Genomic DNA, 56140 nt, shown 5'->3' with positions numbered 1-56140 from the left:
GTGGCCGGCTGGATCGGGATCCCGAGCAGCGACGGCTCGACGTGGTCGCGGGCGAAGAACAGCAGCTTGCTCGGCGCCAGGTCATAGAGCATCCAGAAGACGGACGCGGCCACGAACAGCCAGATGTACGCCTTCATCCGGATCCGCTCGTCCGCGGTCAGGTCATGACTGCCCAGCATGATGTAGCAGAAGTAGGCGACGGGCACGATGAGGACGATCACGGTGATCACCACGGTGAACCGGTCGATCGTGAACGTGCCGGTCGCCGCCCACACCGCCAGCGCGAGCACGCAGACGGCCACGCCGAGGGCCGCAAGACGCAGGAACCGGCGGCGTCCGGCGGGCGGCAGGCGCATGCCGGGACGCTCGCCGACGCCCTGGAGGTGCCGGCCGCCCAGGACGTACTGGACGAGGCCGAGCGCCATGCCGACCGCCGCCGCGCCGAAGCCCAGGTGCCAGCGGTCGCCGGAGGCCAGCGAGCCGACCACGATGGGCGCGAAGAAGGCGCCCAGGTTGATGCCCAGGTAGAACAGCGAGAACGCGGCGTCCCTGCGCCCGTCGTCGCCCTCGGGGTAGAGCCGGCCGACCATGACGGAGATGTTCGGCTTGAGCAGGCCGGTGCCGGCGATGATCAGCAGCAGCCCGAGCCACACGAAGAACGACGACGACACCGGCACGGCCATGCTGATGTGCCCCAGCATGATGACGAACCCGCCCCAGAACACCGACCTGCGCGCCCCCAGGATCCGGTCCGCGATCCACCCGCCCGGCAACGCCACCAGGTAGATGAGCGCGCCGTAGACGCCGACCACCGCCTGCGCGGTCTCGTCGGGCAGGCCCAGGCCCTTGTGCGCGGGCGACGCGGCCAGGAACGTGGCGAGGATCGCGCGCAGGCCGTACCAGCTGAACCGCTCCCACATCTCGGTGCAGAACAGCGTGGCCAGGCCCCACGGGTGCCCGAAGAACGTCCTGCCGCCGCCAGCCATGCCCGCCCTCCGATGACACTCTCAGCGCTTAGATAGTAACTCTACGTGAGTGACGTGGATCTTTCTCCGCAAGCTCTTGCCGCTGCCCTGCGGGTGTGGTGCGATGCAGGCCACTCATGCAAGTGATTACTGACTGGAGGCGGGTGCCGTGGCCGAAGTCCTCGAAGTCCGGGCCGAGATCGAGCAGCAGATCGCCGGCCGTACCGTCTGCGAACAGCTCAGACTCGCCGCCGAGCAACACCCGGACGCGCCCGCCTACTCCGATCCGGAAGGCGACGGCTGGAGCACGCTCACCTACGCGCAGGCCCGCGGGCGGGTCCTGGAGATCGCCGCCGCGTTCGCCGCGATCGGGCTCGAACCCGGCGACTCCGTGGCGCTCATGATGGTCAACAGGAGCGAGCACGTGCTCGCCGACCTCGGCGCGGTGCACGCGGGCGGCGTCGGGTGCACGGTCTACTCGACGTTCGCCGCCGACCAGATCGCCTTCGTGGCCGCCGACGTGGGCGCGAAGTACGCGGTGCTCGGCGGTCCCGCCGAGCTGGCCCGCTGGCAGCCGGTGCTCGACGGGCTGGACGGCCTGCGCAAGATCATCATGCTGGACGGTGCGCCGGCCGGCGAGCGGTTCCTGTCCTGGGCGGACTTCCTCGAGCTGGGCCGGGCCCGGCTGGCGGAGGACCCGGGGCCGGTGGAGTCCCGCTGGCGCGCGGTCACGGCCGGCGACGTGGTCACCGTCCTGTACACCTCCGGCACCACCGGCATGCCCAAGGGCGTCCCGCTCACCCACGCGAACGTCTTCTACGAGGTCGCCGCCACCGACCGCCTGACGTCCCTGCCGGTCCGTGGCACGCAGATCTCCTACCTCACGTACGCGCACATCGCCGAGCGGATCCTCAGCCTCTACCTGCCGCTGGTCAAGGTCTCCCACGTCCACTTCTGCACCGACCTGGCCTACCTGGGAGCCACGCTGGGGCAGGTCAAGCCGATGATGTTCTTCGGGGTGCCGCGGGTGTGGGAGAAGATGATGGCCCGCCTGCTCGCCGTGCTCGCCAGTCAGCCAGAAGAGCAGCAGAACGCCGTACGCCAGGCCATGCAGGCGGGCGCCGCGTACGTCGAGGCGGGCCAGTACGGCGGCACCATCACCCCCGAGATCCAGGAGGCCTACGACAAGGCCGACGCCGCCCTGCTGTCCATCATCCGCGGCATGATCGGCTTCGATCGCGCCGAGTGGACCGCCACCGGCGCCGCGCCGCTGCCCGACGAGGTCCAGCACTTCTACGCGGGCCTCGGGCTCAAGGTCATCGACGTGTACGGGATGACAGAGACGACCGGCGCCTTCACCGGCAACAGCCCCGCCTGCTACCGCCTGGGCACCGTCGGCAGGGCCGAGCCCGGCGTCGAGATCCGGATCGCCGAGGACGGCGAGCTCCTCACCCGCAGCCCGCTCAACACGCACGGCTACCTCAACCGCCCCGAGGCCACCGCCGACCTCGTCGACGCCGACGGCTGGCTGCACACCGGCGACATCGGCTCCGTCGACGAGGACGGCTTCTACCGGGTCGTCGACCGCAAGAAGGAGCTGATCATCACCGCGGGCGGCGAGAACATCTCCCCGGCCGAGATCGAGAACCACCTCAAACAGCACATCCTCATCGGCCAGGCCCTCGCCTACGGCGATCGGCGGCCGCACCCGGTGGCCGTGCTGACGCTCGACCCCGAGGTCGCGCCGGGGTGGGCGCAGGCGCGCGGCATCACGTACGCCTCGCTCGCCGAGCTGGCCGAGCACCCGGACGTGCTCAAGGAGGTGGAGGCGGCGGTCGAGGCGGCCAACACCAAGCTGGCCAGGGTGCAGCAGGTGAAGAGGTGGGCCCTGCTCGGCGCCGAATGGACGGCCGAGACGGAGGAGCTCACCCCGAGCCTCAAGCTGAAGCGGCGGATCATCCACGCGAAGTACGCCGACATCATCGAAGGGCTCTACTCCGGCTGAGCCCGGTTTTGCCATTCGTGGCGTGTGTTGTGGTCCTGGTCATTACCGGATGGTTCCTACCGTCTCGATCATGTCCAGAAGTCTGCTTCTCGTCTCGCTCGCGGCGGGGTCGCTCTCGGTGCCTGTGCCCGTGGCCTCCGCCGCGATCGAGCCCGCCATCCGCGCCATCACCGTCCGCCCAGCGGAGCCGGTGGTCGGGGCGAACGACTCCGTCCGCCTGGTGATCGACGTGACCGCCAAGGGGGCGCTCGGCAAGAACGGCGTCACCGTCAAGGTCGAGCCCGGTGCGCCGCCCGGCCCCGTACTGAGCGCCAAACCGCCGGTGGTGGACGCGCCTCCGGTCGTCAACGCGCCTCCGGCCGTGGACAGGCCCCCGGTCGTCGGCAAGCCTCCGGTGGTGAACGCGCCCCCGGTCCTAGGCAAGCCTCCGGTCGTGAACGCGCCCCCGGCCGTCGGCAAACCCCCGGTGGTGAACGCGCCGCCGGTGGCGAAGCCGCCGCCTGGCGCGGTGGCGTCCCAGGCTCCCGCCGCCGGCCTCCCGGTAGCGGGCGGCGCCCAGCAGCCGAACTCCCAGCCCGCCGCCGGTCCGAACTCCGCGCCGGCCGCAGGCACCGGCGCCGCACCGGCGGCGGGACCGAACGCCGCGCCCGCCGCAGGAGAGCAGGGAGCGCGCCCGAGCCTGCAGCAGCCAGGCGCCGCGGCACCGGGCACAGGAGCGGGCCCGGCGACAGGCGCGGGAGCGGGCCCGGCGACAGGCACAGGAGCGGGCCCGGCCCCGGGTGCGGGCCCCGCGCCCGACGCCAGGCCGGCCCCGGGACCTGCCCCGGCCGGTGCGGTCGAGGGCCCGAAGGACGGCAGCCCGGCCATGCAACCCGCCGTACAGCCCGGCGTGCAGCCAGTAGCCCACCCGGTCGTCCAGCCGATCCTCCCGCCGAGGCTCGTGTGGCGTCTGGTCCCGGGCCCGGTGGCGCGCATGGCCGACGGCTGGGAGACCTGGCGCTTCCTCCCCGACAAGAAGCTGACCCGCTTCTACCCGACGGGCACCTGGACGATCACCGCGACGGCCAAGGGCGAGTCCGGGACGACGGTCACGGAATACGCGTCGTTCCAGTTCAGGCGCGGCACCAAACTCTCCTCCGTACGAGCGGAGAAGTCCGCGGGCGCCTCCGGCGGTGTACGGGTGCGCGGCTCGCTGGCCAGGATCGACCCGCGCGGCCTGACCGACTACGGCCCGTTCGCCAAGCAGCCGCTCGAAATCCTCTGGCGCCCCGGCACCACCGGAACGTGGGAAGAGGTGGGCAGGACGATGACGGACGCGGCGGGCGCGTTCATCGCCAAGGTGCCGGACCGCTCAGAAGGCTACTGGCGCATCCGCTATCCCGGAACGGGACACTACGCACCAGTTTTCTCTAAAACACGACAAATCACTCAATAAGTCACAAAACAAAATCATAGGCTGACGTGGCCGAAACGCCCTGTTGCGGAATTGTGATCAACTTTGTCGCAACTTTTCCTTACCCTTACGCGTCATTGGCGTTGACGTGCTCTGTCTTGGGGTGCGTTTCAAAACGGGGAAGGAAATCCATCTTGAAGATGCGACGTCTAGCCGCCGGCCTGGCGGCTGCTGCCTTGGGGGCCACGATGGTGGCTACCGCCGCCTCGCCCGCGTTCGCGGACCCGGACGTGGATCCCGATGTCGCGGGCGGCCACACGAGCCTGCAGTTCGACGCGAACCCGGAGCCCGCCTGGCGTGGCAAGCCCATCACTCTCGAGGGCAAGCTCTCCGTGCAGTGCGACGAGGACTACATCAGCGGCCTGGTCTCCGTGCACCACGCCGACTACTGCAAGAACCAGGAGCGCTGGCACCGTCTCGGCTGGAAGCGGATCGTGATCCTCTTCCAGCCTGACGGCAGCGGCAAGTGGGAGTACGTCGACACGATCAGGACCAGTGGCAAGGGCTACTTCGCCACCAAGGTCCCCGCCCGTTCATCGGGTACCTGGCGCGCGGTCTTCGAGGGCGCCAAGTGGCTCGCTCCTTCGGAGGCGACGGACTGGGTCAAGGTCGTCGGCCGCCGTCACTAGCACCATCCGAACGCCCGGCCATTCCGGCCGGGCGTTCGGCATGCCATCCGCCACGAACCCCTTGAGAGCTCAGTACGACACCGCGACCTGAACCCGGTGGTGCCGGGCGTTCTCGACCTCGTCCACCAGCGCCACCGCCAGATCCGCGTACGAGAACGCCGGATCCCCCTCGGCGGCGCCGGGCACCTGGTTGCCGCCGATCCGGTACCGGCCGGTCCTGGCCGCCTCGGCGTCGAGGAACACGGGCGGCGGCGCGAGCACCACCCAGTCGAGGGCCGACTTCTCGAACACCTCCATCTCCACCGCGTGCCCCAGCGAGAACGCCCGCGCGTCGGCGGGGAACCCGGGCGTGTCGATGAGCCGCACACCCGGTGAGACCTCCAGCAGGCTGCCGATCCCGAGCGCCACGAGGCGCGACACCCCCGCCCGGCCGAGCCCGTCGGCGAGCGCCCTGGCCGCCGCCGCGTAGAACTCCTCCGACGACACGTCCAGCCGGGCCGCCACCTGCATCGCGACGTCGTGCCCCGCCGCCGCCCCGGCCACGCTCGCGGCGTCGGTGACGTCCCCGGCGACCACTTGCACCCCATCGCCCGACAGATCCGCATATTTCGCGGGATCCCGCACTACGGCCGTCACCCTGTGCCCCCGCCCGGCCGCCTCCGCGACCACCCGCACTCCGGCTCGCCCACCGGCCCCGAAAACCACAATCCTGCTCATCGCCAGCACTCCGTCCGCCCGGCGGCCGGATCCGCCCGGCCGCTCGCGCAGACGGTAAACGGTGAGGTGTCCCTTTCCGCAACGATAGTCACCCCTGAAGTGCGGCAATAACCGTCCGTTACCCACGATGTCCGACTATGTCCGGCACCTACGATGTTCAGCATGGCCGACCCACTCGATCCGGACATGTTCACCGGCTGCCCGCCCCACCTCGCCCCGATCCGCGTCGGCGACAAGTGGACGGCGAAGATCATCCGTTGCCTGGAGCCGGGCCCGCGACGCTTCACCGAGCTCCAGGCCCCGCTGCGCGGCATCACCCCGAAGGTGCTCACCGAGTCCCTGCGCGCCATGGAACGCGACGGCCTCCTCACGCGCACCGCGTACCAGGAGATCCCGCCACGCGTCGAGTACGAACTGACCGACCTCGGCCGCAGCCTGATCGAGCCGATGAACGCCGGCTGCGAATGGTCCCGCAAACACCTGGCCGAGCTCCTCCAGGCCCGCGAAACCTGGTACGCGACCACCCCCTGACCGCACACCCTTCACCAACGGCCACCCCAGAACACGAAACCGCCCGAGACCCCGCAGCAAGCTCGCCGAAAACCATCCAAGAACCGCCGCCCCTCCACCGCCGCCGCCCTTCAACCGCTGCCGTCCCCCCTCCCCAGGGATGCCGGAAGCCACCTCGCCCTCCACCGCCGAAGACGCCCCAACCGCCTACGAGGAGCCCCACCGCCGCCCCACCCGGACCGCCGCCCGAAGCCGTTGCTGGCCCGAAGGCGTCACTCGCCAGAAACTGTCGGTGGCCGCTGGAAGGATCGCCACCATGACCGACCAGCTCACCTCCGCCATCACCGGCTACTGGGACGCCGCCGCCACCGCATTCGACGCGGAGCCCGACCACGGCCTGCGCAACGACCGCACGCGCGCCGCGTGGGATCGCCGCCTGCGCGCGTGGGCGCCGGCCGATCCGGCGGACATCCTCGACGTCGGCTGCGGCACCGGTTCCCTGTCGGCGTTGCTCGCCGCCGCCGGCCACCGGGTGACCGGGGTGGACCTGGCCCCGCGCATGATCGAGCAGGCCGAGGCCAAGCTGGCGGCCACCGGGCTCACCGGACGCTTCCTGGTCGGGGACGCGGTCTGCCCACCCATCGGCGAGGAGCGATTCGACCTGCTCCTGTCCCGGCACCTCATCTGGACGCTCCCCGATCCGGCGGCGGCGCTGAGACAGTGGATCACCCTGCTCCGCCCCTCAGGCCGGCTGGTCCTGATCGAGGGCCGCTGGCGGGAAGCAGACCAGGCCGGCCACCCCTACGTGCCCGGGGCCGACGCGCTGCCCTGGAACGGCGGCGTCACCGCCGAGACCCTCGCCGCGGCAGTGCGGCCGCTGGTCACCGACCTGCGCATCCACCCACTCAGCGACGACCCCGACCTCTGGGGCCACCGGGTGGACGACGAACGCTACGCCCTCATCGCCCACGCGTAACCTCATGACCAGAACCCGCCCGCGTCTACGGCCGAACCCGGCAACCTCACCAGCCAGGAGCTCCACCGGCATACGCTGTCCGCAGGACCGACCAACCGGCGACCAACGCACGGCAACAGCACCGCTGCAAGAAGCCGAGGCTCACCTCCCACCCACATCAGACCACCGGACGGCAAGGACTCCGCCCACCCCGGCTCCCTGACGACAATCATGGCCCGTTCGCGTTCCCGCTCAAGCCCCGCATGGCCGAGGACGGCCAACTCCCCGGAGAGGCTCCCTCGCAGGTGAGAGCCCTGTACGGAATCGATCAACAGATCGATGTGTTGTCGTGCCAAGAAGGGCGATTTTGAGCGTCGCCGGACAGGCGTCGTAGTCTGGCTCTTTGGCGAACGAACAGGAGGTGACGCCCCATGTTGCGAGACTCGTTCGGACGGGTGGCGACGGATCTGCGGGTGTCCCTCACGGACAAGTGCAATCTGCGCTGTACATACTGCATGCCCCCGGAAGGGCTCGACTGGCTGCCCAACGCGCAGCTCCTCACCGCCGACGAGATCGTCCGCTTGGTGACGATCGGCGTCGAGCAGCTCGGCATTCAAGAGGTGCGTTACACCGGTGGCGAGCCCCTGCTCAGGCGCGAGCTGGTCGACATCGTCACCCGCACCACCGCGCTGACCCCCAGGCCACAGGTCTCGCTGACCACCAACGGCATCGGCCTGGCCCGCCTGGCCGACTCGCTGGCCGCCGCCGGCCTCGACCGGGTGAACGTCTCGCTCGACACCCTCGACCCCGCCACGTTCAAGCAGCTCGCACACCGCGACAGGCACGCTGACGTGATCGCCGGGCTCGCCGCCGCCGACGGCGCGGGCCTGCGCCCCGTCAAGGTGAACGCGGTCCTGATGCGCGGGATCAACGACCACGAGGCCGTGCCGCTGCTGCGCTGGTGCCTCGACCAGGGCTACGAGCTGCGCTTCATCGAGCAGATGCCGCTCGACGCCCAGCACGGCTGGAGCCGGGAGGGCATGGTCACCGCCGACGAGATCCTCGGCCTGCTGTCCACCACGTTCGATCTCACGGCCGACGACCTGGAAGACCGGGGCAGCGCACCGGCCGAACGGTTCCTCGTGGACGGGGGCCCCGGCCGGGTCGGTGTGATCGGCTCGGTGACGCGCCCGTTCTGCGGAGCCTGCGACCGGGTCAGGCTCACCGCCGACGGGCAGGTGCGCAACTGCCTGTTCGCCACGGAGGAGTCCGACCTGAAGACGCCGATGCGCGCGGGCGCCTCCGACGAGGAGCTGGCCGAGCGCTGGCTGGTCGCCGTGTCCCGCAAGCGCGCAGGCCACGGGATCGACGACCCATCCTTCCTCCAGCCCTCCAGGCCCATGTCCGCCATCGGCGGCTGACGAACACCGGCAGCGGCATGCCCGCCAAGGCGCCCGCCCCAGAAGACGCCGCACCACCCCCTGGCCTGCTCGGCACGCGGAGCGGACCGGAGCGTCTTTCGGGCTCGTCCACGGGCAAGTGCCTGCGCGACGACCAGGTCAGGCCACCCCAAGGAGGCACAGTGCCTGACGACCCGGCCGCCCCACCCACCGGCAAGCCCACCCCAGGCGACCCGTCGCACCGCCTTGCGGAAAGGCCCGCGCCCGGCGCCCCGGCCCAGCGCCCTGCGGGGAGGATCGCGCCCGGCGCCCCGGCCGAGCCGCCTGCGGAAGAGGCACCCGCCACCCTGCCGGGGCCACCTGCGGGGTGGGAGTCCCGCGATCCGGCCGAGCCGCCCGCGGAAAGGCCTGCGCCCGTCGAAGTGGCGGGCCGTCACTCCGACGAACGCCCCGACGAATCCTCAAGCGGAACCTCGGACAAACTCCCGGGCGGAACCTGGGACGACGTCCCGCACGAACACCCGGGCGGAACCTGGGACGACGCCTTGGACGAGCGCACGGGCGGGACCTGCGACGGACGCATGGGCGAAGCCGTGGAAGATGCCCCGAACAGAGCGGCGGGAGGAGTAGCGATCTTCGATGCGGTGATCCTGGCCGGGGGAGAGGCACGGCGGCTGGGCGGGACGGACAAGCCCGGCCTCGCCGTAGGAGCCAGATCCCTCGTCGAGAACGTGGTCGCAGCCGTCTCAGCCGCCCGCACGACGATCCTGGTCGGCCCCGAACGCCCGATCCCCGGCGTCCTGTTCGCCCGCGAGGACCCCCCGAGGAGCGGCCCCGTGCCGGCGCTCACCGCCGGACTGGAAAAGGTCACCGCCCCCTGGGTGGTGCTGCTCGCCGGCGACCTGCCGTTCGTGACGGCGGCACATGTGGCGGACCTGCTGGCGGCCGCCGCACGCACCACCGGCGGGGTGGTGCTGGTGGACGACGGCGGTCGTGAGCAGTGGCTGGCGAGCGCGTGGCGGGCCGCCGAGCTGAAGGCGGCCCTGGCGGCGTACGAGGGCCGTTCGCTCAAGGGCCTGCTCGCCCCGCTCACCGGCGCGCGCCTGGCGCTGCCGGGACGCCCGTGGTTCGACTGCGACACAATGGACGACCTGGAGGAGGCTCGCATGAACGTGCTCAACGAATGGACCGCCCTGGCCTGCGAAGAGCTGGGCATCGACCCGGCGCGCGTGGACCGCGACCTGATACTCGACCTGACCAAGGAGGTCGCCCACGGGGTCGCCAGACCGGCCGCGCCGCTCACGGCGTACCTGCTCGGGCTGGCTCAGGGAGCGGGCACCGCGCCCGACGACGCCGTCGCCAAACTGGTCACACTGGCGAAAAACTGGAATGAAGCGAAGCCAGAGACACTGACCGACAGCTGACACTCGAACGAACTCTTGAAGTCAACAACCTCCCGCCTGAAGATTTCCTGTGAATAACGAGGCGGGAGGGGATGTAAACGATTTCGGGAAAGCAGCCCTATCGGACTGATCCGGCATGCCAGGAGTGATCAAAGGATCGCCGGGAAAAGGGCGACGCCGGGTGGTTACGGGGGCAAACCACCCGGCGTCGCTTCATCGGCGTTCCGACGGGGGCCCGGAACGCCGGCACCAGCACTCCGACGGGGGACCGGAGCGCTTGCCTAAAGCGTACACCTACAACCCGTGGGATGCGTCAAGACTTAGTCACGACCCGATCTCGCGTCGATGCAGCGGTATCTCGGTTTGGTTAGCTTCAGGGGTCTGAAAGGTAGGGGGCGGGGGTGCGTTGCCCCTCTCATTGGCCCCGATTACCGCTATGTACGGCAAAAATACGGCCGCAGCGATGAACAGCAACCGGTACGGCCACGGCACCGGCACCACGACAGCCAGGATCAGGCAGATCGTGCGGATCCCCATCTTGATGAGGTAGCTGATCTCGCGCTTACGGATGTCGGCCGTCAGCGACGGCTTGGCATCCGTGACCTGGTGGACGTCCGATTTCTTGCGCCACCCCTTCATATCTCCCACGGTAGACCTCCGACAGGCCGGTTGCGACGGCAGCCCCGGACGGGGACGGGGGTCATGCGATCATGGCCTTCGAGTAAGGAGGATGTGGAGATGACGGATCGCACGTACCGGGTCACCGAAATCGTCGGCACTTCCAGCGAGAGCGTGGACGAGGCCATCCGCAACGGCATCAGGAGGGCTTCACAGACCCTCCGCCACCTCGACTGGTTCGAGGTCACGGAGGTTCGCGGGCACATCGACGCGGGCGAGGTCGCGCACTTCCAGGTCGGCATGAAGGTGGGCTTCCGCCTGGAAGACGGCTGAGCCTCCGCTCTCGGGGGCGCGGCGGAAAGGCGAGCGCCCGGCGGGCACACCGCGGGGCATCCGGCGCCATACCCCGGCCGCGCCGCCGGGCGCGGGTCCCGCCCCGGCGCGCGCCCCGGAACGCCCCCTACGCCAATCCTCGGTACGCGCCCACCGCGAACCCCGGAACGAGCCCCCAGAACGGACCACAGCGCCCCCAGCGGCACCCAGAAGGCCTGACGCGGACCAGCGACCTGATGGCCCGCACGGCGACCACGGTGCCGTGTAGCCGCCCACAGCGACCAAGCTCCCACTCGTCCAACCGGCCGCCACCACCGACCGGCCGTCGTCCAACTGGCCGCCAACCGCCGCTGTCGCCGCCCGGTTGTCACGGCGGCCCGGCCGCCTCCGCCCGGCCGCCTCCGCCCGGCCGCCTCCGCCCGGCCGCCTCCGCCCGGCCGCCTCCGCCCGGCCGCCTCCGCCCCGGGTGCCTCCGCCCCGGGTGCCTCCGCCCCGGGTGGCACCAACCGAGTGTCACCAGCCGGTGGCGGGCTGGTGTCACGGCCTGGCGTCACCGGCTGGCCGCCTCCATCTGGAGGCGAGCACCGTCAAGCTCGTCACCCTCCCCACGCCGGGCCGCGTTCCCGAAATCCCTCTCTCCCGATCGGATGGAAGCGGCTAGATTGGCCGATGTGAGCGGTGAGTTCCGCATTCTGCTGGTGTGCACGGCGAACATCTGCCGTTCCGCCATGGCCGAGGTGATCGCCAAGGCCATGCTCCGCTCCGCCGCTTTTCCCGTGGCGACGGAAAGCGCGGGCGTTCGCGCGATGACCGGTCATCCGATGGCGCCGCACGCGATCAGCGCCCTGGGCAAGCTGGGCCTCGACGGCAGGGCGCACCGGGCCAGACCGCTCGACCTCGGGCTTGTCAGGTCGGCGAACCTGCTGCTGACGATGGAGGCAGGGCACGCGGCCGTCGCGATCGGGCTCGATCCTGAGGCGGCGCGCAAGACGTTCACGCTGCCGGAGTTCGCCGGGCTCGCGGCGGGCGCGGGACACCGGCGCTACCGGTCCGACACGGCGGAGCGGGCGCGCGCGATCGTCGAGTCGGCGGCGGAGCGCCGCGAGCGCCGCCGGGCCCTTGAGGTGTATGACCCGTACGGCGGCCCGCCAGAAGGCTACGACGCCTGCGTCAAAACGCTCGGCGGCGCCCTCAGCCACGCCCTCGGCGCCCTCCTGGGCCCCCGCTGACCCCACGCCCGCCCTCCTGTGGCGCCTCCGGCTGACGCCCACGCCCGCCCTCCCGCTGAGGCTCAGAGCCTCTCACCAGGAGGGCGGCCCTCTCGTGGGGAGGACGGGTCCCGCCGCAAAGGGCGGGCGTGCGGGTCAGCTGGCCTGGCTGACCGTGGACATGTTGAAGTCGGGCACCCGCAACGGCGGCATCACGGTCCGCTGGAAGTAGTCGTTCCACTCCCGCGGCAGCGTCCGCTCGCTCGCCCCCACCTCGCTCACCCGCCCCAGCAGGTCCACCGGGCTCTCGTTGAACCGGAAGTTGTTCACCTCGCCCACGACCTCACCGTGCTCGACCAGGTAGACGCCGTCCCTGGTCAGCCCGGTCACCAGCAGCGTCTGCGGATCGACCTCGCGGATGTACCACAGGCAGGTGACGAGCAGGCCGCGCCGCGTCGAGGCGATCATCTCCTCCAGCGAGCGCCCGCCCTCGGCCCCGGTCATGATCAGGTTGTCGATGCCGGGCGTCACCGGCAGCCCGCTCAGCCCCGCCGAGTAGCGGGTCTGCATCAGCGCCTCCAGCCGCCCGTCCTTGATCCAGTCGGTCGGCCCCAGCGGCAGCCCGTTGTCGAAGACCGAGCTCTCCCTGCTGGAGGCGTGCGCCGCCACGAACGGCGGGCACGCGATGCCCGCCGCCCCCGGATCGCTCGACAGCGTTACGGGCAGCGTGGCGAGCTGCTCGCCCACGCGCGTGCCCCCGCCGGGCTTGGCGAACACCGAACGCCCGTCGAGCGCGTCCCTGGCCCCCGCCGACCAGTACAGGTAGATCATCAGGTCGGCCACCGCGCTCGGCGGCAGCAGCGTCTCGTAGCGCCCCGCGGGCAGGTCCACCCGGTTCTTGGCCCACTCCAGCCGCTGCGCCAGCGAGGAGCCGAGCGCGGCCACGTCGACGTCGGTGAAGTCCTGCGTGGACACGCCCGTCCACGCCGAGCGCTTCAGGTCGGCGGACTTGGCGTTGAGCTCCAGCCGCCCGGTCGGCTGGTCGTGGCGCAGCCGCAGGCCGGCGGACGTGCCGAGGAACGTCGAGTTCACGGAGTGCTCGGCGAACCCGTACAGCCTCCTGCCGCCCGCCTCCGCGGCGGCGAACGCGTCGCCGAGCGCGGGCGCGAACGTCTGGAACACCTCGATGTCGGTCGGCTGCACGGGAGCGTCCCAGTGCGGCGACGCGGGCGTGCCCTCGACGAGCGGCCCGGCGTCCTCCGCGGGCTGCGCGTCCCGCGCCGCCGCGTCGGCCGCCGCCACCACGCCGGCGAGCTGGTCGGCGCGTACGGCGGCCCGCGACACCACCCCCACGCCCTGCCCCGCGATCGAGATCACGGTCAGCCGCGCGGACCTGGCGACGCCGTTGGTGGTCAGCGTGTTGCCGGCGAAGCGCAGGTTGGCCGTGGACCCCTCGTCCACGAGCACCACGCAGCCGTCGTTGCGAGAGAGCTCCAGCGCCCTCTCCACCATCTCCTGAGGAGAGGCCTGCACCGGCGAGCCCGCCTGGCCCCCCGAGAATCCGCGCTCGCTCACTTCCCGCCCTCCTGCACCGTGTTGAGGATCCGCACACCCTTGAACAGCGCGGACGGACAGCCGTGGCTGACCGGCGCGACCTGTCCCGGCTGGCCCTTGCCGCAGTTGAAGGCGCCGCCGAGCACGTACGTCTCCGGCCCGCCGACCGCCTCCATCGACTGCCAGAAGTCCGTCGTCGTCGCCTGGTAGGCGAAGTCCCTGACCTGCCCGGCCAGCTTCCCGTGCGAGATCTTGTACGCCCGCTGCCCGGTGAACTGGAAGTTGTAGCGCTGCATGTCGATCGACCAGCTCTTGTCGCCGACGATGTAGAGGCCCCGCTCGACGCCCGAGATGAGCTCCTCGGTCGAGGGACCGCCCGACGCGGGCGCCAGCGACACGTTCGCCATGCGCTGGATCGGCATGTGCCCGGGCGAGTCGGCGAAAGCGCACCCGTTGGAGCGCCCGAACCCCTTCATCAGCGCCATCCGGCGGTCCAGCTGGTAGCCCACCAGGATGCCGTCCTTGACGATGTCGAAGCTCTGCCCCTGCACGCCCTCGTCGTCGTAACCGACCGTGGACAGACCGTGCGTGACGGTCCTGTCGCCGGTGACGTTCATCAGCGGCGAGCCGTAGACGAGCTCGCCGAGCTGGTCGAACGTGGCGAAGCTGGTGCCCGCGTACGCCGCCTCGTAGCCGAGCGCCCGGTCCAGCTCGGTCGCGTGGCCGATGGACTCGTGGATCGTCAGCCACAGGTTGGACGGGTCGATCACCAGGTCGTAGTCGCCCGCCTCGACCGACGGCGCCGCCAGCTTCTCCGCCAGCAGCTCGGGCAGCCTGGCCAGCTCGCCCTGCCAGTCCCAGCCGGTGCCCGTCAGGTATTCGTAGCCCCGGCCCACCGGCGGCGCGACGGTCGACATGTCGTCGAACCCGCCCGCGTGCGCCTTCATCGCGTTGAGCCTGGGGAAGACCCGCACCCGCTGCTGCGTGGTGAGCGTGCCGGCCGTGTCGGCGTAGAACTTCTGCTCCTTGACCTGCAGCAGCCGCGCCGAGACGTGGTCGGCGCCCTTCATCAGCCCGGCCGACCACTCCGCCAGCAGGGCGACCTTCTCCGCCGACGGCACGTCGAACGGGTCCACGTCGTACGCCGAGACCCACACGACGTCGGCGTGCACCGGCTCGGGGGCCAGCTCGATGGGCTCCCTGTTGACGGGAGCGCTCACCTCCGCCACCCGCACCGCCTGCTCGGCCACGACGGCGGCCGCCTCCGGGGTCAGATGGATGCCGGCCGCGAACCCCCACGTGCCGCCCTTGACGACGCGTACGGCGTAGCCCAGGTCGTCGGCGTCCATGGCGCCTTCGAGCCGGGTGTCGTAGAGGCTGAGCGTCTCGGCTCTGACGCGCTCCAGCCGGAAGTCGGCGTGCTCGGCGCCGAGGTCGCGAGCTCGTTGCAGGGCGGCGTCCGCTAGCTGCCGCAGCGGCAGCTCCAGGAAATCGGGATCGATCTGGCGCATGTCCACGATCCTAACCCTGTGATCTTGTGCCACCCGGACAAGCCGATACCGGCGGGTAGGAGATAGCGTCAGGTGCCATGGCACGCTCTGTACTCGTCACCGGGGGCAATCGCGGCATAGGCCTCGCGATCGCCCGTGAACTCGCCGCGGCAGGCGACGCCGTCGCGGTCACCTACCGATCGGGGGAGCCGCCCGAGGGCCTGTTCGGCGTGCGCTGCGACGTCACCAGCATGGCCGACGTCGAGGCCGCGTTCGACAAGGCCGAGGCCGAGCACGGCCCGGTCGAGGTCGTGGTCTCCAACGCGGGCATCACCAAGGACACGCTGCTGGCGATGATGAAGGAAGAGACCTTCACCGACGTCATCGACGCCAACCTGACCGGCGCCTACCGCGTCGCCAAGCGGGCCATCAGGCCCATGATGAAGCTCAAGCGCGGCCGGATCATCCTCATCTCCTCCGTCGTCGGCCTGTCCGGCCAGGCGGGCCAGGCCAACTACGCCGCCTCCAAGGCCGGCCTGGTGGGCTTCGCGCGCTCCCTGGCCCGCGAATACGGCTCCCGCAACATCACGGTCAACGTGGTCTCGCCCGGCTTCGTCGCCACCGACATGACGGCCGACCTCGACCAGCAGGCGATCATCGGCAACATCCCTCTCGGGCGGCAGGCGGCCCCCGAAGAGATCGCACGCGTCGTACGCTTCCTGGCCGGAGACGACGCCTCTTACATCACCGGAGCCGTGATCCCGGTCGACGGCGGACTAGGAATGGGGCACTGACGTGGGAATTCTCGAAGGCAAGCGGATCCTCGTGACCGGCGTGCTCACCGACGCCTCGATCGCGTTCTCGGTGGCCAAGCTGGCGCAGCAGGAGGGCGCGACGGTCGTGCTCACCGGGTTCGGCAGGCTGAGCCTGGTCGAGCGGATCGCCAAGCGGCTGCCCGAGCCGGTGCCGGTGCTGGAGCTCGACGTCCAGAACAACGAGCACCTCGACTCGCTGGCCGCCCGCGTCGGCGAGCACGTGGACGGCCTCGACGGGGTGGTCCACTCGATCGGCTTCGCCCCGCAGACGGCGCTGGGCGGCAACTTCCTCAACACCTCGTGGGAGGACGTCGCGACCGCCCTGCAGGTCTCCACCTTCTCCTACAAGTCCCTCGCCGTGGCCTGCCTGCCCCTGATGAAGGAGGGCGGCGCGGTCGTGGGCCTCGACTTCGACGCCTCCAAGGCGTGGCCGGTCTACGACTGGATGGGCGTGGCCAAGGCCGGCCTGGAGTCGTGCAACCGCTACCTGGCCCGTGACCTCGGCAAGCACAACATCAGGGTCAACCTGGTGGCGGCCGGGCCGCTGCGCACGATGGCCGCCAAGTCGATCCCGGGCTTCAAGGAGTTCGAGGAGAGCTGGCCGGAGAAGGCGCCGCTGGGCTGGGACCTGTCCGACACCGTCCCGGCCGCGCGCGCGTGCGTGGCCCTGATGTCAGACTGGTTCCCCGCCACGACCGGCGAGATCGTCCACGTGGACGGCGGCGTCCACGCCATCGGCGGCTGACCCGCCGCACTCACCGGCCGCCCGCAAGGCGGCCGGTGGCCCAGGCGACCGGCCCGCAACGGGCCGGTCGTCAAGCAATGGACCCGCAACGGCCGGTGGCCGTCAGGCCAGCCGGTGGCGTCCGTTCCCGGCCCGCGCCGGCTCGAACGGGATCGACTCGGGGGTCTCCGTACGGTGGCGCCGCTGCTGCACGATGCGCGTCGCCAGCACCGCCGAGCCCAGCAGCGCGATGGTCAGCGCGGTCCCCAGCACGTCGGAGGCGGGCGGGCTCGGCCGCACCACCCGCTGATCCTGCATCGGCACCGCCAGCTCGTGCGCGAACGGGTTGGGCCACAGCAGATCCACCCGCGGCTCGTCGGTGTCGGCCCGCTCGCCCTCGGTGACCGGCCGCCCGCTGTCGACCGACTGCGGCCGGCTCTCCGGCGGCGTGGGCGCCTTCGTCTGGCCCGCCCAGGACTCGTCGCCCCACTCGCGCGGCGGCTGCGCGGGGCCGTCCGACGCCGTGGGGGTCGGCTGCGGCGTCATCGAGCCGACGTCCGCGGGATCCCTGCAGTCCAGCACCGGCAGGCACACCGAGCCCAGCGTCTCGGGGACCAGGCCCGTCTTGGTGGACGTGGGCGTGGGGGAGGCCGAGGGCTTGGCGGTGGTCTTGCCCGGCGTGGCCTTCGTCGTCGGCACGGCCTCTCCGACCCTGCCCAGCACTTCGTCGGTGGTCTTCTCCACGCCTTCCGTCACCGGGTCGGTCGCCCCGCCCGTGATGCTGTCGACCGTGCCGGTGACCGCGTTCACGACGTCGCACAGCGTGTTGGTCACCCCCGAGAGCAGGCCGCCGTCGCGTGTGCAGTCCTGTGAGGCCGCCGAAGCGGCCGGCGCGGCCACCGGGACGGCCGCCAGCGCCACCGCGAGGACTCCAGCCGAGATCGCGGTCCTGCTCCCCATCCGTCCCCTCCTGCGTCGCTTCCGGGGAAAATCTTTATGGACATCGGGCGTCAGACGCAGGCTTTTGCCGGGTAAAGTTGCGATTCGGTATCGACTAGTGATACGCGAGAGGGTCTCTTGTTCGCGGTCAGTCGAGTGACGACACGTCATCGAGGGCCTCTCGGATCTCTATGGGCAGGACCACGTCCTCGGCCGGCAGGGCCCCGGTGAGCTGAGCGTGTGTACGGGCTCCGACGATGGCCGAGGCCACACCCGGCTGGTCGCGTACCCAGGATAGGGCGACCGCGAGCGGGGACACGCCGAGACCGTCGGCGGCGGTCATGACGGACTCCACCACCCGGCGGCTGCGTTCGTCGAGGTAGGGGCGGACGAAATCGGCGAAATGCGGGGTGGCGGCGCGCGAGTCGGCCGGGATGCCGGTGCGGTATTTCCCGGTCAGCACCCCTCTGCCCAGCGGCGACCAGGCCAGCACGCCGACGCCCAGCTGGGCGGCGGCGGGCAGCAGCTCGCGTTCGGGCTCGCGGGCCAGCAGCGAGTATTCGACCTGGGCCGAGGTGATCGGGATGCGGCCGGGGACCATCTTCTGGGTGACCGTGGCGGCGGCGAGCTGCCAGCCGGTGTAGTCGCAGACACCCGCGTAGACGGCCCGGCCGGAGGAGACGATCGCGTCGAGCGCGGCCAGGGTCTCCTCCAGCGGCACCTCGGCGTCGTACGTGTGGAGCTGCCACAGGTCGACGTAGTCGAGCCCGAGCCGGTTGAGCGAGTCGTCGACCGCGGCGATCAGGTGGCGCCTGGAGGCGTCGCGCGGCCGGCGGCCGGCCGGCGTCACCACGGCCTTGGTCGAGATCACCAGCTCCGAGCGCGGCACGGAGTCGCGCAGCATGCGCCCCAGGAGCCGCTCGGAGTCGCCGCCGGTGTAGACGTCGGCCGTGTCGACGAGATTTCCGCCCGCGTCCAGGAACGTGCGGAGCTGGGCGGCCGCCTCGTCCGTGTCGGTGTCACGCCCCCAGGTCATCGTGCCGAGCCCCAGCCGGGACACCGACAGGCCGCTGTGGCCGACATAGCGCTGCTCCATGATCCCGCCAGGTTACCGTCCAGGCCGATGAAACGCTGTGATCTACGCCTGCGACACTTGCTGGGTGACCACGCTGCTTCTGGCCCGCCACGGGCTGACGGACCTCACCGGGCCGGTCCTCGCCGGCCGGATGCCCGGTGTCCATCTGAGCGAGGCGGGCAGGGCGCAGGCCGCCGCGCTCGCCGGGCGCGTCGCCGGCGTCCGGCTCGACGCCATCGTCTCAAGCCCGCTCGAACGCTGCCAGGAAACGGCGCAGGCGGTCGCGGAAGGGCGCGGAATGGACGTCAGGACGGACGACCGGTTCATCGAGTGCGGCTACGGGGAGTGGACCGGCAGGCCGCTGAAGGAGCTCGCGAAGGAGCCGCTGTGGCAGGTCGTTCAGGCGCACCCGAGTGCTGTGACATTTCCGGAAGGGGAGCCGCTGGCCGAAATGCAACGCCGGGCCGTCGCGGCGGTCCGGGAGTGGAATCAACGCCTTGGGGAGAAGGGTGTCTACCTGGCGTGCAGCCACGGCGACGTGATCAAGGCGATCGTCGCGGACGCTCTGGGCCTCCATCTCGATCACTTTCAGCGGATAACTGCTGATCCGGCGGCTCTCACCGTCATTCGCTATGCCCCCTTGCGCCCCTTTGTTCTCAGGGTCAACGATATGGGGGAATTGAGGCTTCCTGAGGATTCGGAGGAGAAAGACGGGGGAGAAAACATCACCGGGAGCGATGCCGCCGTCGGCGGTGGACCCGGAACCACGTAAGGTCAGGCTATGCCGGTCTTCGACTACGACCCACCAGAGAGATTCGTCGCCGGTGCCATGGGGCAGCCGGGCGCGCGGGTCTTCTATCTGCAGGCCAGGGCCGAGGGCAGACTGACCACGGTGGCGCTGGAGAAGTTGCAGGTGGCCGCGCTCGCGGGCAGGCTCGACGAGCTGCTCGACGAGGTGCTGCGCCTCAGTGGGGGCACCGCGCAGGTGCCCGCGCTGGCTCCGGCGGACCTGGCCGACGACGCACCTCTCGACGCGCCCCTCGCGGAGGACTTCCGGGTGGGCACGATGGCGCTTTCCTGGGACTCCGACAACGCCCAGGTGGTGATCGAAGCACAGGAGGTCGTCGACGAAGACGATCTCGACGGTCCCGACCCCGCGGTGCTGCGCGTGCGGATCAGCGCGGGAGCCGCCCGCGCCTTCACCCAGCGGGCCCTCCAGATCGTCGCGGCGGGCCGGCCGCCGTGCCCCCTGTGCGGGCAGCCGCTCGACGCCGCCGGACATGTCTGTGTGCGACTCAACGGCTATCGCGGGGGTGAGGCGGCTTCATGACCGCTCCGGAGAGCGAACCGGCCATCAAGCCCTCCCATCCGCCGGCCGCGCACGACGAGGATGCGCTGGCGCTGCTGCGCGACGGCCGCCTGGAGGTGGCCGGGCGTCTGGTCGAGGCCACCAACATGACGCTCTACTGCTCGGTCAAGCTGGGCGCCAAGTCGGCCGCCTGCGTCTACAAGCCCGTGCGGGGCGAGCGGCCGCTGTGGGACTTCCCCGACGGCACCCTCGCCGCCAGGGAGGTGGCCGCGTTCGAGGTCTCGCAGGCCACCGGCTGGCGCATCGTGCCGCCGACGGTCTACCGCGACGGCCCTTTCGGGCCCGGCATGTGCCAGCTCTGGATCGACACCGAACGCGAGATCGACCTCATGCGGCTGGTCAAGAGCCGCAACCCGGTCGTTCGCCGGATGGCGGTGTTCGACGCGGTGGTCAACAACGCCGACCGCAAGGGCGGTCACCTGCTCCCGCTGCCCACCGGCCACGTCTACGGGGTCGATCACGGCGTCTGCTTCTCCGCCGAGGACAAACTGCGCACGGTCCTGTGGCAGTGGCGCGGCAAGCCGCTCGCCCGCGAGGCCGTGGCGGTGCTGGCCAAGCTGGAGCGCGACATCGAGTCCGGCTCGCTGGGGCGCAGGCTGCGCGAGCTGCTCACGCTGGCCGAGGTGGAGGCCACCTGGCACCGGGTGCGCAAGCTGCTGGACACCGGGGTGCACCCCTACCCGTCCGAAGGCTGGCCCGCCATACCCTGGCCGCCCATCTGAGCCCGTCCATCTGAGCACGTCCATCTGAGCACGCCCATCTGAGCACGCCCATCTGAGCACGCCCATCTGAACGGGGCATCCGCCGCACTGCGGGCAAAGCCCATTTACTACCCTTTGCCCCATGTGCACGCTGATCGTGAGAACCGGACAGCCGCTGACCCTCATGGGCGTGAGAGACGAGTACGCCGACCGCCCCTGGGAGGGCCCGGGGGAGTACTGGCCGGAATACCCGGGAGTGCTCGGCGGGCGTGACCTCAAGGCCGGCGGCACGTGGCTGGCCGTCCACCCGGCCGCCCGGCGCGCCGCGGCGCTGCTCAACGGCTATGGCAGGCCCGCGGAGGAGACGACGAAGATCTCCAGGGGCGACCTGGCGCTGCGGGCGGCGTACACGGGGGAGATGCCCGACGCCGACCTGACCCGTTACGACCCCTTCCATCTGGTGCTCGCCGACCTGTCCAGGGTCCGCCTGTTCAGCTGGGACGGCCTGCGGCTCGCGACCTCCGGCCTGCCCGACGGCACCAGCATGGTCGTCAACTCGGGCCTGGACCCGGTGAGCGAGCGCGTCGTGGCGTACCTGCCCAGGTTCGAGGGCACGGCCGAGTGGGGGGAGCTGATCAAGGCGGAGCCGTCCGCCGACCCGGGCGCGCTCATCATCCGGCACGACCTGCCCGACGGCCGGGTCTTCGCCTCCCTGTCGGTGATGGAGGTGGCGCTCACGCCCGAGGGCGTGACGTACGAGTTCACCGACCTGACCGCCGACCGGGACGGATAGGCTCGAAGACATGAGATCGTGGTCTGCCCAGAACGTTCCCCAGCTCCCAGGTGAGAGCATTCCGCTGAGTCTCTACGACACGTCGGCCAAGCAGGTGCGGCAGACCGAGCCCGGGCCGACCGCCAGGATGTACGTCTGCGGCATCACGCCCTACGACGCCACCCATCTCGGCCACGCCAACACTTACCACGCCTTCGACCTCGTCGGCCGCATGTGGCGCGACGCCGGCCACCAGGTGCACTACACGCAGAACGCCACCGACGTGGACGATCCCCTGCTGGAGCGGGCCGCGCAGACCGGCGTCGACTGGCAGGACCTGGCCGAGCGGGAGATCGAGCTGTTCCGGGGCGACATGGAGGCGCTGCGGATCATGCCGCCCCGCGAGTACGTCGGGGTCACCGAGGTCGTCGGCCGGGTGGCGGACCTGATCACCAAACTGGCGGCCAAGGGCGTCACCTACGACGTCGACGGCGACGTCTACTTCAGCGTCGCCGACGCCCCCAAGTTCGGCCAGGTGTCCGGCTACGACGAGGATCAGATGGTGGCCCTGTTCGCCGAGCGCGGGGGCGATCCCGAGCGGCCGGGCAAGCGCCGCCCGCTCGACTGGCTGCTGTGGCGGGCCGAGCGGCCCGGCGAGCCGGCCTGGGAGTCGAGCCTGGGCAGGGGACGCCCCGGCTGGCACATCGAGTGCACCGCGATCGCCCTCGAGAATCTGGGCCCGGGCTACGACGTGGCCGGCGGCGGCTCGGACCTGATCTTCCCGCACCACGAGTGCGGCGCCTCCGAGGGCCACGCCGCCACCGGCGAGTGGCCGTTCGCCAAGTTCTACACGCACGCCGGGATGGTCGCGCTCGACGGCGAGAAGATGTCCAAGTCCAAGGGCAACCTGATCTTCGTCTCCCGGCTGCGGGTGGCGCACGACCCGATGGCGGTCCGGCTCGTCCTGCTGGCCCACCACTACCGCGCCGACTGGGAGTACGTCCCGGAGCTGATCGCCGAGGCCGAGCGCAGGCTCGCGCGCTGGCGCTCGGCCACCGCGCTGGCCTCGGGGCCGCGCGCCGAGGAGGTGCTGGCGACGGTGCGCCGGCGCATGGCCGATGACCTCGACACACCGGGCGCGCTGGCCGCGATCGACGCCTGGACGCAGGAGGCGCTCGACCACGGTGGCCCAGACCCGTCCGCCCCCGCCCTGGTCAGAGACCTGGCCGACGCCCTGCTCGGCGTGGCTCTCTAAGCGCCGGCAGCACCACGGCTTCACCGAGGCCCCGCACCGTCCGCCGGTGCGGGGCCTCGGTCATGTCCGGGGCGCTTGCGTCTGGCTGAACACGTGTTTAATATACTAAACATGTGTTCAGCACGGTCGGATCTGACCGCCCAGGCCAAGATCCGCGACGCCGCGATCGCCCACTTCGCCCGCGACGGCTTCCAGAAGACGAACCTGCGGGCCGTCGCCGCCACCGCGGGCGTGAGCGCCGGCCTGGTCATCCATCACTTCGGCAGCAAGGAGAAGCTGCGCGCCGTCTGCGACGACCACGTCCTGCGGATCCTCGTCCAGCGGGCCCGCGACGACGCCCGCCCCGCCGGGATGCAGGACGTGCTGCGCGACTACCTGTCGAACCCGGAGGAATACCGCCTCCAGGTGCAGTACATGGCCCGCGCGATCGAGGAGGACACCCCAGCCGCCGCCACGTTCGTCGGCACGATGGTGGACGAGTCGGAGGAGGTCCTGCGCGCGGGGATCGCCGACGGCTCGCTGCACCCGTCCTCGGACGTGCGGGCGCTGGCGGTGTTCACCGTGCTGACCAGCCTGGCCATGCTGACCATGGCGGCGCCCCTGGCGCGCGCGCTCGGTCACGACCGCTTCGGCCCCGAGGTGCTCCATCGGATGGCCCTGCCGACGCTCGAGCTCTACACCCACGGCATATACGCCGACGACACCGTCCTCCAGGCCGCGAAGGCCGCCTGGACGGCCACTCACGGCGAATCCCATGAAAGGCAAGAATGACCATGGCGCTCACCCTTCCGGCCTTCACCCCGCTGCAGGCCAGCCTCTGGCTCACGCTGTGCGGCCGGGCGCTCGACAACCGCTCCTCCCACCGCATCCTCGGCGACGAGACGGCCGACGAGATCGTCCGCAGGACTGGCTACGACTACCAGGCGCTGCACATCATCCCGAGCGCCGCGCTCAACATCGCGCACCGGGCGAAGAAGCTGGACGAGGTGGCCGCGCGGTTCTTCGTCCGCCACCCCGGCGCGATCGGCGTGGACCTCGGGGCCGGGCTGGACAGCCGGGCGCTGCGCATCGCCCCTCCGCCCGCCGCCGACTGGTACGACGTCGACTTCCCCGAGGTCGTCGAGGCGCGCAGGATGGCGCTGCCGGATCGCGCGAACCCGCACGGCGTCGGCGCCGACCTGACCGATCCGGCGTGGCTGGACGCCCTGCCCGCCGACCGCCCGGCGGTGATCGTCGCCGACGGGCTGATCGCGTTCCTGAGCGAGGAGGAGATGGTCTCCCTGGTGAACCGCCTCGTCGCCCACTTCCCCTCCGGAGAGATCGCCTTCAACGGCTACAGCAGGTTCGCCGTATGGGCGCAGAAGCGCTTCGCCGGGGCCACGTCCATCGCGGGCCTGACCAGGTTCCCCGGGTTCGACGACCCCCGGACGCCCGAGCGCTGGAACTCCAAGATCAAGCTGGTCAAGGAGATCCTTTGCACGCGGGAGCCGGAGGTCGCGGACTTCCCGCCGGCCCTGCGCCTGTTCACCCGGCTGGCGGCGCCGAGTGCGTCCTGGTCCAGGAAGGGCAACGTGGTGCTGCACTACCGCTTCTGAAGGCTGGACAACGGCGAACCTCCGCCGCTAGCCTGATTATCAGTAGCACTGATGATTTAGTCAACTGATGGATGGCGCACAATGATTCTGATCACCGGTGGGCTGGGCTTCATCGGCACCCACACCACCCGGGCGCTGCTCGACCTGGGCGAATCCTGCGTGCTCGTACAGCGCCGCACCGCGGACGTGCCCGGCGCGTTCGCGGACGAGGCGGGCAAGCGCGTCTTCGTCGAGCAGGCGGACCTCACCGACCAGGCGGCACTGCTGGAGATCGGCCAGCGTCACCGGATCACCGGCATCGTCCACCTCGCCGGGTCCATGCCGTGGCCGCCCGGGGCGAACGAGCCGGTCGAGGGCGCGCGCAAGGCCGTCGCGAGCCTGCTCAACGTGTTCCAGGCCGCCCAGGAGTGGCAGGTCTCCCGGCTCGGCCTCGCGAGCACGATCGGCGTCTACGCCGGGGCCGAGGCGGACGGGCCGCTGCGTGAGGACGTGCCGCTGCCGATGACCTCCGGCCACCCGATCCCGGCCTTCAAGAAGATCGGCGAGCTGATGGCCGGCCACCTGGCACGTACGACGGGAATGGACGCGGTCACCTACCGCATCGCCGCCATCTGGGGCCCGCTCGGCCACGCGCCGTCCCCGTTCTTCGCCGCGCCCCAGCTCGTCCACGCGGCGGCCCGCGGCACCGTCCCCGACCTGTCCACGCTGCGCGGCGGCGCGCACGCGGGCAACGGGACCGACCTGTGCTACGTCAAGGACTGCGGCCGGGCCATCGCCCTGCTGCAGCTGGCGGGCACGCTCCGGCACCGCGTCTACAACGTCGCCTCCGGGCGGGTGACGCCCAACAGCGAGGTGATCGCCGCGATCAGGAAGGCCGTCCCCGGCGCGCGGGCCGGCCTCCCCGAAGGCCGCGACCCCGCCGCGCAGGACGTGTGCCTCGACATCACCCGGCTGCGCGCGGACACCGGCTACGAGCCCGCCTACGACACCGAACGCGCCGTGGCCGACTACCTCGCCTGGCTGCGCGCCGGAAACGACCGCTGACGACCTGCGACCGGCGCCGGGCGGCGCCGGTCGCACGCGTTCAGACCTGCAGCTCCTCGAACGGGTCGGCCGTCGCCAGCTCCGCGGTGAACCACTCGATCGTCCTGGCCAGCCCTTCGGCGGCCGGGACGGTGGCCTCCCACCCGAGCCGTTGCGCGGCCAGCGACGTGTCCGGCCGCCTGACCTTCGGGTCGTCGGCCGGCCGGTCGATGAACTCGATCTCCGAGCCGGACCCGGCCAGGTCGCGGATCATCGTGGCCAGCTCCAGCATGGTGAGCTCGGCCGGATTGCCGATGTTGACGGGCCCGGCGAAGTCGCTGCGCGCCATCGCCAGGATGCCCGACACGGTGTCGTCGACGTAGCAGATCGAGCGCGTCTGCGAGCCGTCGCCGGTGATGGTGATCGGCTCGCCCAGGAGCGCCTGCCTGATGAACGTCGGGATCGCCCGGCCGTCGAACGGCCGCATCCGCGGCCCATAGGTGTTGAAGATGCGCACGATCCCGGTGTCGGTGCCGCGCGACTGACGGTAGGCGGTGGTCAGCGACTCGGCGAAGCGCTTGGCCTCGTCGTAGACGCTGCGCGGGCCGACCGGGTTCACATTCCCCCAGTACGACTCCCGCTGCGGGTGCTCCAGCGGGTCGCCGTACACCTCGCTCGTCGAAGCCAGCACGAACCTGGCGCCCTTCTCCCTGGCCAGCCCCAGCGCGTGCAGCGTGCCGACGCTGCCCACCCGCAGGGTCTCGACCGGATAGCGCAGGTAGTCGGCCGGCGATGCGGCCGAGGCGAAGTGCAGCACGAGATCCAGCCGGTCCGGCACGTGCACGAACCCCGTGAGGTCGCACTCGATGAGCCGGAACTCCGGACGGTCGATCAGGTGCTCGACGTTGCGCGGCCCGCCGGTCAGGAAGCTGTCCATGCAGACCACCTCCGCCCCCTCCGCCAGCAGCCGTTCGCACAGGTACGAGCCGAGGAACCCGGCGCCCCCAGTGACCAGAGCCCTCATGACGTGACCTCCAAGGCAGCGTCCACGACTTCGGAAACCTCGATCTTCAGCAGGCCCGGGTCCGGCCGTTCCCCGTGCGGATCCCCGTTCCGCCCGGCCCACAGCGCCACATGACGCCAGCCGGGCGGCGGCCCCCACAACGCGGGGGAGACCGGCCCGAACAGCACCACCGACGGCACGCAGAACGCCGTCGCCAGGTGGGCGACCCCGGTGTCGCCGCAGACCACGAGCTTCGAGCGGCTGACCAGATCGATCAGGTCGGCCATGGCGGTACGCCCGGCCAGCATCCGCCCGGACGGCAGCCCGGCCAGCTCGGCGACCCGCCTGGCCAGCGGCACCTCGTCAGCGGTCCCGGTGACCACGACGTCGTCCAGCGCGGCGGCCACCTCGGCGAACCGCTCGGGCGGCCAGCGCCGCGCGGGAAAGGCGGCGCCCGGATGCACGATCGCCGGCCCCGTCCTGTCGGAGACGCCGAGCGTCAGGTCACCGGGGTCGGCCGGGATGCCGTGCCACTCCAGCAGGCCGCACCAGCGCCGCACCTCGTGCACCCCGTCCTGCCAGGGCGGGCCGGTGCCGAAGCTGATCAGCCGGCCGGGATCGGTGCGCCGCAGGGCCTCGATGCTCTGCGGCCCCCGGCCGTGCAGGTTGACCGCGATGTCCGGCCGCTCGAACGGCACGGGCCCCGGGCCCGACACGTCCACCTGGTCGTCCACCGCCCCGGTCAGCGGCAGCAGGGCGTGCAGCGCGCGCGGCGCCGCCACCGTGATCCGATGCCTGGGGAACGCCTGCCGCAGTGCCCGCAGGGCGGGCACGGCCGTGAGCAGGTCGCCCAGGCCGAGCCCGCGCAGCACGAGAAGGTCTAGGGCCATGACGTCTCCGTGGACGGGCAGACGACGAGCTCTCTCACCTCGCATCCAGCCGGCTGCCGCAGCGCGAACACCACGGTCTGCGCGACGTGAGCCGGATCGTTCAGTCCCGCTTCAGGGCCCGGTTTGTATTGATCGGGCCGGCCGTCGAAGAACCCCGTCCGCATGCCGCCCGGGATGAGCAGCGTCACCCCCACCTCCCCGCGCAGCTCGATCGCCAGCCCCCTGGTGAAGCCGACGACGCCGAACTTCGACGCCGAGTACGCCGACGCGTCGCTCAGCGGCCGCAGCCCCAGTGTCGACGCGCAGGTGACGACCCTGCCGCGGGTGTGCTTCAGGTACGGCAGCGCCGCCCGCACGACCGCGGCCGTGCCGAGCAGGTTCACCCGGATCACCCGCTCCCAGTCGTCGGCGGACACGTCCTCCAGCCGCCCGCAGGCGTCGATGCCCGCGGCCGTCACCACGCCGTCCAGGCCGCCGGCCCGCTCGGCCAGCTCGCGTACCGCCCGCTCGGCCTCGCCCCGGTCGGCCAGGTCCGCGGTGACGTGTTCGAAGCGCTGGTCCGGTTCGCGCACGTCGACGACGAGCGCCCGCCAGCCCTCCTTCTCCACGGCTTCCGCGGTGGCCAGGCCCAGCCCGGAGGCTCCCCCTGTGATCAAGATGTTCACTGGATCTCCCTGATCAGATTCGTTGTCGAACGCCCCGGCAGCATGCTCAGCACGACGATCTCCGCGCCGAGCCTGCCGAGGACCCCGGATTCGGGCAGCACTTCCCCCTCGTAGTCGCCGCCCTTGACCCACACGTCGGGACGCAGCGCCTCGATGGCGCCCGCCGGGGTGTCCTCCTCGAACACCAGCACCGCGTCCACGCAGCTCAGTGCCCTGAGCACCTCGACCCGGTCGCGCAGGTTCACGATGGGCCTGGACGAGCCCTTCAGCCTGCGCACCGAGCCGTCGGAGTTGACGCAGACGACGAGCGCGTCGCCCAGCGCCCTGGCCCGCCGCAGCAGGCTCACATGGCCCGCGTGCAGCAGGTCGAAGCAGCCGCCCGTGGCGATCAGCCGGCCGCCGTTCGCGCGGGTCAGGCTCGCGACCTCGATCGCCGTACGCGGCCGGTCCCCGAGCCGCTGCTCCCGCACCTGGACGGTGGCCGCGCCCCCGCGCTCGACGAAGCGCGAGGCCTCGCCGACGGCGATCGTGACCGCGTCCTGGACGTCGGCGCCCGCACGCAGCGCCAGCGCCGCGGCGCCGTCCAGCCGGTCACCCGCGCCGCACGCGTCCTGGCCGCCGGCCTGCACCGGTGGCGGCACCCGGGTGAGCGGGCCGCCCTCGACGGCGAGGGCGGCCCCCCGTCTTCCCGTCGTGACGGCCACCGCCCTGGCCCGCAGCTCACGTACCAGACGCCGGGCCGCCTGGTCGGGGCCGTGGTAGCCGGACGGACACAGCAGCCGCGCCTCCGCCTCGCTCGGCGTCAGCAGCGCGCAGCCGGGTATCGGCCGCTCGCCACGGGGATGCGGGTCCCACACCACCGGTACGTCCACCTCGCCCAGCAGGTCGCGGGCCATCCTGGCCACACCCCTGCCGTAGTCGGAGACCAGCACCGCGCCGGCCCTGCCGATCGCCTCGGCCGCCTCCTGGCTGGGGGCGTACCTGGCGATGCCGTCACCGGCGTCCAGCCGGACCAGCGTCTGGCCCCTGGACCTGATCCTGGTCTTGCGCACGGTGCCGCCACGCAGCGGCAGCCGTACCAGGTCCAGCTCCTGCGACAGCAGCCCGTACAGGCGGCGGCCGTCGGGGTCGTCGCCGATCGCCGTGATCAGCACCACGTCCGCGCCGTCCCTGGCGGCCAGCAGCGCCGCGAGCCCGGCCCCGCCGGGGCGGGCCCGCTCGGGGCCGGCGTCCACCACCGGGACGGGCGCGTCCGGGCAGAGCCGTTCCGCGTCGCCCTCGACGTCCACGTCGAGCAGCGTGTCGCCGATGACGACCAGGGGTCCCGGTGCCGGCGGCGCCGTCACAACGCCTCCTCGATCGCGTCGCACAGGAGGTGGATCATGGCGAGATGCACCTCCTGAACGGTGGCCGTCTCCGCGGCCGGCACGGCGACCGCGTCGTCGCACAGGTCGGCCAGCGGGTTCGGACCAGGGCCCGTCATGGCCCAGGCGAGGACCCCGCACTGCTGCGCCGCTCTGGCCGCGGCCAGCACGTTCGGGCTCCCGCCGCTGGTCGACAGGCACAACAGCACGTCCCCGGCCCGGCCGTGCGCCCGCACCTGGCGGGCGTAGACCTGTTCATGACCGAAGTCGTTGGCGATCGCCGTCAGCGACGAGCCGTCGGCGTGCAGCGGGATGGCCGCGTACGGCGGCCTGTCGTCCCTGAACCTGCCGACCAGCTCGGCCGTCAGATGCTGCGCCTCCGCGGCCGAGCCGCCGTTGCCGCAGGCCAGCAGCCTGCCCCCCGAGGCCAGCACGCCGGCCAGCTTCCCGCCCCAGGATCGGACGGTGACCGCGTGGTCGTCGACCTTCTCCAGGGTGTTCCAGAGTTTCTCGAGATGCACGTCCATGTATCAGCCCCCTAGCGCCGCCAATTGGCAGACCTTGCCGTCGATGACCTGCGTGTACACGGCTTCGGTGCGTTCCGCGACGCGCGGCCAGCCGTACCTGTCGCGAGCTCGCCTGGCCCCCGCGGCCCCCAGCTCCGCGGCCCGCTCCGGGTCGCCGAGCACCTCCTTCAACGCCCTGGCCAGCGCCCGCGGGCGGCGCGGCGGCACCAGCAGCCCGGCGCCCGCGACCGTGTCCAGGTGCCCGCCGACGGCCGAGGCCACGACCGGCACCCCGCACGCCATCGCCTCGACCGGCACCATCCCGAACGGCTCGTACCACGGCACCGTCACCACGACGTCGGCCGAGCGCATCAGCGCGGGCACATGCCGGCGCGGCACGCTGCCGATCACGTGGACGCGGTGGCCCATCCCGTACGCGGCGGCCAGCTCGCGCAGCCGGTCGGTCTCCTCGTCGTTCTGGCTGCCGCCGGCGATCACCAGCTCGGCGTCGGGGAGCTGGCGGATCGCCCTGATCACGGTGTCCACGCCCTTGCGCGGCACCATCCGGCCGATGCTCAGCACCGTCTGCCCGCCGGGCCGCGGCATCACCGGGCCCTCCGGGCAGAACGCCGACAGGTCCACCCCGCACGGCACGACCGAGATCCGCCGCTCGGGGATCCCCATCGCGCACAGCTCGCTCACCTCGTCGCTGCAGGTCGCGAGCACGGCGTCGGCCCGCTTGCCGACCTCGCGCTCGGTGTCGATCCGGTGCGCGGGGCTGGTGTCCGCGTCGCCCTGCCAGCGCCGCTTGACCGTGCCGAGCGCGTGGAACGTCTGCACCACCGGCACCCCGTCGGCCGCCTGCAGCGCCGCCTGCCCGCTCATCCAGAAGTGCGCGTGCACGACGTCAGGCGGGCTCGCGGCCCACCGATCGGCCAGCCGTTCGGTGAACTCCGGCATGTACGGGGGCAGATCGTCCTTCGGCACGGGCGCCGCGGGGCCGGCCGTGACGTACTCGACCGTGACGCCCGGCGCCAGGGCCACCGACTCCGGTTGCGACGCGGAGGAGCGCCGGGTGTGGACGACGATCGTGTGCCCGCGTTCGGCCAGCGCCATGGCCAGCGCGGCCACGTAGACGTTCTGGCCGCCGGAGTCGACGCCGCCGACCCTGGCCAACGGGTCCGCGTGCTCGGAGATGAGATCGATCTTCACTGAGTCAGCTCCCTCACTGCCTTGACCACCTGCTCACTTGTCACTTGCGACAGACACGGGTGCCCGGGCACCGGGCAGACGCGCGCCCTGCTTTCCCGGCAGGGCGCCTGCTGGTCACCGAGCAACACCACCGGCACGCCGTACGGGGCCCATCGGGCCGCCGGGACGACCGGGGCGAACAGGCTCACGACCGGGGTTCCGACCGCCGCCGCCAGGTGCGCGGGACCGGTGTTGCCGGCCACGAGCACGCTGGCACGCTCGATCACGGCAGCCAGTTCTGCGAATGCGGTCACACCGCCGAGGTCCGCCGCGACGTCGCCGGCCACGTAGGCGGTGAGTTCACGTTCCGTTCCGGTCACGACGACCCGATTCCCGTCTTCGACCAGCCCCTGCACGGCCTGGCGATGCCTCTCGGCCGGCCAGGTGCGGGCAGGGGCCGAAGTCCCTGGATGAACCACGACGTACGCGCCTTCACCGGCGTCGCTGCCGGCGCCTAGAAGTTGCCCCAGATCCGGGCCTATATCCGGCAATGGCCGCTGAACAGCGAGTTTGCCGTCATCGCCCGCCGGCAACGCGAACCCGGCGGTCCGCGCGACCGCCAGCATCCGCTCGGCCTCGGGCACGTCGATGCTCTCGTCCACGACGTGACGGACGTCGAGGAGTGATCCCGGGTAGTCGTTGCTGATGGCGGCGATCCTGGGCACGCCCGCCAGCCTGAGCAGCAGGGCGAGGGGGAGGGCCGACTGGTGGAAGGAGGTGAGGATCAGCGCCTCGTCGATGCCGCGCAGCCGGCCGACCAGGTCGGCGACCTCGTCCGGGGAGACGGGGGGCGGGGTGTGGGTGATCCACGGGGCCTGCCACTCGATCACGCGGTCCACGCCGGGCAGCAGCCTCGCGGCGGCGGAGCCGTTCGGGCCGGCCAGGAAGACCACCTCGGCGGCCCGGGTCCGCACGGCCCTGACGGCGGGGCCGGCCAGCAGCACGTCACCCGCGTCGTCCAGCCGCGCCACCAGCACCCGGCCCCGGCGCTCCGTCCCGCGCGCCGCCGGCCGTGGCATGTGAGCGCTCATCGCCGCGCCCTCCATTCCCCCCGCAGCCGGTGCGCGCAGGCGACCGGCGGGATCACCACGCTGGTGACCACCATCCGCAGCACCTCACGCGGCGTACGCGGCCCCGGCACGACCCGCCGCCACGCGAACTCGGCCGTCAGCGCGGCCCAGGCCGCACCCGCCACGACAGGCAGCACCCGCCACCCGCCCTGAGAGACCCCCGCGCCGAACCGCCCGCCCAGCCGTCCAGCGCGCCGCCCGAGTCGTGCGCCATGCCGCCCACCGAGCCGTCCGTAGGGCCGTCCGTAGGGTCGTCCGTAGGACCGTCCATGAGGGCGCGCGCCTGGCCACCAAGCGAGGCGTCCGGCGGGCCCCTTGGCAGGAGGGCCGGCGGTGCGGGCGAGGACGGCGGCGGCGGTCAGCACCAGGGCCGCCAGCCCCGCGGCCGTCGTCGCGGTGTGCAGGCGCAGCCGCCCGCGCCCGCCGCCGACGGCCGCGCGCCACCCGGGGCCGTGCAGGCGGCGCATGAGCGCGTCGTCCGCGTTGCCCCGCTGGAAGCGCACGCTCGCCCAGAACCCGTCGTCCCGCACCGGATGCGTCGTCACCCGCGTGCCCTTCACGAGCCGGTGCCCGGCCCGCGACACGCGCAGCGCGAAGTCGGCATCCTCCCGGTACGCCCGGGGAAAGCGTTCGTCGAACCCGCCGAGCGCGTCCAGCACCGCCCGCCGGTAGGCCATGTCGGCGGTCACCCACTCGGCCCCTTCGAGCCCGGCCGTGTGCCGCTCGCCGTCGGTGGGCCGCCGGCCGGCCGGTCGCGGCACCACGATGCGCCCCTGGCTGCCCGCCACGTCGCCGGGCAGGTCCGCCAGGTCGCTCAAGACCGCCTCCGCCCACCCCGGCGCGGGCACGACGTCGTCGTCCAGGAACACCACCCAGGGCGTCCGCGCGGCCCGCCACCCGGCGTTGCGCGCCGCCGCGGGCCCCCGGCCCCCCGATCGGACCACCCGCACGTGATCGCCGGGCCCCACATCGACCCCCGGATCGCTCAAGGTCAAAGACGCCGCGGCCGGCTCCGGGACCGCGGACGCCACGGCGCCAGGGACGGCGGCAAGAACAAGAGAGGGGACGGCAGCGTGCCTCACACCGTGCTCCTTCGGGTGAGTGCCGCCATCGCGAGTTGTACCCGTTCCGAGCACGTCCTCCCCTCCAGGAGCTCCGGCTTTGCGATCGTCCACGACGATCACCGGCACGCCCGGCCCGAGGGCCGCCAGCGTCGCGCGCAGCGTGTCCCGCCCGATCGTGGGGATCACCACGGTGATCACGAGGCGAACACCTCCCCGCGCCGCACCAGGTACGGCCCCAGCGCGAGCACCTCCACCGGCGAGGAGCCGAAGCATTCGAGCGCGTCACGCGGATCGTCCACCATGGGCCGCCCCGCCGTGTTCAGGCTCGTGTTGACCACCACCGGCAGCCCCGTACGCGCCTCGAACTCGCTCAGCACCCGCGCCATCAGCGGATCCGCGGCCGGCGAGACGGTCTGGACGCGCGCGGTCCCGTCCACGTGCACCACCGCCGGGATCCGCTCCGCCCACCCCGGGCGCACGTCGTGCACGAACAGCATGTACGGCGAGGGCACCGGCCCCCGTGCGAAGATCTCGGCGGCCCGCGACTCCAGCACCATCGGCGCGATGGGCCGGAACTGCTCGCGGCCCTTGACGTCGTTCAGCCGCTCGGTGTTGCGCGCGTGCCCCGGATGCGCCAGCAGCGACCGGCGCCCCAGCGCCCGCGGCCCGTACTCGGAACGTCCCTGGAACCAGGCCACGATCCGGTCGGCGGCCAGCTCGGTCGCCACGGCGGCGGCCAGGTCGGCCGGGCGGGTGTGCGGCACGCGGGCCACGTCCAGCCAGGCGCCCAGCTCCTCGTCGGTGAAGCCGCGCCCGAGCGCCGCGTCCGGCATGGGCGCGGGCCGGTCGCCCCAGGTCTGCGCGAGATGCAGCGCGCCGCCCAGCGCCGTCCCCGAGTCGCCCGCGGCCGGCTGGATCCACACCTCGTCGAACGGGCCCTCGGCCAGCAGCCTGGTGTTGGCCACGCAGTTGAGCGCCACCCCGCCGGCCAGCGCGAGCCGCCGCTCTCCTGTCCGCTCGTGCAGCCAGCCCGCCAGTTCGAGCAGCACCTCCTCCAGCCTGGCCTGCACGCTGGCGGCCAGGTCGGCGTGGTCGGAGGTCCAGGCGGCGTCCCTGGGCAGCGCCTTGGCGTAGACGTTCCAGTCGACGGGATCGACGTGGAAGCCGCCGTCCCCGGTCGGGTAGATCACCTCGCGCAGCGCCTCCAGGTGCCGCGGCCGGCCGTAGGAGGCCAGCGCCATGACCTTGTACTCGTCGCTGGAGCGCAGGAAGCCGAGATGTTCCGTGACGTCCTCGTACATGAGGCCGAGCGAGTGCGGCAGCTCCTGCGCGGCCAGCACCTCCAGCTCGCCGTCCCGGTAGCGGCCGGCCAGGTGGGAGACGTTCTCGCCGCGACCGTCGCACACCAGCACCGCGCAGTCCCGCCAGGGCGAGGCCAGCGCGGCCGAGGCGGCGTGCGCCACGTGGTGCGGCACGTAGCGGACCTGGCCGGGGTCCAGGCCGGGCAGGGCGGTGGCGAGGAAGGCGGGGGCGCGCACGGCGTACCTGGTGCGCAGGTCCTCCCAGTCGCCCTCCGGCCGCTGGACCACCAGGGACGGGTCGTAGGAGTAGGCCACCGCGTCGATGTCCTCGGGAGAGAGCCCGGCCTCGCGCAGGCACCACGCGGCGGCCTGCTCGGGAAGTTCCCACGCCGAGAACGCGAGCGGCCGCTTGCCGTGCTTGCGGCGGCTGAAGCGTTCCTCCTCAGCCGCGGCCACGATCCTCCCGTCGACCACGAGTGCCGCGGCCGGGTCATGGAAGATCGCGTTGATGCCGAGAAATCTCATCGGTCCTCCCTTGCGAGATGTCGAGAACCGCTACCGAGAGAAGCGGCTCTCAAACATTGAGCACCGCCCTCAACTGCGGAAATAGGGGAAATCGTCGAGGATCAGTCGCTCTAAGTAGTTGTTTGTGGAGGGAGTCCCCGGGTAGCTGCCGGTCACGCGACGGAGGTGAAAGGTGTTCGAAAAGCGACGTCCCGGTGCCGTGCTCTTCGACCGGGACGGGACCCTGATCAGGGACGTGCCGTACAACGGTGACCCGGCCCGTGTCGAGCCCATGCCGGGCGCGGTCGAGGCGCTCGGGCGGCTGCGCCGGGCCGACGTGCCGGTGGCCGTGGTCACGAACCAGTCCGGCGTGGCCAAGGGCCTGCTCTCGCCGGACGAGATGGACCAGGTCAACGCCAAGGTGGAGGAGCTGCTCGGCCCGTTCGACGCGTGGGCGATCTGCGTGCACGACGACGCCGACGGCTGCACCTGCCGCAAACCCGCGCCGGGCCTCGTGATCAGGGCCGCCGCCGTGCTCGACGTCAGCCCCCGCGACTGCGTGGTCGTGGGCGACATCGGCAGGGACATGGAGGCGGCCAGGGCCGCCGGCGCCAGGGGCATCCTGGTCCCGACCCTGGTCACGCTGCAGGAGGAGATCCAGCAGGCCGCCGAGGTCGCGGACGACCTGACCGACGTCGTGGACCGCGTGCTGAGCGACGCCGAGGCGCCCGTGGGGGCCGTGTCCGCGCCCTGGGCCCGCGCGATGGGCTGGAGCCGCTGGTGAGGATCCTGATCTGGCACGTACACGGCTCATGGACCAGTTCGTTCATCCGGGGTGACCACGAGTACGTGCTGCCGCTCGTCCCCGGCCGTGGTCCCGACGGCCGGGGACGCGCGCACACCTTCGACTGGCCGCACAGCGCCCGCGAGGTGCCCTGGGACCGCCTCCGCCACGAGCCGCTCGACCTGGTCGTCTACCAGCGCCCGCACGAGCCGGACCTGGCCCGCGAGTGGCTCGGCCGCGACCTGCCCGGCGTGTACGTCGAGCACAACACCCCCGCCGGCGACGTGCCGCGCACCAGGCACCCGCTGGCCGGGCAGCGCGACATCACCTTGGTGCACGTCACCCACTTCAACGAGCTGTACTGGGACAACGGGGGCGCGCGCACCCGCGTCATCGAGCACGGCATCCCGGATCCCGGCCACCTCTACACGGGCGAGCTGCCCAGGGCGGGCGTCGTGGTGAACGAGCCGGTGCGCCGCACCAGGGTCGCGGGCACCGACCTGCTGCCGCGCTTCGCCGAGCGGGTGCCGCTCGACGTGTTCGGGATGAAGGTGGCGGAGCTTCCGTACGCCACCCACGAGGACCTGCCCCAGCACGTCATGCACGCCGAGCTGGCCAGGCGGCGCGTCTACCTGCACCCGTACCGGTGGACCTCGCTCGGGCTGGCCCTCATCGAGGCCATGACCCTGGGCCTGCCGGTCGTCGCGCTGGCGGCCACCGAGGCCGTCGAGGCCGTCCCGCCGGAGGCCGGCGTCCTGTCCACCCGGGTGGACGTGCTGGCCGGCGCGCTGCACGATTTCGTGGCCGACCCCGAGCGGGCGAGTCAGGCCGGAAAGGCCGCCAGGGCCGCCGCTCTGGCCCGGTACGGGCTCGGCAGGTTCCTCGCGGACTGGGATCGGCTGCTCACGGAGGTATGACCGCCGGAGGCCTGGGTAGGCGAAAAAGTCATGATGATGCTCGACTGGACACGCAGGGCCTCCTGCCTCGACCTGGACCCGGAATTGTTCTTCCCCATCTCTCTGGAGGGGCCGAGCCACTCACAGGTCGAGCAGGCCAAACAAGTGTGCGCGAATTGTCCCGTACGCGAGCCGTGCCTGGCGTACGCGCTCGACACCCGGCAGGCGTACGGCGTCTGGGGTGGCACCGACCCCGAGCAACGCCGGGAGCTGATGACCCCGCAGACGGCGGGCCTGCGCTCCTGAGCCGGTGAGCCTATGAGCCTGTGAGCCGCTCAGGTCGTGAGCGCGGCCTCGGCGAGGAAGCGCTCGCGCTCGCCCGCCTCCAGATGATCGCTGAACAGCACGCCGTCGAGATGGTCGGCCTCGTGCTGCAGGACCCTGGCCAGCGTGCCGAGCGCCCGCACGGTCACGGGTTTGCCGAACATGTCCCGGCCACGCGCTGTGACCATGTAGGAACGTTCCAGTGGCCACCACAGGCCGGGGGCCGACAGGCAGGCCTCGTCGGCGGTAACCCGGCGCTCCGACAGCTCCAGCCGCGGATTGACCAGATGGCCCGATTTGCCGTCGTAGGAGTAGACCACCACCCGCAACGGCACCCCGAGCTGCGGAGCCGCCAGCCCCGCCCGTCCCGCTCCCGCCCGCATCGTGGCGGTCAGGGACTTCACCAGGAGCCTGAGCTCGCGATCGAAGTCCTGGACCGGCGCCGCCGTCGAGCGGAGCACCGGATCGTCGAACAAGCGAATGTGCCGGACCGTCACCCGAACTCCCCGATAGGCGGCGTCGTCACGCTGAACGTTTCCCTCGACCGCGCCTCGCCAACCGCGAAGGCTCTGCCTTGTAGCACAGCGGTAACAGAAGAGACCCAGAGGTGAAACCACCCGAAAGGAGTATCGGAGGGTGATCTCACTTGCGTCACACGCGCCTGTGATGCCTGGCCGGGTGCTCGGGGCCCGGCCAGGCCGTGACGAGGACCTGGAGGTGCCCGTGAGCGAGCGAAGCGAGCCGACGATCGGACCCGGTGTCAGCGTGCCGGCGGGGGAGTGCGCATGACTGCGCTCCCCGCGGAGAACGTCTCGTCCCCGGAGACCGCGCCCGACGCCCTGTCGGGCTTCACGATCGGCGTGACCGCGACGCGGCGGCGGGAGGAGTTCGGGGCGCTGCTGGAGCGGCGCGGCGCACGCGTGGTCAGCGCTCCGGCGATCCGGCTGGTGCCGCTGGCCGAGGACGCCGACCTGCTGGCCGCGACCCGGCTCAGCCTGGCCGGGCCCGTGGACGACGTGGTGGTCACCACCGGCGTGGGCTTCCGCGGCTGGATGGCCGCCGCCGAGGGCTGGGGGCTGTCGGCCGACCTGGGCGAGCACCTGTCCAGGGCGCGGCTGCTGACCCGCGGGCCCAAGGCCAGGGGAGCGGTGCGGGCCGCGGGGCTGAACGACCACTGGACCCCCGCGACCGAGTCCTGCCAGGAGGTCAAGGAGTACCTCCTGGAGCAGGATCTGCGCGGCCGGCGCATCGCGGTGCAGCAGCACGGTGAGCCGCTCAGCGAGTTCGTGGCCGACCTGCGGGAGGCGGGGGCCGAGGTGATCGAGATCCCGGTCTACCGGTGGCTCCCGTACCGCGACGTCTCGCCGCTGCGCCGCCTGATCAGTCAGACGATCTCCGGCTCCGTGGACGCGGTGGCCTTCACCAGCGCGCCCGCCGTGCACGCCATGCTGAACGCCGCACGGGCGGAGGGGCTGGAGGACGCGCTGCTTGCGGCGTTCGGCGGACCCGTGGTGGCCGCCTGCGTGGGGCACGTCACGGCCGACCCGCTGACCTCGCGCGGCGTGCCGACGCTGCAGCCGGACCGCTCGCGGCTCGGCGCGCTGGCCCGCGCCCTGGCCAGGCACCTGCCCGAGCACGGCGTCACCAAGCTCGTGGCCGGCGACCACCGGCTGGAGATCCGCGGTCACGCGGTGGTGGTGGACGGGGAGCTGCGGCCGCTGCCGCCGGCCCCGATGGCGGTGCTCAAGCGCCTGGCCGACAAGCCCGGCCACGTGGTCTCGCGCGCCGACCTGCGTACCGTGCTGCCGGGCAGCATCGCCCGCGACTCCGCCGAGCACGCCGTGGAGATGGCGATCACGCGCCTGCGCCGCGCGCTCGGGCCGAGCGGGATCGTGGAGACGGTGGTCAAGCGCGGCTACCGGCTCGCCTGCCTGTACGAGGCAGGCCTGTGACGCCCGCACTCGTCCTGGCCGCGCACGGCACCCGCAGCGCCGCGGGGGAGGAGACCCTGGCGGCCCTGGCGGAAACGGTCAGAAGAGCCCATCCAGGGCGGCGCGTCGAGCTGAGCTACCTCGAGATCAGCTCGCCGCTCCTGTCCGAGGTGCTGCCCGCCGTCCGCGGCCCCGTCGTGGTGGTCCCGCTGCTGCTGGCCGGCGGCTACCACGTCCACATCGACCTGCCGAACGTGATCGCCGAATGCCGCCCCGACGCCGTCGTGGCGGGCTGGCTGGGTCCGCACCGGCTGCTGACCACGGCGCTGGCCCGCAAGCTGGCGCGGGCGGGGCTGCGCTCCACGGACGCGGTCGTGCTCGGCGCGGCCGGTTCCTCCGACCCCGCCGCGCTCGCCGACGTCCGCGCCGCCGCCCACCGGCTCGCCGTACGCCTGGCCAGGCCCGTCACCGCCGCCTTCGCCTCGGCCGGCAGCCCGTCGCTGCCCGAGGCCATGGAACGGCTCGGCTCGACCCCGGCCGCCCGGATCGCGATCGCCTCGTACGTGCTCGCGCCCGGCTTCTTCCACGACCGGCTGGTGGCGTCCGGCGCGGACCTGGTCACCGCCCCGCTGGGCGCGGACCAGGACGTGGCGGCGCTGATCTGGCACCGCTACGAGGAGGCGCTGCGCGCCCGCCGGGTCACGGGAGAGACGGCCCCGCCCCTTCGGCAGGCCCGCGTGCTCTAGCCTCTTCCCCTAAGCGGGGACCGGTTCGAGCCGGAGCTCCCTGACGATCTCCAGAGCGCTGTCCTCGATCGTGGGCCCCTCGTCGGGGCCGACGAACATCTCGATGTAGGCCCGGTGGAAGCAGCCCGCGATCAGCAGCCGCGCGCTCGCCTCCGGGTCCACGCCGGGCCGCACCCGCCCCAGCCGCTGCTCGGCCGCCAGGTATTCGGCCAGAGGCCCGGTCTCCGTACGCGGTCCGAGCCCGGTGTCGCGGACGGCCTTGCGGAAGCGGACGGTCACGTTCGGCGAGGTGAAGGCGGGCAGTGCCGCGCCTTGTACCTCCATGTAGTAATTAATGCCCGCTCGGGCAATGGGCAGAAGATTGTCAGCTACGTCGCCCTTCCCGATACGATGGGAAAGATCGTGCAGAATGCTCAGCCAGAGCGGGAGCCGGTCCTGGAGCAGCGCGAGGAAATGATCCACGGAGCCGCCGGTGCGGTCCTCCCTGATCGAGACGGCCATCTCGAGGATGCGCCGCCTGGTGTCCTGACTTCTCTGATGCGGGTCCACATGGGAAGTCGCCATGGCGTGCCTAACGTGCGCGGTAGGTGAAGCAGGCAACACGGCCGCGAAGCCGAGGGGGAATTCTCGATGACGTGTGAAGCGGGGATCTGGCGCCCAGCTTAATGGAATCTTGTACGGTCACCGATTATTACCCGAAACAGGGAAAAAATCTCAGTTGTTATCCCTGAGATTCAGCTGTCAGTGTCGCTGTCCCTGTGCCGCAGGTAACGCTCGAACTCGGCCGCGATCGCGTCTCCGCTGGCCTCGGGCAGCTCGGCGGCGTCCTTGCGCTCCTCGAGCTCCTTGACGTACTCGGCCACTTCGGTGTCCTGGGAGGCCAGCTCGTCCACGCCGCGCTCCCATGCGCGGGCCTCCTCGTCGAGGTCGCCCAGCGGCATCGGGATCTCCAGCACGTCCTCCAGGCGCCGCAGCAGCGCCAGGGTCGCCTTCGGGTTGGGCGGCTGGGCGACGTAGTGGGGCACCGACGCCCACAGTGAGATGGCGTCGAGCCCGGCCTGGCCGAACTCATGCTGCAGCACCCCCACGATCCCCGTCGGGCCCTCGTAGCGGCTCAGCTCCAGATTGGTCGAACGGGCCAGCGTCGCGTCCGTCGCACCGCCGAGGATGGGCACCGGCCGGGTGTGCGGCGAGTCGTTGAGCAGCGCGCCCAGCATCACGGCCAGCTCGACTCCCAGCTCGCGGCAGACCTCGATGATGTCGGCGCAGAACGAGCGCCAGCGCATGTTGGGCTCGATGCCGCGCAGCAGCACGACATCGCGCTCGACGCCCGGCGGGCGGGCGCGCAGCAGGCGCGTCGTCGGCCACACGATCGAGTTGGCCAGCCCGTCGTTCATCTCCACCACGGGGCGGGTCACCTGGAAGTCGTAATAGTCGTCGGGGTCGAGTGCGACCAGCGGGTCTGCCTTCCAGGCGGACTCGAGATGGGCGATCACACCGCTGGAAGCCTCGCCCGCGTCGTTCCACCCCTCGAACGCGGCTATGAGCACCGGGTCAACGAGCTCGGGGAGCCCTTCAAGCTCGATCACGTGTCGCCTCCTCTCTCAACCATCCCGCTTAGCCTATGCGGTAAGGAGGCGTCAGCGTCACCGATCTCCCTCCGAACGGCCGCGCCGCGGCGTACCGTGGCTTTCCCGCCGGTGACGGCATGCCGCCGGCGCGGGACGGGTGCGTACCAACCCGCGCACGCCCACGCGTACGCGCGTGTGCGGGGCATACGGGGCGCGCCGCCCGATCCGCGGCCACGCCCCCCACCTGCGGACGCACCGCCCATCCCACGCCCGCCGGGCAAGGGGCCGTCGAGGCCGGGCGGGGCGGTCAGCGGCCGCCGTCCGTGGTGTGGACGATCAGCACGTCGCAGCCGGCCCGGTGCGAGACGGCCGAGGGCACGGAGCCGAGCAGCCGCCCGGCCAGGCTGTTGAGCCCGCGGTTGCCCACCACGAGCAGGTCGGCGCGGTGCCCCGCCGCCAGCGAGACGAGCACGTCCACCGGGTCGCCCTGCTCGGAGGCCAGGACGACGTCGCGGGCGCCGGCCGCCACGGCGTGCTCGCGGGCCGCGCGCAGGGCGTCGTCGGCGGGGGTCGAGCCGCCCACCTTGTACGCGAGGTCGCCGAGCCGGTCGGCGGCCGCCGCGCGCTCGTTCTCCCGCATGGGCAGGTACGCGCAGGCCAGGACGAGGGTGGCGCCGGTCGCCGCGGCCAGGGACGCCGCCGTGGAGACGGCGCGGAAGGAGGAGGCGGAGCCGTCGGTGCCGACGAGAACGGTGCGGTAGGTCGTTCGGTAGGTCATGGAGACCCCAATTGGACGCGGAGTTCAATGAACAGTCGGCACAATAGCCTCATCGTCGCCCACAGGGGAGCCCCGGCCGGCCTCCCAGTCCTGGTCGGCGATGGGGGAGGCCCGGCCGGACGGCACCGGAGACTCGGCCGGACAGCGCCGGAGACGCAGCCGATAAGCTTTACGGCATGCGCATCTCCCCGTCCTTCCGAGAAGTGTTGTCCCAGCGCGTCATCGTGGCCGACGGAGCGATGGGCACGATGCTCCAGGCCCAGGACCCCACGCTCGACGACTTCCACGGGCACGAGGGCTGCAACGAGGTGCTCAACGTCACCCGGCCCGACATCGTGCGCGGCGTCCACGACGCGTACTTCGCCGTCGGCGTCGACTGCGTCGAGACCAACACCTTCGGCGCCAACCTCGCGGCTCTCGGCGAATACGACATCTCCGACAGGGTCTTCGAATACTCCGAGGCCGGCGCCAGGATCGCCCGCGAGTCCGCCGACCACTGGTCCACGCCCGGCCAGCCGCGTTTCGTGCTCGGCTCCATGGGCCCCGGCACCAAGCTGCCCACGCTCGGCCACATGCCCTACGCGACGCTGCGCGACGCCTACCGCGACAACGCGGCCGGCCTGATCGCGGGCGGCGCCGACGCGCTGATCATCGAGACCGCCCAGGACCTGCTCCAGGTCAAGGCCGCCGTCGTCGGCGCCAGGCGGGCCATCGCCGACTCCGGCCGCGACGTGCCGATCATCGCTCAGGTGACCATCGAGACCAACGGCGCGATGCTGCTCGGCTCCGAGATCGGCGCGGCGCTGACCGCGATTGAGCCGCTCGGCGTCGACATCGTCGGCCTCAACTGCGCGACCGGCCCGGCCGAGATGAGCGAGCACCTGCGCTACCTCGCCCGCCACTCCCGGCTCAAGCTGTCCTGCATGCCCAACGCGGGCCTGCCGGTGCTGACCTCCGACGGCGCCTACTACCCGCTCTCGGCGGAGGAGCTGGCCGACGCCCACGGCACCTTCACCCGCGACTACGGCCTGTCCCTGGTCGGCGGCTGCTGCGGCACCACCCCCGAGCACCTGCGCCAGGTCGTCGAGCGCGTCGGAGCGCTGGCCGGGGGCGCCCCCCAGGGCGAGGACGAGCCGGTGACCGGCAAGCCGGTCACGCAACGCCGCCCGCACCCCGAGCCCGGCGTGTCCTCGCTCTACCAGACGATCCCGTTCCGGCAGGACACCTCCTACCTGGCCATCGGCGAGCGCTGCAACACCAACGGCTCCAAGGCCTTCCGCGAGGCCATGCTGGAAGGCCGCTGGGACGACTGCGTCGAGATGGCCCGCGACCAGGCCCGCGGCGGCGCCCACCTGCTCGACCTGTGCATCGACTACGTGGGCCGTGACGGCGTGGCCGACATGAAGGAGCTGGCCTTCCGCTTCGCCACCGCCTCCACGCTGCCGATCATGCTCGACTCGACCGAGCCCGCGGTGCTGCAGGCCGGCCTCGAGATGCTCGGCGGACGCGCCGCCGTCAACTCCGTCAACTACGAGGACGGCGACGGCCCCGACTCCCGCTTCCAGAAGATCATGCGGCTCGTCCGCGAGCACGGCTCGGCCGTCGTCGCGCTGACCATCGACGAGGAGGGCCAGGCCCGCACCGCCGACTGGAAGGTGCGCGTCGCCTCCCGCCTCATCGAGGACCTGACCGGCAACTGGGGCATGCGGGTCGAGGACATCATCGTCGACTGCCTCACCTTCCCCATCGCCACCGGCCAGGAGGAGACCAGGCGCGACGGCCTGGAGACCATCGAGGCCATCCGCGAGCTCAAGCGCCGCTACCCGAGCGTGCAGACCACGCTGGGCCTGTCCAACATCAGCTTCGGCCTCAACCCGGCCGCCCGCATGGTGCTCAACTCGGTCTTCCTCAACGAGTGCGTCAACGCCGGGCTCGACTCCGCCATCGTGCACGCCTCCAAGATCGTGCCGATGGCCCGCATCCCCGACGAGCAGCGCCAGGTCGCGCTCGACATGGTCTACGACCGCCGCCGTGAGGGCTACGACCCGCTGCAGAAGTTCATGGACCTGTTCCAGGGCGTCGACGCCGCCGCCGTGCGCGCCGGCCGGGCCGAGGAGCTGGCCGCGCTGCCGCTGTGGGAGCGGCTCAAGCGGCGGATCATCGACGGCGAGAAGAAGGGCCTGGAGGCCGACCTCGCCGCCGGGCTCGACCAGCGGCCCGCCCTGGAGATCATCAACAACGTGCTGCTCGACGGCATGAAGACGGTGGGCGAGCTGTTCGGGTCGGGGCAGATGCAGCTGCCGTTCGTGCTGCAGTCGGCCGAGGTGATGAAGACCGCCGTGGCCTACCTCGAGCCCCACATGGACCGCGTCGAGGGCGAGACGAAGGGCCGCATCGTGCTGGCCACCGTCAAGGGCGACGTGCACGACATCGGGAAGAACCTCGTCGACATCATCCTGTCCAACAACGGCTACCAGGTCGTCAACCTCGGCATCAAGCAGCCGGTCTCGGCCATCCTCGAGGCGGCCGACGAGCAGAAGGCCGACGTCATCGGCATGTCGGGGCTGCTGGTGAAGTCGACGGTCATCATGAAGGAAAACCTGGAGGAGATGAACTCCAGGGGCCTGTCGGAGCGCTATCCGGTGCTGCTCGGCGGCGCCGCCCTGACCCGCGCCTACGTCGAGCAGGACCTGGCCGAGCTGTTCTCGGGCGAGGTGCGCTACGCCCGTGACGCGTTCGAGGGGCTGCGGCTGATGGACTCGTTCATGGCCGTCAAGCGCGGCGTGGCCGGGGCGACGCTGCCGCCGCTGCGCGAGCGGCGCGTCAAGACCGGCGCCGTGCTGACCCGCACGCCGGTCGAGGAGCTGCCCGCCCGCTCCGACGTGGCCGCCGACAACCCGGTGCCGAAGACGCCCTTCTCCGGCGACCGCGTCGTCAAGGGCATCTCGCTGGCCGAATACTCCGCCTTCCTCGACGAGCGCGCCCTGTTCCTCGGCCAGTGGGGGCTCAAGCCCACCAGGGGCGGCGACGGGCCCGGCTACGACGAGCTGGTCGAGACCGAGGGCCGGCCGCGGCTGCGCATGTGGCTGGAGCGGATGCAGACCGAGGGCCTGCTGGAGGCGGCCGTCGTCTACGGCCACTTCCCGTGCGTCTCCGACGGCGACAGTCTCATCGTCCTCGACGACGACGGCAAGGAGCGCACCCGCTTCACCTTCCCGCGCCAGCGCCGCGACCGGCACCTGTGCCTGTCCGACTTCTTCCGCTCGAAGGACTCCGGCGAGGTCGACGTGATCGGCTTCCAGGTGGCCACCATGGGCTCGAAGATCTCCGAGGCCACGGCCGAGCTGTTCGCCAAGGACGCCTACCGCGACTACCTCGAGCTGCACGGCCTGTCGGTGCAGCTCACCGAGGCGCTGGCCGAATACTGGCACGCCAGGATGCGCGCGGAGTGGGGGATCGGCGGCGAGGAGTCGCTCGACGACATGCTCAAGGTCAACATCCAGGGCTGCCGCTACTCCTTCGGCTACCCGGCCTGCCCCAACCTCGAGGACCAGAAGCAGCTCTTCGAGCTGCTCGACCCGGAGCGGATCGGGGTGACGCTGTCGGAGGAGTTCCAGCTCCACCCCGAGCAGGCCACGTCCGCGCTGGTCGCCCACCACCCAGAGGCCAAATACTTCAACGTCTGACCGGGGGTGCCGGGCGATGTCGGCTGGTGCCACGGTCTCGCCGGGCGGTTCTGGCCGGTGCCTCGGTCTCGCCCGGCGCTCACCGGCTCACCCGGCACGGGGACTGGGCTCGGACGGCCTCGCCTTCGTGCTCATCGACGCCGGGGCCAGGCCGCAAGGGCCTCGCCCCGTACCCACCGAAATGGGGGCAGGGCCCGGGCGGGCCCGCCTCCGTGTCCATCGACGCCGGGGCAGGGCCGTAAGGGGCCCCGCTCCGTACCTACCGATACGGGGGCAGGGTTGGAAGCGGTCTTCTTCGACATGGACGGGTTGCTGGTCGACAGCGAGCGGGTCTGGCTGGAGATCGAGACCGGGGTGATGGCCAGGCTCGGCGCCGAATGGACGGCCGAGCACCAGGCGCACCTCGTCGGCGGCTCCATGGAGCGCACGGTCGGCTACATGCTCGCCGTGTCCGGCTCCGACGAGAGCCCCGAGGCGATCGAGTCCTGGATGACCGGCGGCATGGTGGCGCGCCTGTCGGAGGGCGTGCGGGTCATGCCGGGCGCCTCCGAGCTGCTCGACGCCCTGCGGGCCGAGGGCGTGCCGGTCGGATTGGTCACCTCCTCGCTCAGGGACATCGCCGACGCGGTGCTCAAGAGCGTCGGCAGGGACCGGTTCGACGTCGTCGTCACCGCCGACGACGTCACGCGTACCAAGCCGGACCCGGAGCCGTACCTGACGGCGGCGGGGCTGCTGGGCGTCGAGCCGGTGCGCTGCGTGGTGCTGGAGGACTCGCCCAACGGCGTCGCGGCCGCGACCGCCGCCGGATGCGCCGTCGTGGCCGTCCCCAGCTTGCTGCCCATCGACCCCGCGCCCGGCCGCCTGGTCGTCTCCTCCCTCACGGAGGTCGGCGTCGCCGACCTCCGCGCCCTCATCCCCGCCTGACCCCGGGCACGCCCGCAGCGCCCCCTGACCCGGTACGCCCACCGAGCGCTCGCTTGGCCCCAGCGCGTGACCTGGCGCCCCCTCCGGGTTCGCGTGATCACGACCCCTAAGGGGCAAGTGGTCCTCCCGGAGGAGGGGCGGAAGCCGTTTCGCGTGCCAGGATGGAGAGAAAGTCGATACGAGGGGCGGCGTGATGTACGGAGATATCGCGTGGTTGCCGCTGTGCATCGGGGTGACCGGGGCCGGGATGGTGCTGAGTTTCCTGGCTTTCAGGCGCAGAGGCGTGGCGGCGGGCATGAGAGTGGGCGCCTGGGCCCTGCTACCGCTGGCGGCCTACCTGACCGGCGCGCTCAGCGCGCTGTGGACCATCGGCGCGACCGTCGTCGGGTTCGTGACCGGCCTGGTGCTCAATCCGGCCGTGTGGGCGGGCATCGCGGTGGCGGGGTTGTCGGCCGTGCTGTTCGTCGTGTCGGGGGTCATCCGCGGCAGGAAGTTGTCGGGCGGCAGGAAGCTTCGCGGCAGGAAGAAGGCCGCCGAGGAGCCTGCGGGGCCCGCCGGAGTTCAGCCCTCCGCGAACAAGCCGCCGGTCGCCGCGAAGCCTCAGCCGGCCGTCGCGGCCCAGAAGGAGCGCAAGGGTGATGACGACTTCGCCGACATCGAGGCACTGCTGAAGCGCCGTGGCATCAGCTGAATCCGGCACACGACCGTGCTCTGTCACAGTTCCGAGACGCAACCGGGACGGGCCGTAGACATTCTCCTCAAGATCGATACGAATGAGTTTCGCGTCAATCACAGTTAAGCCACATCGGGCACTGAGGGACTAGTCATACCAGCTCAGGCCATAGATTCTGCCTCCTGGGGCCGCGACACGCGGGCCAGCCACGCATGGGCGCACTACCCTGACCGGGACCGCGCTGACACGGACGACGTCGTCTGGAATCCAGGGGGCAACTGGCATGACCGCACCGCTCGATGTTCCGGGCTCGGCCATCGAGGCCGGACCGGAGACCGTTCTTGAGGGGGCGGAGCCTTCAGTCATCCGAGGGCGCTCCCTCGGGCAGATCGCCTGGATGCGCCTGAAGCGCGACCGGGTGGCGATGATCGGCGGCATCGTCATCGTCCTGCTCATCCTGATCGCGATCTTCGCGCCGCTGCTGGTGTCGTGGTTCGGCCACCCGCCGGCCGAGTGGCACAGAGAGAAGATCGACCCCGCCATCCAGGCTCCGCTCGGCACGTTCGGCGGGATCAGCTGGGACTTCCTGTTCGGGGTCGAGCCCACCACGGGCCGCGACCTGTTCAGCCGCATCCTGTACGGCGCCCGCATCTCGCTGCTGATCGCGTTCTTCGCGACTCTGGTGTGCGTGGTGCTCGGCACCGTGCTCGGGATGATCGCCGGCTTCTTCGGCGGCTGGGTCGACACGATCATCAGCAGGCTCATGGACATCTTCCTGGCGTTCCCGCTGCTGGTGTTCGCGCTGGCGCTGGCGGGGGTCATCCCCGACAAGGCGTTCGGCCTCTCGGGTGACACGCTCAGGATCAGCCTGCTCGTGTTCATCATCGGCTTCTTCAACTGGCCCTACATCGGACGCATCATCCGGGGGCAGACCCTGTCTCTCCGCGAACGTGAGTTCGTCGACGCCTCCAGGAGCCTGGGCGCGCGCAACCACACGATCCTGTTCAAGGAGATCCTGCCCAACCTGCTGGCGCCGATCCTGGTCTACTCGACGCTGCTGATCCCGTCGAACATCCTGTTCGAGGCCGCACTGTCCTTCCTCGGCGTGGGCGTGCGGCCGCCGACCCCCACGTGGGGAGGCATGCTGGCGGAGGCGGTCCACAACTACGACGTGGCGCCCAACTTCATGATCTTCCCCGGCCTCGCGATCTTCGTCACCGTGCTGGCGTTCAACCTGCTCGGTGACGGCCTCAGGGACGCCTTCGATCCCAAGGCCCGCTAAGCCTCGTGAGTTTTCCGCAAGTTCTCAACTCCTAGATACAAGGGGTGTGTCAGGTCGATGAAGATAAGATCTAAGGCATCGGCTGTCGCGGTGACCGCCGCTCTGGCCGTGGTCGTGTCCGGGTGCGGCGGTGGCGGCGGTGCCCAGAGCACCAGTGGCACCGGCGGCGACGACAAGCCCGCCAGCAAGTACAACGCCGGTGTGACGGAGGTCATCAACCCGTCGGACAAGACCGGTGGCACCCTCCACATGGGCATGCCGGGCGACTTCGACTCGGTCGACCCGGGCGACATGTACTACGGCTACGCCTGGAACTTCGCCCGCCTTTACACGCGTGCGCTCACCATGTTCAAGCCCGTGCCGGGTGAGGAGGGTCTGCAGCTCGTCGGCGACCTGGCCGAGGGTCTGGGCACGCCCAGCGACGGCGGCAAGACGTGGACGTACAAGCTGCGTGAGGGCGTGAAGTACGAGGACGGCAGCCCGGTGACGTCGAAGGACGTCAAGTACGCCGTGGCCCGTTCGCTGGACAAGGACATCCTGCCCAGCGGCCCGACCTACTTCAACGACTGGCTCGACGTCGGCGACTACACCGGCCCTTACAAGATGAAGGGCAAGCTCGACGACTTCAAGGCCATCGACACGCCTGACGACCGCACGATCGTCTTCCACCTGAAGAAGGCCTACGGCGGTTTCGACTACTTCGCCATGCTCCCGCAGACGGCCCCCGTGCCCGAGGCGAAGGACACCGGCTCGAAGTACAAGGAGCACCCGGTCGCGACCGGCCCCTACATGTTCAAGGCGCACGAGCTCACCAAGCGCATCGAGCTCGTGAAGAACCCGAACTGGAGCGCGGCCAGCGACCCCAACCGCAAGCAGCTCAACGACTCCGTCGAGGTGCTGCTCGGTCAGAACGAGGACGACCTCGACCAGCGGCTGCTGTCCGGCAAGATCGACGTCAAGGTCAACAGCACCGGTGTCGCGGCGAACGCCCGCAAGACGGTCCTGACCGACGAGAAGGTCAAGCAGTACGCCGACTCGGCCCCGATCGACCGCACCTGGTTCGCCAACATCAACGGTGACGTGCCGCCGTTCGACAACATCCACTGCCGCAAGGCGGTGCTGTACGCGGCCGACCGCTCGGCGATCCAGGGCGCCTACGGCGGCCCCGACGCCGGCGGCGACATCGCGCTCAGCCTCATGCCGGCCAAGATGACCGGCTACCAGAAGATCGACCCGTACGGCGTCGAGGCCAACCCGGCCGGCAACGTCGAGAAGGCCAAGGAAGAGCTCGCCGCCTGCGGCCAGCCCAACGGCTTCAGCACCACGATCTCCTTCCGCAACGAGCGCGCCGCTGAGAAGCAGACCGCAGAGGCGCTGCAGCAGTCGCTCAGCAAGGTCGGCATCAAGCTGGAGATCAAGGGCTACCCGCAGGGCGACTACTTCAAGCTGTACGCCGGCAAGCCCGACTTCGCCAAGAAGAACAACCTCGGGATCATGGTCTACGGCTGGGGCGCCGACTACCCCGAGGGCTTCGGCTTCTTCCAGCAGATCGTCGACAGCCGGGTCATCCGCCCGGCGGGCAACACCAACCTCAGCGTCAAGGACCCGAAGATCGACGCGTTCATCGACCAGGCGGCGGCCGAGACCGACGCCGCGAAGCGCAACGCGATCTGGGCGGAGGTCGACAAGCAGGTCATGGAGTCCGGCTTCATCCTGCCCTACGTCTGGGCGCACGGCCTGTTCTACCGGCCGCCGACGCTGAAGAACGTCTTCGTCAGCCAGAACTGGGGCATGTACGAGTTCCTCACGCTGAGCACCCAGTAGTACCCCGCTCCAGGCAAACCCGCCGGAACGTTCGTCGAAAGCAGGTGAAGGCTTCGGCGGCCGGGCTCACAAGGCCCGGCCGCCATGGCCGAGATCAGTGTTCACATACATTCTCAGACGGTTGATAGCCGCCGTCATGCTGCTCTTCGTGGTGAGCATCGCGACGTTCGCCATCTTCTTCCTCGTGCCGCGGCTCGCTGGGATGTCTGCTGACGACCTCGCCTCCCGATACGTCGGTAAAGCGGCGAACGCCCAGGTCATCCACGACACGGCCATCCGGCTGGGCTTCAACGACCCGATCGTCGTCCAGTACGGGCGGTTCGTGAAGGGCATCTTCGTCGGGGTCGAGCGCAACTACGGGCCCGGCATCGAGCTCTGCCCGGCGCCCTGCTTCGGCTACTCCTACGTCACCCAGAACCCGGTGCTGCCCGACCTGCTCAATCGGCTGCCGATCACGCTGTCACTGGCGCTCGGCGCGGCCGTCGTGTGGGTCATCTTCGGCGTGGCCACCGGCGTGGTGTCCGCGCTGCGGCGCGGCAGCTTCTTCGACCGCGTCTCGATGGGCATCGCGCTGGCCGGCGTGTCGCTGCCCATCTTCTTCACCGGCATCGTCTCGCTGGCCATCTTCCGCGACCAGCTCGGGCTCGTCGGCGACGTCGCCGACTGGGTGCCGATCAGCGAAGATCCGCTGACCTGGGCCAACAACCTCATGCTGCCGTGGGTGACGCTGGCCTTCCTGTACGCGGCCGGCTATGCCCGGCTCACCAGGGCGGGCATGCTGGAGACCATGTCAGAGGACTACATCCGCACGGCCAGGGCCAAGGGCCTGCCGGAGCGGACGGTGGTGTTCAAGCACGGTCTGCGGGCCACGCTGACGCCGGTGCTCACCATGTTCGGCCTGGACCTCGGGTTGCTGCTCGGCGGCGCCGTACTGACGGAGAGCACGTTCTCGCTGCCCGGCATCGGCAAGTACGCCGTCGACGCCATCAGCAACAACGACCTTCCCCAGGTGATGGGCGTCACCCTGGTCGCGGCGGCCTTCATCATCCTGGCCAACCTGATCGTCGACCTGCTCTACGCGGTCGTGGACCCGAGGGTGAGGCTGTCATGAGCTCCTTTCTCGAGGTCAAGGACCTCAAGATCCATTTCCCGACCGACGACGGCGTGGTCAAGTCCGTCGACGGGCTGACCTTCAGCCTCGAGCGGGGCGCGACCCTCGGCATCGTGGGCGAGTCCGGCTCCGGCAAGTCGGTCACCAGCCTCGGCATCCTCGGCCTGCACAAGGGCAAGGGCGCCAACGTCTCCGGCGAGATCTGGCTCGACGGCGAGGAGCTCGTGGGCGCCTCCCAGGAGCACGTGCGCGGGCTGCGCGGCAAGAAGATGTCGATGATCTTCCAGGACCCGCTCTCCTCGATGCACCCCTTCTACTCGGTCGGCGACCAGATCATCGAGGCGTACCGCATCCACCACAAGGTCTCCAAGGCCGTGGCGAAGAAGCACGCCATCGACATGCTCGGCCGGGTCGGCATCCCCGAGCCGAAGAGCCGCGTCGACTCCTACCCGCACGAGTTCTCCGGCGGCATGCGCCAGCGCGCGATGATCGCCATGGCGCTGTCGTGCGACCCCGAGCTGCTCATCGCCGACGAGCCGACCACCGCGCTCGACGTGACCGTGCAGGCCCAGATCCTCGACCTCATGGTCGACCTGCAGCGTGAGTTCAACTCCGCGCTGATCATCATCACCCACGACCTGGGCGTGGTGGCCGAGCTGTCCAACGACATCCTGGTCATGTACGGCGGCAAGTGCATCGAGTACGGCACCGCCGACGACATCTTCTACCGTCCCGAGCACCCCTACACATGGGGTCTACTGGGATCGATGCCCCGCCTCGACCGGGAGCGCACCGAGCGGCTGATGCCGATCAAGGGCTCTCCGCCGTCCCTGATCAACGTGCCGCCGGGCTGCGCCTTCCACCCCCGCTGCCCCTACGCCGACAAGACCGAGGGCAAGGCCAAGACCGAGGTCCCCGCGCTGCTGGAGACCGAGGGCGGCCATCTGGTGCGCTGTCACCTGCCCAGGACGCAGCGGCGGGAGCTGTGGGAGACCGAGATCAAGCCAGTGCTGGAGACGCAGTGAGCGAGCACAGTGAGCCGACCGAGCCGAGCGAGCCGATGAACGGTAACGAGCCGCTTCTTTCCGTCCAGAACCTGGAGAAGCACTTCCCGATCACCAAGGGCATGCTCAAGCGGCAGGTCGGCGCCGTCAAGGCGGTCGACGGGATCAGCTTCGACGTGTTCAAGGGCGAGACGCTCGGCCTGGTGGGGGAGTCCGGCTGCGGCAAGTCCACCACCGGCCGGCTGGTCACCCGCCTGCTCGAACCCACCGGCGGCAAGGTCGTCTTCGAGGGCCGGGACATCACCCACATGGCGCAGGGCAAGCTCAGGCCGCTCCGCCGCGACATGCAGATGATCTTCCAGGACCCCTACTCGTCGCTCAACCCCCGGCACACCGTCGGCACCATCGTCGGCGCCCCCTTCCGGATCCAGGGCGTCCAGACCGAGCACGGCGTCAAGAAGGCCGTCCAGGACATCCTGGAGCTGGTCGGGCTCAACCCCGAGCACTACAACCGCTACCCGCACGAGTTCTCCGGCGGGCAGCGGCAGCGCATCGGCATCGCCCGCACGCTGGCGCTCAAGCCCAAGCTGATCATCGCCGACGAGCCGGTCTCCGCGCTCGACGTGTCCATCCAGGCCCAGGTCGTCAACCTGCTCGAAGACCTGCAGAACGAGCTGAACCTGACCTACGTCGTCATCGCCCACGACCTGTCGGTGGTGCGGCACATCAGCGACCGGGTCGCCGTCATGTACCTCGGCAAGATCGTCGAGATCGCCGACCGCAAGGCGTTGTACAGCGCGCCGATGCACCCGTACACGAACGCGCTGCTGTCGGCCGTGCCCGTGCCCGACCCGAAGGCCCGCAAGGAACGCGAGCGCATCCGGCTGACCGGCGACGTGCCCAGCCCGCTCAACCCGCCGCCCGCCTGCCGCTTCCACACCCGCTGCTGGAAGGCGCAGGACATCTGCAAGAAGGTCGAGCCGCCGCTGGAGCAGCTGGCCAGCGGTCACAGCGTCGCCTGCCACTTCCCGGAGAACGTGGCCGCCGCCCCCGAGGCCGCGCAGGCGGCGACCTCAGGATAAGGCGCCGGGAGTGATCAGCCCGGTCTCGTAGGCCAGCACCACGGCCTGCACGCGGTCGCGCAGCCCCAGCTTGGTCAGCACGTTGCCGACGTGCGTCTTGACCGTCGTCTCGCTCACCACGAGCTTGGCCGCGATCTCCGCGTTGGACATGCCCTTGGCGATCAGCCGCAGCACCTCCAGCTCCCGCTCGGTCAGCCGGTCGAGCCGCGCGGGAGTGGTCTGCTCGTACGCCGAGGGCAGCCGCTTGGCGAACCTGTCGAGCAGCCGCCGCGTCACGCTCGGCGCCACGATCGCGTCACCGGCCGCGACCACCCGGATCGCCTGCACCAGCTCGTCGGGCGGCACGTCCTTCAGCAGGAACCCGGAGGCGCCCGAGCGCAGCGCCTCCACGATGTACTCGTCCAGGTCGAACGTCGTCAGCACCAGCACCTTCGGCACGTGCGCCGTCGGCGCCGCCTCCCGCACGATCCTGCGGGTCGCCTCGATGCCGTCCACCCCGGGCATCCGGATGTCCATCAGCACCACGTCGGGCAGCAACGCCCGCGTCTGCTCCTGCGCGCCCTTGCCGTCACCGGCCTGGCCCACCACCGTGATGTCGGACTCGGCCTCCAGAATCAGGCGAAATCCCGTACGAAGCAGCGGCTGGTCGTCCACCAGCAGCACTCTGATCGTCATTGGCCGTCCTTCAGCGGGAACCTCGCCCGCACCTCGAAACCGCCCCCCGGCAACGGACCGATGCTCAGGATTCCACCATAGAGTGCGACCCGTTCGCGAATGCCCACCAGGCCGTGCCCTGCCCGCGCGGACATCCCGGCCGTCCCGCGCCCGTCGTCCTCGACCCGTACGTCCAGCTCACGCGGCTCGTGGTGGACCGTCACCACGGCCTTCGCCCCCGAGCCGGCGTGCCGCAGGCTGTTCGTCAGCCCCTCCTGGACCAGCCGGTAGGCGGCCAGATCGACGCCCGCCGGCAGCGGCCGCGGATCGCCCTCCACCCGGAGCCGCGTGGACAGCCCCGCCTCCCGCATCTGGTCGACCAGCGACGGCAGGTCCTGAATGCCGGGCTGCGGGCCCAGCTCGGCCCTGGCGTCGGTACGCAGCACGCCGACGATGTTGCGCATCTCGGTCATCGCCAGCCGCCCGGTGTGCTCGATCGCCGACAGCGCCTCGCGCGCCAGGTCCGGATCGGAGGCCAGCACCCTGCGCGCCGCCGACGCCTGCACGGTCATCACGCTGACGTGGTGCGCGACCACGTCGTGCAGCTCACGGGCGATCCTCGACCGCTCCTCGGCCCGCGCCGCCCGCGTGTCGGCCGCGTGCGCCCGCTCCAGCCTGGACGCCCGGTCCTTCAGCTCCTCCAGGTACGCCCTGCGCAATCGCAGGCTTCGCCCCACGCCCCACACCGCCACCAGCACGATGGCGACCACGACGTGCTCGCTCCACGCCCCGACGCGCACCGGGCCGGCGCTCGCGCCGAGGATGTACGCCGTCAGCGCGATCAGCAGCCCGCCCAGCGCCACCGCCAGCCCGCGGTAGGAAGCCACCGAGTACAGCAGCACCAGGCCGGAGATCCCGGACAGGCCACCGCTGTAGCCCAGCACGGTCAGCAGCGTCTCCGGCACCAGCCCCGCGCACAACGCCGCCAGCGGCCAGCGCCTGCGCAGCGCCACGGGGACGCACGCCAGCACCACGAGCACCGCGCCGAACGGGTCGGGGTCGCGCAGGCCCTCGACCGGCAGCCCCTCGCCCTGCAGCCGCCCGGGCGTGTAGAACGCGAACAGCGTCACCGACGCCGCGGCCACCACCCCGGCGAGCACCGTGTCGTGGAGCCTGGTCCGGTCTATGCGCACCGCTTTACTGTAGGCCCAGGTGAGAGCCCGTAACCTCCTCCCTCGGGAGGATTAGCCCCACTCCGAAGGGACTCGTCCAAGGAGACGGGAACATGTGGGCTCCCGGCCACAGCTCGCCGGACCAAAGCTCGCCGGATTTACCGCTCGCCTGGTTAGAGCTCGTCGGTCGCCGCGCGGCTGCTGCCCTGTGCCAGGCCCCCGGGGTGCCTGTTGCTGCGCACCGTGTCACCGGGCTGGCGGTCGGGCACCGGCGGCGGGGTGCCGCCGAACTCCGGGCACAGCGCCTGGTGATCGCACCAATCGCACAACCGGCTGCGCCGCGCCCGCCACTCACCCGTCTCCAGCGACCGCTCGATCGCCGCCCACAACGCCATCACCTTGCGCTCGGTGGCCAGCAGGTCGGCCTCGTCGGGCGCGTACCGCAGCACCTCGCCCTGACCCCCCAGATAGACCAGCTGCAGCAGCCGCGGCACCTGCCCGCGCAGCCGCCACAGCACCAGCGCGTAGAACTTCATCTGGAACAGCGCCTTGGCCTCGAAGTCGCGCCCCGG

Annotated in this window: 55 protein-coding genes (2 of these 55 running past the window's edge); 32 read left to right on the top strand and 23 right to left on the bottom strand. The window is 71.2% G+C overall.

What is annotated here, in order from left to right:
* Nucleotides 1-986, bottom strand: partial view of a peptide MFS transporter gene (locus tag ABEA43_RS21750; protein WP_345564308.1) — the 5' portion only. The gene continues 493 nt to the left of window position 1, outside the view; 986 of the gene's 1479 nt are visible here — the first part of the coding sequence; it begins with the start codon at nucleotides 984-986; its stop codon lies off the left edge, out of view.
* Between the two features lie 148 nt (nucleotides 987-1134).
* Between ABEA43_RS21750 and ABEA43_RS21745 the strand changes: the two genes are divergently transcribed.
* From ABEA43_RS21745 to ABEA43_RS21735, 3 genes are all read left to right on the top strand, one after another.
* Entirely contained in the window at nucleotides 1135-2970 is a 1836-nt protein-coding gene (locus tag ABEA43_RS21745) for an AMP-dependent synthetase/ligase (RefSeq protein ID WP_345564306.1), read from the top strand.
* A 70-nt stretch (nucleotides 2971-3040) separates the two neighbouring features.
* Nucleotides 3041-4405, top strand: coding sequence for a hypothetical protein (locus tag ABEA43_RS21740; protein WP_345564304.1), 1365 nt, complete (start codon nucleotides 3041-3043; stop codon nucleotides 4403-4405).
* Nucleotides 4406-4563: 158 nt separating this feature from the next.
* Nucleotides 4564-5052: a hypothetical protein gene (locus tag ABEA43_RS21735; RefSeq protein ID WP_345564302.1), complete on the top strand. Its 489-nt coding sequence runs from the start codon at nucleotides 4564-4566 to the stop codon at nucleotides 5050-5052.
* A 69-nt stretch (nucleotides 5053-5121) separates the two neighbouring features.
* Here the strand turns inward: ABEA43_RS21735 and ABEA43_RS21730 are convergent, their stop codons facing one another.
* Nucleotides 5122-5769 (bottom strand): NAD(P)-dependent oxidoreductase, encoded by a 648-nt coding sequence (locus ABEA43_RS21730; RefSeq protein ID WP_345564300.1) that lies wholly within the window; start codon nucleotides 5767-5769, stop codon nucleotides 5122-5124.
* Between the two features lie 162 nt (nucleotides 5770-5931).
* Between ABEA43_RS21730 and ABEA43_RS21725 the strand changes: the two genes are divergently transcribed.
* The 4 genes from ABEA43_RS21725 to ABEA43_RS21710 all read left to right on the top strand — a co-directional run bounded on the left by ABEA43_RS21725 (nucleotide 5932) and on the right by ABEA43_RS21710 (nucleotide 10058).
* On the top strand, nucleotides 5932-6300 hold the full coding sequence (locus ABEA43_RS21725) for a winged helix-turn-helix transcriptional regulator (protein ID WP_345564299.1): 369 nt from the start codon (nucleotides 5932-5934) through the stop codon (nucleotides 6298-6300).
* A 295-nt stretch (nucleotides 6301-6595) separates the two neighbouring features.
* Nucleotides 6596-7255 carry a class I SAM-dependent methyltransferase gene (locus ABEA43_RS21720; protein WP_345564297.1) on the top strand — a complete coding sequence of 220 codons (660 nt, stop codon included), beginning with the start codon at nucleotides 6596-6598 and terminating at the stop codon, nucleotides 7253-7255.
* A gap of 410 nt (nucleotides 7256-7665) precedes the next feature.
* On the top strand, nucleotides 7666-8655 hold the full coding sequence (gene moaA, locus ABEA43_RS21715; protein ID WP_345564295.1) for a GTP 3',8-cyclase MoaA: 990 nt from the start codon (nucleotides 7666-7668) through the stop codon (nucleotides 8653-8655).
* A 161-nt stretch (nucleotides 8656-8816) separates the two neighbouring features.
* The gene (locus ABEA43_RS21710; protein WP_345564293.1) at nucleotides 8817-10058 is read left to right on the top strand and encodes an NTP transferase domain-containing protein; all 1242 of its coding nucleotides are present in this window, start codon (nucleotides 8817-8819) and stop codon (nucleotides 10056-10058) included.
* A 303-nt stretch (nucleotides 10059-10361) separates the two neighbouring features.
* Here the strand turns inward: ABEA43_RS21710 and ABEA43_RS21705 are convergent, their stop codons facing one another.
* Nucleotides 10362-10676, bottom strand: coding sequence for a DUF3099 domain-containing protein (locus tag ABEA43_RS21705; protein WP_345564291.1), 315 nt, complete (start codon nucleotides 10674-10676; stop codon nucleotides 10362-10364).
* 99 nt (nucleotides 10677-10775) lie between these two features.
* Here ABEA43_RS21705 and ABEA43_RS21700 point away from each other — a divergent pair, with 99 nt between their 5' ends.
* The gene (locus ABEA43_RS21700) at nucleotides 10776-10988 is read left to right on the top strand and encodes a dodecin (RefSeq protein WP_345564289.1); all 213 of its coding nucleotides are present in this window, start codon (nucleotides 10776-10778) and stop codon (nucleotides 10986-10988) included.
* Nucleotides 10989-11659: 671 nt separating this feature from the next.
* The gene (locus tag ABEA43_RS21695; RefSeq protein WP_345564287.1) at nucleotides 11660-12217 is read left to right on the top strand and encodes an arsenate reductase/protein-tyrosine-phosphatase family protein; all 558 of its coding nucleotides are present in this window, start codon (nucleotides 11660-11662) and stop codon (nucleotides 12215-12217) included.
* Between the two features lie 135 nt (nucleotides 12218-12352).
* Here the strand turns inward: ABEA43_RS21695 and ABEA43_RS21690 are convergent, their stop codons facing one another.
* Entirely contained in the window at nucleotides 12353-13708 is a 1356-nt protein-coding gene (locus tag ABEA43_RS21690) for a metallopeptidase TldD-related protein (RefSeq protein WP_345564351.1), read from the bottom strand.
* A 59-nt stretch (nucleotides 13709-13767) separates the two neighbouring features.
* Nucleotides 13768-15261 (bottom strand): TldD/PmbA family protein, encoded by a 1494-nt coding sequence (locus ABEA43_RS21685; RefSeq protein ID WP_345564285.1) that lies wholly within the window; start codon nucleotides 15259-15261, stop codon nucleotides 13768-13770.
* 77 nt (nucleotides 15262-15338) lie between these two features.
* Between ABEA43_RS21685 and fabG the strand changes: the two genes are divergently transcribed.
* Together fabG and fabI are read left to right on the top strand one after the other, a co-directional pair.
* Nucleotides 15339-16034, top strand: coding sequence for a 3-oxoacyl-ACP reductase FabG (fabG, locus tag ABEA43_RS21680; protein WP_345564283.1), 696 nt, complete (start codon nucleotides 15339-15341; stop codon nucleotides 16032-16034).
* Between the two features lies 1 nt (nucleotide 16035).
* A complete protein-coding gene (fabI, locus tag ABEA43_RS21675) occupies nucleotides 16036-16800 on the top strand; it encodes an enoyl-ACP reductase FabI (protein ID WP_345564282.1) in 765 nt (254 codons plus the stop codon).
* A gap of 102 nt (nucleotides 16801-16902) precedes the next feature.
* On the opposite strand, the gene ABEA43_RS21670 is transcribed toward fabI, so the two are convergent.
* Both ABEA43_RS21670 and ABEA43_RS21665 read right to left on the bottom strand, forming a co-directional pair.
* The gene (locus ABEA43_RS21670; protein ID WP_345564280.1) at nucleotides 16903-17739 is read right to left on the bottom strand and encodes a hypothetical protein; all 837 of its coding nucleotides are present in this window, start codon (nucleotides 17737-17739) and stop codon (nucleotides 16903-16905) included.
* 127 nt (nucleotides 17740-17866) lie between these two features.
* Nucleotides 17867-18814: an aldo/keto reductase gene (locus ABEA43_RS21665; protein ID WP_345564278.1), complete on the bottom strand. Its 948-nt coding sequence runs from the start codon at nucleotides 18812-18814 to the stop codon at nucleotides 17867-17869.
* Between the two features lie 64 nt (nucleotides 18815-18878).
* On the opposite strand from ABEA43_RS21665, the gene ABEA43_RS21660 reads away from it, so the two are divergent.
* The 8 genes from ABEA43_RS21660 to ABEA43_RS21625 all read left to right on the top strand — a co-directional run bounded on the left by ABEA43_RS21660 (nucleotide 18879) and on the right by ABEA43_RS21625 (nucleotide 25529).
* The gene (locus tag ABEA43_RS21660; protein WP_345564277.1) at nucleotides 18879-19565 is read left to right on the top strand and encodes an MSMEG_4193 family putative phosphomutase; all 687 of its coding nucleotides are present in this window, start codon (nucleotides 18879-18881) and stop codon (nucleotides 19563-19565) included.
* Between the two features lie 9 nt (nucleotides 19566-19574).
* Nucleotides 19575-20123 (top strand): DUF3090 domain-containing protein, encoded by a 549-nt coding sequence (locus ABEA43_RS21655; protein WP_345564275.1) that lies wholly within the window; start codon nucleotides 19575-19577, stop codon nucleotides 20121-20123.
* Nucleotides 20120-20884: an SCO1664 family protein gene (locus tag ABEA43_RS21650; protein ID WP_345564274.1), complete on the top strand. Its 765-nt coding sequence runs from the start codon at nucleotides 20120-20122 to the stop codon at nucleotides 20882-20884. The genes ABEA43_RS21655 and ABEA43_RS21650 overlap by 4 nt, the downstream gene beginning before the upstream one ends.
* 121 nt (nucleotides 20885-21005) lie before the next feature.
* Nucleotides 21006-21656 (top strand): NRDE family protein, encoded by a 651-nt coding sequence (locus ABEA43_RS21645; RefSeq protein WP_345564273.1) that lies wholly within the window; start codon nucleotides 21006-21008, stop codon nucleotides 21654-21656.
* Nucleotides 21657-21666: 10 nt separating this feature from the next.
* On the top strand, nucleotides 21667-22890 hold the full coding sequence (gene mshC / locus ABEA43_RS21640; protein WP_345564270.1) for a cysteine--1-D-myo-inosityl 2-amino-2-deoxy-alpha-D-glucopyranoside ligase: 1224 nt from the start codon (nucleotides 21667-21669) through the stop codon (nucleotides 22888-22890).
* A 111-nt stretch (nucleotides 22891-23001) separates the two neighbouring features.
* On the top strand, nucleotides 23002-23661 hold the full coding sequence (locus tag ABEA43_RS21635) for a TetR/AcrR family transcriptional regulator (RefSeq protein WP_345564269.1): 660 nt from the start codon (nucleotides 23002-23004) through the stop codon (nucleotides 23659-23661).
* Between the two features lie 2 nt (nucleotides 23662-23663).
* The gene (locus tag ABEA43_RS21630; protein WP_345564267.1) at nucleotides 23664-24485 is read left to right on the top strand and encodes a class I SAM-dependent methyltransferase; all 822 of its coding nucleotides are present in this window, start codon (nucleotides 23664-23666) and stop codon (nucleotides 24483-24485) included.
* Between the two features lie 81 nt (nucleotides 24486-24566).
* Nucleotides 24567-25529, top strand: a complete 963-nt coding sequence (locus ABEA43_RS21625) for an NAD-dependent epimerase/dehydratase family protein (RefSeq protein ID WP_345564266.1) — start codon at nucleotides 24567-24569, stop codon at nucleotides 25527-25529.
* Nucleotides 25530-25569: 40 nt separating this feature from the next.
* Here ABEA43_RS21625 and ABEA43_RS21620 read toward each other — a convergent pair whose 3' ends face one another.
* Genes ABEA43_RS21620 through ABEA43_RS21580 form a run of 9 tightly spaced genes read right to left on the bottom strand, consistent with a single transcriptional unit; the run spans nucleotide 25570 to nucleotide 35147 of the window.
* Nucleotides 25570-26532: a UDP-glucuronic acid decarboxylase family protein gene (locus tag ABEA43_RS21620; protein WP_345564265.1), complete on the bottom strand. Its 963-nt coding sequence runs from the start codon at nucleotides 26530-26532 to the stop codon at nucleotides 25570-25572.
* On the bottom strand, nucleotides 26529-27401 hold the full coding sequence (locus tag ABEA43_RS21615) for a glycosyltransferase family 9 protein (RefSeq protein ID WP_345564263.1): 873 nt from the start codon (nucleotides 27399-27401) through the stop codon (nucleotides 26529-26531). Before ABEA43_RS21615 ends, ABEA43_RS21620 begins: the two co-directional genes overlap by 4 nt.
* Nucleotides 27392-28066 carry an SDR family oxidoreductase gene (locus ABEA43_RS21610; RefSeq protein WP_345564261.1) on the bottom strand — a complete coding sequence of 225 codons (675 nt, stop codon included), beginning with the start codon at nucleotides 28064-28066 and terminating at the stop codon, nucleotides 27392-27394. Before ABEA43_RS21610 ends, ABEA43_RS21615 begins: the two co-directional genes overlap by 10 nt.
* Nucleotides 28063-29412, bottom strand: coding sequence for a PfkB family carbohydrate kinase (locus tag ABEA43_RS21605; protein ID WP_345564259.1), 1350 nt, complete (start codon nucleotides 29410-29412; stop codon nucleotides 28063-28065). The genes ABEA43_RS21610 and ABEA43_RS21605 overlap by 4 nt, the downstream gene beginning before the upstream one ends.
* Nucleotides 29409-29957, bottom strand: a complete 549-nt coding sequence (locus ABEA43_RS21600) for a D-sedoheptulose-7-phosphate isomerase (protein ID WP_345564256.1) — start codon at nucleotides 29955-29957, stop codon at nucleotides 29409-29411. The genes ABEA43_RS21605 and ABEA43_RS21600 overlap by 4 nt, the downstream gene beginning before the upstream one ends.
* Before the next feature lie 3 nt (nucleotides 29958-29960).
* A complete protein-coding gene (locus tag ABEA43_RS21595; protein WP_345564255.1) occupies nucleotides 29961-31148 on the bottom strand; it encodes a glycosyltransferase in 1188 nt (395 codons plus the stop codon).
* Nucleotides 31145-32218, bottom strand: a complete 1074-nt coding sequence (locus tag ABEA43_RS21590; RefSeq protein WP_345564253.1) for a glycosyltransferase family 9 protein — start codon at nucleotides 32216-32218, stop codon at nucleotides 31145-31147. Before ABEA43_RS21590 ends, ABEA43_RS21595 begins: the two co-directional genes overlap by 4 nt.
* A complete protein-coding gene (locus ABEA43_RS21585) occupies nucleotides 32215-33519 on the bottom strand; it encodes a glycosyltransferase family 2 protein (RefSeq protein ID WP_345564252.1) in 1305 nt (434 codons plus the stop codon). Before ABEA43_RS21585 ends, ABEA43_RS21590 begins: the two co-directional genes overlap by 4 nt.
* The gene (locus tag ABEA43_RS21580; RefSeq protein ID WP_345564251.1) at nucleotides 33516-35147 is read right to left on the bottom strand and encodes a carbamoyltransferase family protein; all 1632 of its coding nucleotides are present in this window, start codon (nucleotides 35145-35147) and stop codon (nucleotides 33516-33518) included. Before ABEA43_RS21580 ends, ABEA43_RS21585 begins: the two co-directional genes overlap by 4 nt.
* 172 nt (nucleotides 35148-35319) lie before the next feature.
* On the opposite strand from ABEA43_RS21580, the gene ABEA43_RS21575 reads away from it, so the two are divergent.
* The 3 genes from ABEA43_RS21575 to ABEA43_RS21565 are packed head-to-tail and all read left to right on the top strand — an operon-like array spanning nucleotide 35320 to nucleotide 37112.
* Nucleotides 35320-35910, top strand: a complete 591-nt coding sequence (locus ABEA43_RS21575; protein ID WP_345564249.1) for a D-glycero-alpha-D-manno-heptose-1,7-bisphosphate 7-phosphatase — start codon at nucleotides 35320-35322, stop codon at nucleotides 35908-35910.
* Nucleotides 35907-36827: a glycosyltransferase gene (locus ABEA43_RS21570; RefSeq protein WP_345564248.1), complete on the top strand. Its 921-nt coding sequence runs from the start codon at nucleotides 35907-35909 to the stop codon at nucleotides 36825-36827. The genes ABEA43_RS21575 and ABEA43_RS21570 overlap by 4 nt, the downstream gene beginning before the upstream one ends.
* A gap of 30 nt (nucleotides 36828-36857) precedes the next feature.
* Nucleotides 36858-37112, top strand: a complete 255-nt coding sequence (locus ABEA43_RS21565; protein ID WP_345564246.1) for a WhiB family transcriptional regulator — start codon at nucleotides 36858-36860, stop codon at nucleotides 37110-37112.
* A 29-nt stretch (nucleotides 37113-37141) separates the two neighbouring features.
* Here the strand turns inward: ABEA43_RS21565 and ABEA43_RS21560 are convergent, their stop codons facing one another.
* Entirely contained in the window at nucleotides 37142-37627 is a 486-nt protein-coding gene (locus ABEA43_RS21560) for a peptide deformylase (protein WP_345564245.1), read from the bottom strand.
* A gap of 288 nt (nucleotides 37628-37915) precedes the next feature.
* Here ABEA43_RS21560 and ABEA43_RS21555 point away from each other — a divergent pair, with 288 nt between their 5' ends.
* Nucleotides 37916-39082: a uroporphyrinogen-III synthase gene (locus ABEA43_RS21555; protein ID WP_345564244.1), complete on the top strand. Its 1167-nt coding sequence runs from the start codon at nucleotides 37916-37918 to the stop codon at nucleotides 39080-39082.
* Nucleotides 39079-39807: a sirohydrochlorin chelatase gene (locus ABEA43_RS21550; RefSeq protein WP_345564243.1), complete on the top strand. Its 729-nt coding sequence runs from the start codon at nucleotides 39079-39081 to the stop codon at nucleotides 39805-39807. Before ABEA43_RS21555 ends, ABEA43_RS21550 begins: the two co-directional genes overlap by 4 nt.
* A 9-nt stretch (nucleotides 39808-39816) precedes the next feature.
* Here the strand turns inward: ABEA43_RS21550 and ABEA43_RS21545 are convergent, their stop codons facing one another.
* From ABEA43_RS21545 to ABEA43_RS21535, 3 genes are all read right to left on the bottom strand, one after another.
* Nucleotides 39817-40308: a hypothetical protein gene (locus ABEA43_RS21545; RefSeq protein WP_345564241.1), complete on the bottom strand. Its 492-nt coding sequence runs from the start codon at nucleotides 40306-40308 to the stop codon at nucleotides 39817-39819.
* Nucleotides 40309-40541: 233 nt separating this feature from the next.
* Nucleotides 40542-41396 carry a PAC2 family protein gene (locus ABEA43_RS21540; RefSeq protein WP_345564239.1) on the bottom strand — a complete coding sequence of 285 codons (855 nt, stop codon included), beginning with the start codon at nucleotides 41394-41396 and terminating at the stop codon, nucleotides 40542-40544.
* 289 nt (nucleotides 41397-41685) lie between these two features.
* Nucleotides 41686-42156: a universal stress protein gene (locus tag ABEA43_RS21535; RefSeq protein WP_345564237.1), complete on the bottom strand. Its 471-nt coding sequence runs from the start codon at nucleotides 42154-42156 to the stop codon at nucleotides 41686-41688.
* Nucleotides 42157-42332: 176 nt separating this feature from the next.
* On the opposite strand from ABEA43_RS21535, the gene metH reads away from it, so the two are divergent.
* From metH to ABEA43_RS21495, 8 genes are all read left to right on the top strand, one after another.
* Entirely contained in the window at nucleotides 42333-45842 is a 3510-nt protein-coding gene (gene metH / locus ABEA43_RS21530; protein WP_345564236.1) for a methionine synthase, read from the top strand.
* Between the two features lie 279 nt (nucleotides 45843-46121).
* On the top strand, nucleotides 46122-46766 hold the full coding sequence (locus tag ABEA43_RS21525) for an HAD family hydrolase (RefSeq protein WP_345564235.1): 645 nt from the start codon (nucleotides 46122-46124) through the stop codon (nucleotides 46764-46766).
* Between the two features lie 193 nt (nucleotides 46767-46959).
* The gene (locus tag ABEA43_RS21520; RefSeq protein ID WP_345564350.1) at nucleotides 46960-47457 is read left to right on the top strand and encodes a cellulose synthase; all 498 of its coding nucleotides are present in this window, start codon (nucleotides 46960-46962) and stop codon (nucleotides 47455-47457) included.
* Between the two features lie 265 nt (nucleotides 47458-47722).
* Complete coding sequence (locus ABEA43_RS21515; protein ID WP_345564234.1) at nucleotides 47723-48721, top strand: ABC transporter permease; 999 nt, start codon at nucleotides 47723-47725, stop codon at nucleotides 48719-48721.
* A gap of 90 nt (nucleotides 48722-48811) precedes the next feature.
* Nucleotides 48812-50545, top strand: a complete 1734-nt coding sequence (locus ABEA43_RS21510) for an ABC transporter substrate-binding protein (RefSeq protein WP_345564233.1) — start codon at nucleotides 48812-48814, stop codon at nucleotides 50543-50545.
* A 97-nt stretch (nucleotides 50546-50642) separates the two neighbouring features.
* The gene (locus ABEA43_RS21505; protein ID WP_345564231.1) at nucleotides 50643-51656 is read left to right on the top strand and encodes an ABC transporter permease; all 1014 of its coding nucleotides are present in this window, start codon (nucleotides 50643-50645) and stop codon (nucleotides 51654-51656) included.
* Entirely contained in the window at nucleotides 51653-52681 is a 1029-nt protein-coding gene (locus ABEA43_RS21500) for an ABC transporter ATP-binding protein (protein WP_345564229.1), read from the top strand. The genes ABEA43_RS21505 and ABEA43_RS21500 overlap by 4 nt, the downstream gene beginning before the upstream one ends.
* Nucleotides 52682-52716: 35 nt before the next feature.
* Entirely contained in the window at nucleotides 52717-53742 is a 1026-nt protein-coding gene (locus tag ABEA43_RS21495; RefSeq protein ID WP_345564349.1) for an ABC transporter ATP-binding protein, read from the top strand.
* Here ABEA43_RS21495 and ABEA43_RS21490 read toward each other — a convergent pair.
* The 3 genes from ABEA43_RS21490 to ABEA43_RS21480 all read right to left on the bottom strand — a co-directional run.
* Nucleotides 53734-54417: a response regulator gene (locus tag ABEA43_RS21490; RefSeq protein ID WP_345564228.1), complete on the bottom strand. Its 684-nt coding sequence runs from the start codon at nucleotides 54415-54417 to the stop codon at nucleotides 53734-53736. The genes ABEA43_RS21495 and ABEA43_RS21490 overlap by 9 nt on opposite strands.
* Entirely contained in the window at nucleotides 54414-55589 is a 1176-nt protein-coding gene (locus tag ABEA43_RS21485) for a sensor histidine kinase (protein WP_345564227.1), read from the bottom strand. The genes ABEA43_RS21490 and ABEA43_RS21485 overlap by 4 nt, the downstream gene beginning before the upstream one ends.
* Before the next feature lie 152 nt (nucleotides 55590-55741).
* A protein-coding gene (locus ABEA43_RS21480) for a RecB family exonuclease (RefSeq protein ID WP_345564226.1) crosses the window boundary here: on the bottom strand, nucleotides 55742-56140 show its 3' portion. Its footprint extends 492 nt past the window's final position; only the last 399 of its 891 coding nucleotides appear in the window; its start codon lies beyond the right edge, outside the window; it ends in the stop codon at nucleotides 55742-55744.

It is taken from the genome of Nonomuraea rosea (assembly GCF_039539705.1).
In the GTDB taxonomy this organism is placed as follows: domain Bacteria; phylum Actinomycetota; class Actinomycetes; order Streptosporangiales; family Streptosporangiaceae; genus Nonomuraea; species Nonomuraea rosea.
Note: the sequence above shows the minus strand (reverse complement) of the source record. Positions and strands in the feature narration are given on the sequence as shown.

Bases quoted from the DNA above. Each gene is read 5' to 3' on its own strand.
- ABEA43_RS21740 (WP_345564304.1), top strand. From the start codon at position 3,041: ATGTCCAGAAGTCTGCTTCTCGTCTCGCTCGCGGCGGGGTCGCTCTCG.
- ABEA43_RS21735 (WP_345564302.1), top strand. From the start codon at position 4,564: ATGCGACGTCTAGCCGCCGGCCTGGCGGCTGCTGCCTTGGGGGCCACG.
- ABEA43_RS21730 (WP_345564300.1), bottom strand. From the start codon at position 5,769: ATGAGCAGGATTGTGGTTTTCGGGGCCGGTGGGCGAGCCGGAGTGCGG.
- ABEA43_RS21725 (WP_345564299.1), top strand. From the start codon at position 5,932: ATGGCCGACCCACTCGATCCGGACATGTTCACCGGCTGCCCGCCCCAC.
- ABEA43_RS21720 (WP_345564297.1), top strand. From the start codon at position 6,596: ATGACCGACCAGCTCACCTCCGCCATCACCGGCTACTGGGACGCCGCC.
- moaA (WP_345564295.1), top strand. From the start codon at position 7,666: ATGTTGCGAGACTCGTTCGGACGGGTGGCGACGGATCTGCGGGTGTCC.
- ABEA43_RS21705 (WP_345564291.1), bottom strand. From the start codon at position 10,676: ATGAAGGGGTGGCGCAAGAAATCGGACGTCCACCAGGTCACGGATGCC.
- ABEA43_RS21700 (WP_345564289.1), top strand. From the start codon at position 10,776: ATGACGGATCGCACGTACCGGGTCACCGAAATCGTCGGCACTTCCAGC.
- ABEA43_RS21690 (WP_345564351.1), bottom strand. From the start codon at position 13,708: ATGGTGGAGAGGGCGCTGGAGCTCTCTCGCAACGACGGCTGCGTGGTG.
- ABEA43_RS21685 (WP_345564285.1), bottom strand. From the start codon at position 15,261: ATGCGCCAGATCGATCCCGATTTCCTGGAGCTGCCGCTGCGGCAGCTA.
- fabG (WP_345564283.1), top strand. From the start codon at position 15,339: ATGGCACGCTCTGTACTCGTCACCGGGGGCAATCGCGGCATAGGCCTC.
- ABEA43_RS21670 (WP_345564280.1), bottom strand. From the start codon at position 17,739: ATGGGGAGCAGGACCGCGATCTCGGCTGGAGTCCTCGCGGTGGCGCTG.
- ABEA43_RS21665 (WP_345564278.1), bottom strand. From the start codon at position 18,814: ATGGAGCAGCGCTATGTCGGCCACAGCGGCCTGTCGGTGTCCCGGCTG.
- ABEA43_RS21655 (WP_345564275.1), top strand. From the start codon at position 19,575: ATGCCGGTCTTCGACTACGACCCACCAGAGAGATTCGTCGCCGGTGCC.
- ABEA43_RS21650 (WP_345564274.1), top strand. From the start codon at position 20,120: ATGACCGCTCCGGAGAGCGAACCGGCCATCAAGCCCTCCCATCCGCCG.
- ABEA43_RS21645 (WP_345564273.1), top strand. From the start codon at position 21,006: ATGTGCACGCTGATCGTGAGAACCGGACAGCCGCTGACCCTCATGGGC.
- mshC (WP_345564270.1), top strand. From the start codon at position 21,667: ATGAGATCGTGGTCTGCCCAGAACGTTCCCCAGCTCCCAGGTGAGAGC.
- ABEA43_RS21635 (WP_345564269.1), top strand. From the start codon at position 23,002: ATGTGTTCAGCACGGTCGGATCTGACCGCCCAGGCCAAGATCCGCGAC.
- ABEA43_RS21630 (WP_345564267.1), top strand. From the start codon at position 23,664: ATGGCGCTCACCCTTCCGGCCTTCACCCCGCTGCAGGCCAGCCTCTGG.
- ABEA43_RS21625 (WP_345564266.1), top strand. From the start codon at position 24,567: ATGATTCTGATCACCGGTGGGCTGGGCTTCATCGGCACCCACACCACC.
- ABEA43_RS21620 (WP_345564265.1), bottom strand. From the start codon at position 26,532: ATGAGGGCTCTGGTCACTGGGGGCGCCGGGTTCCTCGGCTCGTACCTG.
- ABEA43_RS21615 (WP_345564263.1), bottom strand. From the start codon at position 27,401: ATGGCCCTAGACCTTCTCGTGCTGCGCGGGCTCGGCCTGGGCGACCTG.
- ABEA43_RS21600 (WP_345564256.1), bottom strand. From the start codon at position 29,957: ATGGACGTGCATCTCGAGAAACTCTGGAACACCCTGGAGAAGGTCGAC.
- ABEA43_RS21590 (WP_345564253.1), bottom strand. From the start codon at position 32,218: ATGAGCGCTCACATGCCACGGCCGGCGGCGCGCGGGACGGAGCGCCGG.
- ABEA43_RS21580 (WP_345564251.1), bottom strand. From the start codon at position 35,147: ATGAGATTTCTCGGCATCAACGCGATCTTCCATGACCCGGCCGCGGCA.
- ABEA43_RS21565 (WP_345564246.1), top strand. From the start codon at position 36,858: ATGATGATGCTCGACTGGACACGCAGGGCCTCCTGCCTCGACCTGGAC.
- ABEA43_RS21555 (WP_345564244.1), top strand. From the start codon at position 37,916: ATGACTGCGCTCCCCGCGGAGAACGTCTCGTCCCCGGAGACCGCGCCC.
- ABEA43_RS21545 (WP_345564241.1), bottom strand. From the start codon at position 40,308: ATGGCCGTCTCGATCAGGGAGGACCGCACCGGCGGCTCCGTGGATCAT.
- ABEA43_RS21535 (WP_345564237.1), bottom strand. From the start codon at position 42,156: ATGACCTACCGAACGACCTACCGCACCGTTCTCGTCGGCACCGACGGC.
- metH (WP_345564236.1), top strand. From the start codon at position 42,333: ATGCGCATCTCCCCGTCCTTCCGAGAAGTGTTGTCCCAGCGCGTCATC.
- ABEA43_RS21520 (WP_345564350.1), top strand. From the start codon at position 46,960: ATGTACGGAGATATCGCGTGGTTGCCGCTGTGCATCGGGGTGACCGGG.
- ABEA43_RS21515 (WP_345564234.1), top strand. From the start codon at position 47,723: ATGACCGCACCGCTCGATGTTCCGGGCTCGGCCATCGAGGCCGGACCG.
- ABEA43_RS21500 (WP_345564229.1), top strand. From the start codon at position 51,653: ATGAGCTCCTTTCTCGAGGTCAAGGACCTCAAGATCCATTTCCCGACC.
- ABEA43_RS21495 (WP_345564349.1), top strand. From the start codon at position 52,717: ATGAACGGTAACGAGCCGCTTCTTTCCGTCCAGAACCTGGAGAAGCAC.
- ABEA43_RS21490 (WP_345564228.1), bottom strand. From the start codon at position 54,417: ATGACGATCAGAGTGCTGCTGGTGGACGACCAGCCGCTGCTTCGTACG.